Annotated in this window: 52 protein-coding genes, 1 tRNA gene and 1 pseudogene (1 of these 54 running past the window's edge); 39 read left to right on the top strand and 15 right to left on the bottom strand. The window is 65.5% G+C overall.

The window, feature by feature from the left end; genetic code table 11:
- The 5 genes from LQ954_RS08925 to LQ954_RS08905 all read left to right on the top strand — a co-directional run.
- Window positions 1-337, top strand: partial view of a class I adenylate-forming enzyme family protein gene (locus tag LQ954_RS08925; protein WP_269142253.1) — the final stretch only. It extends 1,163 nt beyond the left edge of the window; the window shows 337 of its 1,500 coding nt (coding positions 1,164-1,500); its start codon lies off the left edge, out of view; it ends in the stop codon at window positions 335-337.
- A 10-nt stretch (window positions 338-347) separates the two neighbouring features.
- Entirely contained in the window at window positions 348-1,589 is a 1,242-nt protein-coding gene (locus tag LQ954_RS08920; protein ID WP_231022797.1) for a cytochrome P450, read from the top strand.
- A complete protein-coding gene (locus LQ954_RS08915) occupies window positions 1,586-1,987 on the top strand; it encodes a Zn-ribbon domain-containing OB-fold protein (protein WP_231022796.1) in 402 nt (133 codons plus the stop codon). The genes LQ954_RS08920 and LQ954_RS08915 overlap by 4 nt, the downstream gene beginning before the upstream one ends.
- A complete protein-coding gene (locus LQ954_RS08910; protein WP_231022795.1) occupies window positions 1,984-3,150 on the top strand; it encodes a thiolase C-terminal domain-containing protein in 1,167 nt (388 codons plus the stop codon). The genes LQ954_RS08915 and LQ954_RS08910 overlap by 4 nt, the downstream gene beginning before the upstream one ends.
- Before the next feature lie 134 nt (window positions 3,151-3,284).
- Window positions 3,285-5,417 carry a molybdopterin-containing oxidoreductase family protein gene (locus tag LQ954_RS08905; protein WP_231022794.1) on the top strand — a complete coding sequence of 711 codons (2,133 nt, stop codon included), beginning with the start codon at window positions 3,285-3,287 and terminating at the stop codon, window positions 5,415-5,417.
- On the opposite strand, the gene LQ954_RS08900 is transcribed toward LQ954_RS08905, so the two are convergent.
- Entirely contained in the window at window positions 5,414-6,025 is a 612-nt protein-coding gene (locus LQ954_RS08900; protein ID WP_231022793.1) for a TetR/AcrR family transcriptional regulator, read from the bottom strand. The two genes, LQ954_RS08905 and LQ954_RS08900, sit on opposite strands and share 4 nt — an antisense overlap.
- A 177-nt stretch (window positions 6,026-6,202) precedes the next feature.
- Between LQ954_RS08900 and LQ954_RS08895 the strand changes: the two genes are divergently transcribed.
- From LQ954_RS08895 to LQ954_RS08880, 4 genes and pseudogenes are all read left to right on the top strand, one after another.
- Window positions 6,203-6,619, top strand: coding sequence for a GFA family protein (locus LQ954_RS08895; RefSeq protein WP_231022792.1), 417 nt, complete (start codon window positions 6,203-6,205; stop codon window positions 6,617-6,619).
- Window positions 6,609-7,487: an alpha/beta fold hydrolase gene (locus LQ954_RS08890; RefSeq protein WP_231022791.1), complete on the top strand. Its 879-nt coding sequence runs from the start codon at window positions 6,609-6,611 to the stop codon at window positions 7,485-7,487. Before LQ954_RS08895 ends, LQ954_RS08890 begins: the two co-directional genes overlap by 11 nt.
- Window positions 7,488-7,543: 56 nt before the next feature.
- Window positions 7,544-7,801 (top strand): annotated as a pseudogene (locus LQ954_RS16310) (IS6 family transposase); the annotation flags it as partial.
- A 115-nt stretch (window positions 7,802-7,916) separates the two neighbouring features.
- A complete protein-coding gene (locus LQ954_RS08880; protein ID WP_231022790.1) occupies window positions 7,917-8,090 on the top strand; it encodes a helix-turn-helix domain-containing protein in 174 nt (57 codons plus the stop codon).
- Window positions 8,091-8,530: 440 nt separating this feature from the next.
- Here the strand turns inward: LQ954_RS08880 and LQ954_RS08875 are convergent, their stop codons facing one another.
- On the bottom strand, window positions 8,531-9,439 hold the full coding sequence (locus LQ954_RS08875) for a sigma-70 family RNA polymerase sigma factor (protein WP_231022789.1): 909 nt from the start codon (window positions 9,437-9,439) through the stop codon (window positions 8,531-8,533).
- A gap of 163 nt (window positions 9,440-9,602) precedes the next feature.
- On the opposite strand from LQ954_RS08875, the gene LQ954_RS08870 reads away from it, so the two are divergent.
- From LQ954_RS08870 to LQ954_RS08860, 3 genes are all read left to right on the top strand, one after another.
- Entirely contained in the window at window positions 9,603-10,058 is a 456-nt protein-coding gene (locus LQ954_RS08870; protein ID WP_231022788.1) for a carboxymuconolactone decarboxylase family protein, read from the top strand.
- Window positions 10,059-10,087: 29 nt separating this feature from the next.
- Window positions 10,088-10,567, top strand: coding sequence for a carboxymuconolactone decarboxylase family protein (locus LQ954_RS08865; RefSeq protein ID WP_231022787.1), 480 nt, complete (start codon window positions 10,088-10,090; stop codon window positions 10,565-10,567).
- 368 nt (window positions 10,568-10,935) lie between these two features.
- Entirely contained in the window at window positions 10,936-13,215 is a 2,280-nt protein-coding gene (locus LQ954_RS08860; protein WP_231022786.1) for a TonB-dependent receptor domain-containing protein, read from the top strand.
- Between the two features lie 142 nt (window positions 13,216-13,357).
- On the opposite strand, the gene LQ954_RS08855 is transcribed toward LQ954_RS08860, so the two are convergent.
- A complete protein-coding gene (locus LQ954_RS08855) occupies window positions 13,358-14,251 on the bottom strand; it encodes an NAD(P)/FAD-dependent oxidoreductase (protein WP_231022785.1) in 894 nt (297 codons plus the stop codon).
- Window positions 14,241-14,705, bottom strand: a complete 465-nt coding sequence (locus LQ954_RS08850) for an Rrf2 family transcriptional regulator (protein ID WP_227772231.1) — start codon at window positions 14,703-14,705, stop codon at window positions 14,241-14,243. Before LQ954_RS08850 ends, LQ954_RS08855 begins: the two co-directional genes overlap by 11 nt.
- Before the next feature lie 301 nt (window positions 14,706-15,006).
- On the opposite strand from LQ954_RS08850, the gene LQ954_RS08845 reads away from it, so the two are divergent.
- Genes LQ954_RS08845 through LQ954_RS08830 form a run of 4 tightly spaced genes read left to right on the top strand, consistent with a single transcriptional unit; the run spans window position 15,007 to window position 20,459 of the window.
- The gene (locus LQ954_RS08845; RefSeq protein WP_227772232.1) at window positions 15,007-17,025 is read left to right on the top strand and encodes a TonB-dependent siderophore receptor; all 2,019 of its coding nucleotides are present in this window, start codon (window positions 15,007-15,009) and stop codon (window positions 17,023-17,025) included.
- Between the two features lie 10 nt (window positions 17,026-17,035).
- Window positions 17,036-17,776: an ABC transporter ATP-binding protein gene (locus LQ954_RS08840; RefSeq protein WP_231022784.1), complete on the top strand. Its 741-nt coding sequence runs from the start codon at window positions 17,036-17,038 to the stop codon at window positions 17,774-17,776.
- Window positions 17,773-19,212 (top strand): ABC transporter permease, encoded by a 1,440-nt coding sequence (locus tag LQ954_RS08835; RefSeq protein ID WP_231022783.1) that lies wholly within the window; start codon window positions 17,773-17,775, stop codon window positions 19,210-19,212. Before LQ954_RS08840 ends, LQ954_RS08835 begins: the two co-directional genes overlap by 4 nt.
- Window positions 19,209-20,459: a DUF3526 domain-containing protein gene (locus LQ954_RS08830; protein WP_231022782.1), complete on the top strand. Its 1,251-nt coding sequence runs from the start codon at window positions 19,209-19,211 to the stop codon at window positions 20,457-20,459. The genes LQ954_RS08835 and LQ954_RS08830 overlap by 4 nt, the downstream gene beginning before the upstream one ends.
- On the opposite strand, the gene LQ954_RS08825 is transcribed toward LQ954_RS08830, so the two are convergent.
- The gene (locus tag LQ954_RS08825; protein WP_231022781.1) at window positions 20,401-20,751 is read right to left on the bottom strand and encodes a hypothetical protein; all 351 of its coding nucleotides are present in this window, start codon (window positions 20,749-20,751) and stop codon (window positions 20,401-20,403) included. The two genes, LQ954_RS08830 and LQ954_RS08825, sit on opposite strands and share 59 nt — an antisense overlap.
- Window positions 20,752-21,345: 594 nt before the next feature.
- Between LQ954_RS08825 and LQ954_RS08820 the strand changes: the two genes are divergently transcribed.
- The 5 genes from LQ954_RS08820 to LQ954_RS08800 are packed head-to-tail and all read left to right on the top strand — an operon-like array spanning window position 21,346 to window position 27,732.
- Window positions 21,346-23,775, top strand: a complete 2,430-nt coding sequence (locus LQ954_RS08820) for a TonB-dependent receptor (protein WP_231022780.1) — start codon at window positions 21,346-21,348, stop codon at window positions 23,773-23,775.
- A gap of 14 nt (window positions 23,776-23,789) precedes the next feature.
- The gene (locus LQ954_RS08815) at window positions 23,790-25,157 is read left to right on the top strand and encodes an LLM class flavin-dependent oxidoreductase (protein ID WP_231022779.1); all 1,368 of its coding nucleotides are present in this window, start codon (window positions 23,790-23,792) and stop codon (window positions 25,155-25,157) included.
- Window positions 25,154-26,122: an aliphatic sulfonate ABC transporter substrate-binding protein gene (locus tag LQ954_RS08810; RefSeq protein ID WP_231022778.1), complete on the top strand. Its 969-nt coding sequence runs from the start codon at window positions 25,154-25,156 to the stop codon at window positions 26,120-26,122. Before LQ954_RS08815 ends, LQ954_RS08810 begins: the two co-directional genes overlap by 4 nt.
- Window positions 26,123-26,132: 10 nt before the next feature.
- Window positions 26,133-26,990: an ABC transporter permease subunit gene (locus LQ954_RS08805; protein WP_231022777.1), complete on the top strand. Its 858-nt coding sequence runs from the start codon at window positions 26,133-26,135 to the stop codon at window positions 26,988-26,990.
- 1 nt (window position 26,991) lies between these two features.
- Entirely contained in the window at window positions 26,992-27,732 is a 741-nt protein-coding gene (locus LQ954_RS08800) for an ATP-binding cassette domain-containing protein (RefSeq protein ID WP_231022776.1), read from the top strand.
- A 45-nt stretch (window positions 27,733-27,777) separates the two neighbouring features.
- On the opposite strand, the gene ssuD is transcribed toward LQ954_RS08800, so the two are convergent.
- The 3 genes from ssuD to uraH all read right to left on the bottom strand — a co-directional run bounded on the left by ssuD (window position 27,778) and on the right by uraH (window position 30,423).
- Complete coding sequence (ssuD, locus tag LQ954_RS08795; RefSeq protein ID WP_231022775.1) at window positions 27,778-28,926, bottom strand: FMNH2-dependent alkanesulfonate monooxygenase; 1,149 nt, start codon at window positions 28,924-28,926, stop codon at window positions 27,778-27,780.
- The gene (locus LQ954_RS08790) at window positions 28,923-29,858 is read right to left on the bottom strand and encodes a TauD/TfdA dioxygenase family protein (protein ID WP_330999958.1); all 936 of its coding nucleotides are present in this window, start codon (window positions 29,856-29,858) and stop codon (window positions 28,923-28,925) included. Before LQ954_RS08790 ends, ssuD begins: the two co-directional genes overlap by 4 nt.
- 166 nt (window positions 29,859-30,024) lie before the next feature.
- Complete coding sequence (gene uraH / locus LQ954_RS08785; RefSeq protein ID WP_231022774.1) at window positions 30,025-30,423, bottom strand: hydroxyisourate hydrolase; 399 nt, start codon at window positions 30,421-30,423, stop codon at window positions 30,025-30,027.
- 102 nt (window positions 30,424-30,525) lie between these two features.
- Here uraH and LQ954_RS08780 point away from each other — a divergent pair, with 102 nt between their 5' ends.
- Window positions 30,526-31,371, top strand: a complete 846-nt coding sequence (locus LQ954_RS08780) for a LysR family transcriptional regulator (protein ID WP_231022773.1) — start codon at window positions 30,526-30,528, stop codon at window positions 31,369-31,371.
- A gap of 130 nt (window positions 31,372-31,501) precedes the next feature.
- On the opposite strand, the gene LQ954_RS16250 is transcribed toward LQ954_RS08780, so the two are convergent.
- On the bottom strand, window positions 31,502-32,656 hold the full coding sequence (locus tag LQ954_RS16250) for a GGDEF domain-containing protein (protein ID WP_231022772.1): 1,155 nt from the start codon (window positions 32,654-32,656) through the stop codon (window positions 31,502-31,504).
- 377 nt (window positions 32,657-33,033) lie between these two features.
- On the opposite strand from LQ954_RS16250, the gene LQ954_RS08770 reads away from it, so the two are divergent.
- The 6 genes from LQ954_RS08770 (at window position 33,034) to LQ954_RS08745 (ending at window position 41,644) form a co-directional block, all read left to right on the top strand.
- Window positions 33,034-35,397, top strand: a complete 2,364-nt coding sequence (locus tag LQ954_RS08770; protein ID WP_231023023.1) for a TonB-dependent receptor — start codon at window positions 33,034-33,036, stop codon at window positions 35,395-35,397.
- A 3-nt stretch (window positions 35,398-35,400) separates the two neighbouring features.
- Window positions 35,401-36,708: a spinster family MFS transporter gene (locus LQ954_RS08765; protein WP_231022771.1), complete on the top strand. Its 1,308-nt coding sequence runs from the start codon at window positions 35,401-35,403 to the stop codon at window positions 36,706-36,708.
- Complete coding sequence (locus tag LQ954_RS08760) at window positions 36,705-38,351, top strand: carboxylesterase/lipase family protein (RefSeq protein ID WP_231022770.1); 1,647 nt, start codon at window positions 36,705-36,707, stop codon at window positions 38,349-38,351. Before LQ954_RS08765 ends, LQ954_RS08760 begins: the two co-directional genes overlap by 4 nt.
- Window positions 38,348-39,919, top strand: coding sequence for an AMP-binding protein (locus LQ954_RS08755; RefSeq protein WP_231022769.1), 1,572 nt, complete (start codon window positions 38,348-38,350; stop codon window positions 39,917-39,919). The genes LQ954_RS08760 and LQ954_RS08755 overlap by 4 nt, the downstream gene beginning before the upstream one ends.
- A gap of 46 nt (window positions 39,920-39,965) precedes the next feature.
- Window positions 39,966-40,676 (top strand): TetR/AcrR family transcriptional regulator, encoded by a 711-nt coding sequence (locus tag LQ954_RS08750; protein WP_227772249.1) that lies wholly within the window; start codon window positions 39,966-39,968, stop codon window positions 40,674-40,676.
- Window positions 40,677-40,741: 65 nt separating this feature from the next.
- Window positions 40,742-41,644: an SDR family NAD(P)-dependent oxidoreductase gene (locus LQ954_RS08745; RefSeq protein WP_231022768.1), complete on the top strand. Its 903-nt coding sequence runs from the start codon at window positions 40,742-40,744 to the stop codon at window positions 41,642-41,644.
- 202 nt (window positions 41,645-41,846) lie between these two features.
- Here LQ954_RS08745 and LQ954_RS08740 read toward each other — a convergent pair whose 3' ends face one another.
- Window positions 41,847-42,425, bottom strand: a complete 579-nt coding sequence (locus LQ954_RS08740; protein WP_227772251.1) for an alpha-ketoglutarate-dependent dioxygenase AlkB — start codon at window positions 42,423-42,425, stop codon at window positions 41,847-41,849.
- Between the two features lie 387 nt (window positions 42,426-42,812).
- Between LQ954_RS08740 and LQ954_RS08735 the strand changes: the two genes are divergently transcribed.
- On the top strand, window positions 42,813-43,322 hold the full coding sequence (locus LQ954_RS08735) for a CinA family protein (protein ID WP_231022767.1): 510 nt from the start codon (window positions 42,813-42,815) through the stop codon (window positions 43,320-43,322).
- Between the two features lie 179 nt (window positions 43,323-43,501).
- Here the strand turns inward: LQ954_RS08735 and LQ954_RS08730 are convergent, their stop codons facing one another.
- From LQ954_RS08730 to LQ954_RS08720, 3 genes are read right to left on the bottom strand one after another with little or no spacing between them, the layout of a single operon-like run.
- Window positions 43,502-45,319, bottom strand: a complete 1,818-nt coding sequence (locus LQ954_RS08730) for a flavin-containing monooxygenase (protein ID WP_231022766.1) — start codon at window positions 45,317-45,319, stop codon at window positions 43,502-43,504.
- Between the two features lie 39 nt (window positions 45,320-45,358).
- Window positions 45,359-46,297, bottom strand: a complete 939-nt coding sequence (locus LQ954_RS08725) for an SDR family NAD(P)-dependent oxidoreductase (protein ID WP_231022765.1) — start codon at window positions 46,295-46,297, stop codon at window positions 45,359-45,361.
- 37 nt (window positions 46,298-46,334) lie between these two features.
- Window positions 46,335-47,165, bottom strand: coding sequence for a phytanoyl-CoA dioxygenase family protein (locus LQ954_RS08720; protein ID WP_231022764.1), 831 nt, complete (start codon window positions 47,163-47,165; stop codon window positions 46,335-46,337).
- A 286-nt stretch (window positions 47,166-47,451) separates the two neighbouring features.
- On the opposite strand from LQ954_RS08720, the gene LQ954_RS08715 reads away from it, so the two are divergent.
- Genes LQ954_RS08715 through LQ954_RS08685 form a run of 7 tightly spaced genes read left to right on the top strand, consistent with a single transcriptional unit; the run spans window position 47,452 to window position 53,159 of the window.
- Window positions 47,452-47,970 (top strand): c-type cytochrome, encoded by a 519-nt coding sequence (locus LQ954_RS08715; RefSeq protein WP_231022763.1) that lies wholly within the window; start codon window positions 47,452-47,454, stop codon window positions 47,968-47,970.
- Window positions 47,967-48,995 carry a cytochrome c oxidase subunit II gene (locus LQ954_RS08710; protein ID WP_231022762.1) on the top strand — a complete coding sequence of 343 codons (1,029 nt, stop codon included), beginning with the start codon at window positions 47,967-47,969 and terminating at the stop codon, window positions 48,993-48,995. The genes LQ954_RS08715 and LQ954_RS08710 overlap by 4 nt, the downstream gene beginning before the upstream one ends.
- Window positions 48,992-50,908 carry a cbb3-type cytochrome c oxidase subunit I gene (locus LQ954_RS08705; protein ID WP_231022761.1) on the top strand — a complete coding sequence of 639 codons (1,917 nt, stop codon included), beginning with the start codon at window positions 48,992-48,994 and terminating at the stop codon, window positions 50,906-50,908. Before LQ954_RS08710 ends, LQ954_RS08705 begins: the two co-directional genes overlap by 4 nt.
- Window positions 50,905-51,522, top strand: coding sequence for a cytochrome c oxidase subunit 3 (locus LQ954_RS08700; RefSeq protein ID WP_231022760.1), 618 nt, complete (start codon window positions 50,905-50,907; stop codon window positions 51,520-51,522). Before LQ954_RS08705 ends, LQ954_RS08700 begins: the two co-directional genes overlap by 4 nt.
- On the top strand, window positions 51,519-51,863 hold the full coding sequence (locus tag LQ954_RS08695; RefSeq protein ID WP_231022759.1) for a hypothetical protein: 345 nt from the start codon (window positions 51,519-51,521) through the stop codon (window positions 51,861-51,863). The genes LQ954_RS08700 and LQ954_RS08695 overlap by 4 nt, the downstream gene beginning before the upstream one ends.
- Entirely contained in the window at window positions 51,851-52,759 is a 909-nt protein-coding gene (locus tag LQ954_RS08690) for a cytochrome c oxidase assembly protein (protein ID WP_231022758.1), read from the top strand. The genes LQ954_RS08695 and LQ954_RS08690 overlap by 13 nt, the downstream gene beginning before the upstream one ends.
- The gene (locus LQ954_RS08685; protein ID WP_231022757.1) at window positions 52,749-53,159 is read left to right on the top strand and encodes a c-type cytochrome; all 411 of its coding nucleotides are present in this window, start codon (window positions 52,749-52,751) and stop codon (window positions 53,157-53,159) included. Before LQ954_RS08690 ends, LQ954_RS08685 begins: the two co-directional genes overlap by 11 nt.
- 19 nt (window positions 53,160-53,178) lie before the next feature.
- Here LQ954_RS08685 and LQ954_RS08680 read toward each other — a convergent pair whose 3' ends face one another.
- The gene (locus tag LQ954_RS08680) at window positions 53,179-54,480 is read right to left on the bottom strand and encodes an SLC13 family permease (protein WP_231022756.1); all 1,302 of its coding nucleotides are present in this window, start codon (window positions 54,478-54,480) and stop codon (window positions 53,179-53,181) included.
- Window positions 54,481-54,547: 67 nt separating this feature from the next.
- On the opposite strand from LQ954_RS08680, the gene LQ954_RS08675 reads away from it, so the two are divergent.
- The 3 genes from LQ954_RS08675 (at window position 54,548) to LQ954_RS08665 (ending at window position 56,248) form a co-directional block, all read left to right on the top strand.
- The gene (locus LQ954_RS08675; RefSeq protein ID WP_231022755.1) at window positions 54,548-55,447 is read left to right on the top strand and encodes a hypothetical protein; all 900 of its coding nucleotides are present in this window, start codon (window positions 54,548-54,550) and stop codon (window positions 55,445-55,447) included.
- Window positions 55,440-55,820 (top strand): YidH family protein, encoded by a 381-nt coding sequence (locus tag LQ954_RS08670; RefSeq protein ID WP_227772265.1) that lies wholly within the window; start codon window positions 55,440-55,442, stop codon window positions 55,818-55,820. Before LQ954_RS08675 ends, LQ954_RS08670 begins: the two co-directional genes overlap by 8 nt.
- Window positions 55,821-56,077: 257 nt before the next feature.
- Window positions 56,078-56,248 (top strand): hypothetical protein, encoded by a 171-nt coding sequence (locus LQ954_RS08665; protein ID WP_231022754.1) that lies wholly within the window; start codon window positions 56,078-56,080, stop codon window positions 56,246-56,248.
- A gap of 395 nt (window positions 56,249-56,643) precedes the next feature.
- On the opposite strand, the gene LQ954_RS08660 is transcribed toward LQ954_RS08665, so the two are convergent.
- Window positions 56,644-56,720, bottom strand: a tRNA-Met gene (locus tag LQ954_RS08660).
- Window positions 56,721-56,750 lie beyond the last annotated feature (30 nt).

The following is a 56,750-nucleotide window of genomic DNA, read 5'->3' as shown; positions in this document are numbered from 1 at the left end:
GCTGAAGGACCTCATCATCTCGGGCGGGCTCAACATCTCCGCCGCCGAGGTGGAACGTGTGGTGTGCGAGTTCCCCGGCATCACCGAGGCACTGGCGATCGCCGCGCCTGATCCCAAGTTCGGCGAGACGCCCTTTGTCGTCTATCACGGCCCCGCCGAAATCGATGTCGCGGCGCTGATCCGCTACTGCGACACCAACCTCTCCAACTACAAAGTGCCGCGCTACGTCGCCTTCTCCGCCGATCCGCTGCCGCGGCTCGCGACGGGGAAGCTGTCCAAGCCCGCAGTGCGTGAACTCTACGCCGGGGCGCACGAGCGCCTCTCGCGCGTCCGCTGAGGAGCCTCACATGAACGCTCATGCCGCCGTTGCCGCCGCGCCCCGTCCCGTGCCCGCGCACGTGCCGCCCGAACTCGTCTTCGATTTCGACATCTATGCCGATGCGCGCATCGGCGAGGACGTGCAGGGCACTTATGCCGCCGCGCTCACCGATGCGCCGCCGGTCTTCTGGACGACGCTGAACGGCGGTCACTGGATCGTGAAGGCGTTTGACGCGATCACCGCTGTTGTCACCGACCCCGAGCATTTCTCCGTTCGCGAAATGCAAATCCCGCGTGTCGCGAACCCGCCCTTCTTCATCCCCCTGAGCCTCGACCCGCCCGAGAACCTGCCGTACCGCCGCGCGATGATGCCGATGTTCGGCCCGGTCGCGATCAAGGCGATCGAGCCGCAGATCCGCGATTGGGCGCAGAAGCTGGTGGATCAGGTCGCCGCGAGCGGCCGCTGCGACTTTCAGGGTGACGTGTCCAAGGTCTTCCCCGTCAGTGTCTTCATGGAGCTGATGGGCATGGACCTCGCCCGCCTGCGCGAATTTCGCGAACTGGCGGAAGCATTCTTCGACAATCAGAACAACGCCGAGGAAATGGGGCGCCTGTCCGGCCTGATCCTGGGCGAGATGAAGGCGTTGATCGAGGAAAAGCGCGCAAATCCCGACGACAAGTTGATGAGCCACTTCATCACCGTCGACATCGGCGGGCGGACGATGAACGAGGACGAAATCCTCGCCATGAGCTTCGTCCTGTTCCTCGGCGGCATGGACACCGTCACCAACGTCACCGGCTTCGCCTATCAGCAGCTGGCGCAGATGCCCGAGTTGCAGGCCCGCCTCGCCGCCGACCCGTCGCTGATCCCCGCCTTCGCCGACGAGGCGATCCGCCTTTACGGCGTCGTCAACACGCCGCGCCTCGTAGTGCAGGAACAAACGATCGGCGCGGCCACATTCAAACCGGGCGAGATGGTGTTGTGCGTCCTGTGCCTGGGCAGCCGCGACCCCGCAAAGTTCGATGCACCCAATGCGTTCGACATCGATCGCAAGCGCACCGCGCACCTCACCTTCTCCAGCGGGCCGCATCTGTGCATCGGCCACGTCCTCGGCCGCGCGGAGCTGCGCATCCTCACTGAAGAATGGGTGAAGCGAATCCCGTCGTTCAAGCCGGTGGCAGGCGAAAAGCACGCGGTTCGCACCGGCACGGTCATGGCGCTCGAGAACCTGCCGCTCGAGTGGACACCTGTTGAACGGACCGGAGCATGAGCCGAGCGGACGGCGCGGACGCACCTTACTGGAACGGTTTGGAAGAGGGAAAACTGACGCTGCCGCGCTGTGACGGCTGCGACCGCTGGATCTGGCCCGCTGGCCATCGCTGCGGCGCGTGCGGCACCACCGGCGTCCATTGGGTCGAGCGGCCGATGGCGGCCACGGTCTTCTCCTGGACACGCACGTGGCACGCCTTTGGCGGGGCCGAGTCGCTCGGCCTGCCGTTCACGACCGTGCTGGCGGAGATTGAGGATTGCGGCATCCGCCTGCTCGGGCGGCTCGACGATCCCGACCGGATCGATCCCATATTGGGCGAAAAGCTGACCGGCCAGATCGGCCGCACCCAGGCCGGCGACGACTCCATTCCCACCATCATCTGGAGCCGTGCCGCGTGACGCATCCCCTCTACGGCACCACCGCCATCGCCGGCGTCGGCCTGAAGCAATATAAGCGCGGCGCCTCACCGCTGCCCGAACGCAGCGTGCTGGTGGAAGCGATCCTCGCTGCCTGCGACGAGGCCGGTTTTGATCCGGCCGAGATCGACGGCTTCGTCTCCTATGGCGACGACAAGAACGAACCCGTCCGCCTGATGCCCGAACTCGGCAGCCGCGAATTGCGCTGGTCGGCGCAGGTCTGGGGCGGCGGCGGCGGCGGGATCGCCGGCGCATTCGGCGTCGCGGCGGCGGCGATCCTGTCCGGTCAGGCCAGCGCAGTCGTCATTTTCCGCGCGTTGGTAGAGGGGTCGAGCGGCCGCATGTCGGCCGCCGTGATGGCCCACCATCTTAACGATCACCTGCGCGCGACCGGCATGGTTTCGCCGGCGCAGGCCTGCGCCGTGCGAGCGACACGGTTGTTCGACCACCACGGCGTCCCCCGCGACATCGTCGAGGAACTGGTCCGCGCCTCCTATCATCACGGCAGCCGCAACCCGGAGGCGGTGAGCTACGGCCAGACGTTCGACGTCGAGCAGTTGCGGCAATCACGCCTCATTGCCGAACCCTTCCGCCTGTTCGATTGCAGCCGCGAGAATGATGGTGCCGGCGCCTTGCTAATGGTGTCCGCCGAGCGCGCGCGCGATCTGGCCAAGCCGCCGGTCTATATGCTCGGCTGCGCACAAGGCGCCGAGGCCGGCTGGGGCGACCTGCTCGAAAATGACGACGCCGACCTTTATGTCACCGCCGGCTTCCGCGGGCTGGCGAAGCGGCTTTATGCCGACACCGGCCTCACCCCCGCCGACATCGACGTGGTCCAGCTTTACGAGAATTTCGACGCGCAGGGCGTCATGTCGCTAATCGATCACGGCTTCTGCACCTACGAAAATGCGACGGAGGTGATCCGCTTCGACAACCTCATCGTCGATGGCGGCAAGCTGCCGATCAACACCTCGGGTGGCAATCTCGCGCAAGGCTTCATCCACGGCATTGGCCTGCCCATCGAAGCAGTCCGCCAGCTGCGCGGGGAAAGCGCCAACCTAGTCGCCGGTGCGCGGACGTGCCTGCTCGCCGGCGGCCCGGGCGCGCCGACGGTGAGTTCCGCGATCTTCGCCAATGCGATCTAACCACCGCCTCACCCCGGCGAAGGCCGGGGCCCGATATCGGTGAGGTCGACAATGCACGCAGCGCGTCGTTACCTTGACCTTCCGAACTGGGCCCTGGCCTTCACCGGTGAGGCGCCGAGAGAGCACGGCCACACATGACCACCGAGGCTCGCACTTTCTGCCGGATCTGCCAGGGGATGTGCGGCCTCGTCGCCACCATCGAAAACGGCCGTGTCACCAAGGTGCGCGGCGACAAGGAGAACCCGCTCACCCGCGGCTTCGCGTGCAGCAAGGGCCTCGCCTCGCCCGAGTTCCACTATGGCCCAAAGCGCCTGCTGCGACACCAGCGCCGCCGCCCGGACGGCACGCATGAGGCGATCGGCTTCGGCGACGCGATCGACCTCATAGCGACGCGCCTGCGACCGATCATCGATCGCCACGGCCCGCGCGCGATCGCCGCTTATGTCGGCACGCAGGCGACCTGCAACGCCATCTACCGACCGCTCGCAATCGACTTCCTGCGCGCGCTCGGCTCGCCGTCGCTGTTCACCTCCATGACGATCGACCAGTCGGCCAAGTGGGTGACGATCGGCCGCATGGGAAGCTGGCTCGCTGGGCGCCAGCCGCTGAAGAGCGCGGACGTTTGGCTGCTGTCGGGCGTCAACCCGATGGTCTCCCTGTCGGGATGGTCGGGCAATCTGCCGCCCTATGATCCGGTAAAGCAGATCAAGGAGGCGCGCCGCGCCGGCCTCAAGCTGATCGTGATCGATCCGGTCCGCACCCAGACGGCGGCGAACGCCGACCTGTTTCTCCAACCGCTTCCCGGTTACGACGCCGCGATCTTCGCTGCGCTCCTCAACATCATCCTGAGCGAAGGCTGGCACGATGCGGCCTTCTGCGCCGAGCATGTCGCGGGCCTCGCCGAGCTGACCCAGGCCGTCGGCGCCTTCGATCCCGCGCTGGTGGAAGCGCGCGCCGGATTAGGGTTCGGCCAGCTCCACCAAGCCGCCGCCATGTTCGCCCGCGACGGCCGTCGCGGCTGCGCCGGTGGCGGCACCGGCCCCAACATGGCCGATCACTCCAACCTCGCCGAGCATCTGATCGAGACGCTGAACGTCGTCTGCGGTCGCTTGCTGCGTGCCGGCGAGCCGGTGCCCCGCCTCCCCGTGCTCAACCCCGACCGGCCAGTCCGTGCCGAGGTCCGGCCGGCGCGCCGCGAGTGGGAGAGCGGCCATCGGGGCGTCACCGGCTACGGCACGATGTTCGGCCAGATGATGACCGCAACGCTCGCCGACGAGATCCTGAGCGATGAACCCGGCGGCATTCGCGCGCTGTTCTGCATTGGCGCCAACCCCGCCAACGCCCTCCCTGACCAGCGCCACGCCCTAACGGCGCTCCGCAGCCTCGACCTGCTCGTGACCAGCGACGTGGTCTGGTCCGAAACCGCGAGACTCGCTGATGTGGTCTTTGCCGTGAAGCAGCCGTTCGAACGCCCGGACCACACACAGTTCCTCGAGGCGCTTGGCCTCGAACTGCCCTTCGCGCAATATACCCCCGCGTTGGTGGACCCACCGAGCGAGGCCGACGTGGTCGACGATTGGCGCGTCTATTTCGCGCTCGCGCAGCGCCTTGGCCTGTCACTCGACCTTGCCGGCCCACTCGACATGCATGAGACCCCCAGCAGCGATGCATTGCTTGATCGGCTCGCAGGCGGCTCAACCGTGCCGCTGTCCGTCGTGAAAGCCTGTCCTTCCGGCGCGGTGTTCGACCGCCCCGTTCCTACCGTGAAACCAGCCCGCGGAGGCCGGCGCGATCGGCTGACGATCGCGCCCCCGGACGTGCTTGTCGAGTTGCGCCAGTGCCGATCAGACCTGGCTGTCGCACGCACGGTGCGGGGCGGGTCAGCGTCGCATCTCCTGGTCGCCCGGCGCGAGCGAGAGACGATGAACAGCTTCGGCCGCGATCTTGCTGGCACCCGAAAGCGGTTCCCGCGCAACCCGGCATGGATTGCGCCGGTAGATGCCGACACGCTTGGTGTCTCGAACGGTGACCGCGTCCGCGTGATGGCCGAGCATGATGCCGTGATCGCAGAGGTGCAGATCGATTCCGCGATCCGGCCGGGGGTCGTATCCATGTCGCACGGCTGGGGCGGCTTGCCCGATGCGACCGATCCGTTGCGCGACGGCGTGTCCACGACGCGGCTGGTGGCGCGCGATCGTGCGGTTCAGCCGATCAACGCCATGCCGCGGCTGTCGGCGATTCCGGTGCGACTGGAGCGCGCTGATTAGGGCGCCAGCCGCATGCCCCAGCTCTTCGTTGCCGCCCGAGCCATGGCTCCCCCCAGGAACATGCGCAGCGTCTCGACGAACAGCTCCTCGTCGGCAAACGGGTTCGACGCGAGCGCATGCGTGAGCGTCGGATATCGCGCAGCATCCACTGTGGGGAAGGAGGGAACGTCAGCCGATCGCGCGAACGCCTCGAACAAGGCCGAGCCGAACGTGATCTTCTCCGTCCCTTCGATCACCGCCATGTGCAACTCGGCCGCGAGTGGATCCTCGCGCGCTGCACGGTCATATTCGTCCAGCAGAAGATGGCGCGGGAAATATTGGAGGATCAGCGAAGCGGCCCGCGGGTGTTCCAGCAACGATCGGCGTGTCTTGAGGCACAGCTCAATAAGTCGCTCCGGCCAGTCCGCTTCGTCCAGCGCAAACTCGCCGGGGTCAAGCAGCAGCAAGGCCACCTCCGCCAACACCTCCCGCCGATCGCGAAAGTGATGGTAAAGCGAGGGCGGCTTGACCCCCAGCCGCTGGGCAACCAGCGCCATGTTGAAGCCATCAAGCCCGTGTTCGTCGATCACTGCAAGCGCCGCTTCCGCAGCCCCGCGACGCGATATCATCGGCTTGACTGGTCTTGGCACGATCTCGCTTCCTCATCGCTGCGATGACCAGCCGGCTGGTCAACCGGATACAGGTGAAGCGTCAACTGTCACCTCGGGCAAGGAAGTAATCTACTGTTGTTAGAATAGCTGCTTTGGGCCATTCTTCGCGCAAGACGACAAAAGCAGGAGAGCAAAATGGCAGAAGACGCGGTCACGGGCAGGTGCAATTGCGGTGCGGTTAGCTGGCGGATCGCGGGCTCGCCCCTCGCGGTGGCAGCCTGCCATTGCACGAACTGCCGCGCTCAGTCGGGCGCAGCTTTCTCGGTCAACATCGTCGCCAAGTCACGTGAAGTTACGGTCGACGGGCCGATCACGACGTTCGAGGACAAAGCGACTGCTAGCGGACAACCTGTGTTGCGCCAGTTTTGCGGCCAGTGCGGCTCACCGATCCAGTCGGTGATTACCGCCAACCCTGCGGTTGTTGCGATAAAGGCCGGCACTGCCGACGAACCCGGCAATTATGCTCCGACCATCCACGTCTGGACGCAAAGCAAGCTGCCTTGGGTCGACATTCCCGACAACGTGCCGAGCTTCGCTCGCGATGTCGGCTGAAGCGGTGCGCCGGCGCGACGTTCGCACACCGGACGGGCTGACGATCGCCCTCGACGAAGGTGGGCCGGCGAACGCACCCACTGTCGTGCTCCTCCATGGTGGCGGGCAGACGCGGCATAGCTGGTCGGGGGCGGTGCGCGCGTTGGTGGCTGGCGGCTATCGCGTCATCAACTTTGATGCCCGTGGCCATGGCGACAGCATGTGGTCGCCCGAAGGCGACTATCTCCTGGACCACCGCGCTTCGGATCTGCGCGCGGTGGTAGGCGAGACAAGGCCCCTCGCTCTGGTGGGAGCGTCGCTGGGTGGCGCAACATCGCTTCATGCCGTGGCCCAGGGGCTGGCGGTGGATGCATTGGTGCTGGTCGACATCACCCCGCATCCGGAACCTGCCGGCATCGAACGGATCACCAGCTTCATGCGCCGTCATACTGACGGCTTCGCGACGCTCGACGAGGCGGTGGACGCGGTCGCCGCCTATAATCCGCATCGTCCGCGTCCGCGCGACCCCAGCGCGCTGCGCCGCAACCTGCGCGAGCATCCCGACGGTCGCCTTCGCTGGCATTGGGATCCGAAGATCATCGGCACCGCGCCGGCCGTGCACCACGCCACGGTACGCGTGTCCGCCGACCGGATCGCGGCAGGCGCGCCCTTTCCGCTGATGCTCGTTCGGGGGCTCAGCAGCGACATCGTCTCCGACGAAAGCGTCGCGGCCTTCCGTGCTCTACTGCCCTGGGCGGAAGTCGCCGACGTGGCGGGCGCCGGGCACATGATCGCGGGCGATCGCAACGACGCGTTCAACGCCGCCATGCTCGACTTCCTTGCCCGTCATCTGCCCGTTCAAACAGCAACTCCGGCAACAAGGACCTGAACTGGGCCTGTCAAACCAACGTGGCAACGCCTGGCGAGCGCTGCTAGCTCGGCGTGATCAGCCGCCGATCGAGAGCCAAGCCGCCCAGGCCGTTCCGCCGGTTCAACTCGTCAATCGAGGTGATCCGGCTTGTCGTGATGATGTACGTGCGGTTTCCGCTGTCGCTGCGGAACGTCGAGAATTCGCTGTTCGAGCGCGGGGTCGACATCTGCCACGAGACCGTGCGTCACTGGTAGAATCGGTTGGGTCCGTTGTTCGCTGGCGACATCCGTTGGCAGCGCGTGTCACGGATGCGCGGCGTTCGCCAATGGCGCTGACCACCACATCCGGCCACGGGCGAAGGTGATCCACATCGTGCCAGGATCAGCGTCGAAGAAAGCACGTGCTTCATTGGTGTACCCGGTCGCCGTGGCTGGGAGCCGCCCTTGCTTGCGGCGGGCGAAGGGCATAGGCCAGGAAAAGTTCGCGCTCGAGTTTGGGATTGATCGCCCGTACGTCAGCGGGATCGAGCGCGGTGCGCGTGACCCGACCATCACGGTGGTGCAGCGCCTGGCAGACGCTTCGGAGGTTCCCATCTCCGAACTGTTTGCCGAGATCGAGTAAGCTCCATCTCGGTTGACGATGCCCCCGCTGCGACAAAGCTGCATCTGCACTTCGGGAGCGTCGTCGCGCTTCGTGCCACGACTATGGCAGACGACCGCGACCTCGTTAATCAACTTCTACCCGAGCAGGCATGATGATGGAAGATGCGCATCAGTGAAGACGGAGAAACGGGGAAGCCGCGACTTTACCAGGCAGAACATTCTAGACGCGATTGGCGCGACGAGCGGTCGAGATTGATCATGTGGCGATCGACCGTTCAGCGGCTACGGCGACCCATTCCCGAACCTTCAGACCGGCTATCCGCTCTCCAGAAGCAGACTCTCATTCACCGAGCGCTTCACGACCGCTTAGCGCTTTAATTCCCACTCTCCAGCCTCGCTCCCGGCACGCCTAGAAGCGGCCGTTCTGCGTGGTTCTGCGTGGAGGCTCGGTCGGTTGATCTAGCCGATCATTGCGCCTGCCAGATGCTGCAACTTGTCGGGGTTGCGAACGATGTAGATCGCTGTGATCTTGCCGGCGCGTATATCGAGGGCGGTAGTCTGCACGATGCCGCGATCGACACTGATGTAGCCAGGCAGCCCATCGATCGTCGCGGTGTGCAGCAGCTGGGCGGTCGGCGCATTCTTGCGACGAAGTCCGGCGAACAAGCGCAGTGCCCGATCAACGCCGCGGATCACGTTACGGAAGGCGAGCACCTTGCCGCCGCCGTCCGAATGGATCTCAACCTCTTCGGCAAGCAACGAGGCAAGTGAGGCGGTATCGCCATCGCGTGCGGCAACGAAGAACGCCTGAGTGATCCGGCTTGCCTCGGCTGCTTCCACGCTGAAGCGCGGCCGTGCGGCCTGGACATGCTTGCGTGCGCGAGAAGCCAGCTGGCGCACCGCCGCCGGCTCGCGACTAAGCGTCACGGCGACTTCGCTCAGAGCGATATCGAATACGTCGTGGAGAAGGAAAGCTGCGCGTTCCAACGGCGACAAGCGCTCCATGGCGAGCATCAGCGTGACCGTGATATCGTCGGCAATCGTTTCATCGGGATCGGTCGAGCCCACCAGCGGGTCCGGCAGCCATGGGCCGATGTAGGTTTCGCGGCGCGAGCGAGCGGATTTCAGGCGATCGAGGCACAGCCGGGTGACGACCTGCGTCAGATAGGCAGCGGAGGAGTCAACGCCACCCTCGACCTGCTCCCATTTCAACCAGCTATCCTGGACCACATCCTCGGCTTCACTGAACGAGCCGAGCATCCGATAGGCCAGGCGGATAAGCCGCTTACGCTCGCGCTGAAAGTCAGCCAGGCGAGTGCTCGGTTCGATCGTCTTTGCTGGCGCCTCCACGCCGTCGACCTTCGTCATCTTGCGTCGCTCCAATGGTTCCCCTGATCTGACGAGCCAGCTCGCTGCAGTGTGACATGGTCGCGGGCAGAACCAAAAATACTTTGGACATGTCACATCGCCGGAGCCTGCCTCGTCAGTGCAGCAAGCGTCGATTGGACGCTGCTGCAAAAGGAGCGATGGCATGAACGAGACCAAGAGGCCGGTGTGGCATGAGGTTGCGCCCGTGGGCGCAAAGGCCCTGTTCGGCGTGCATCACTACGTAACCACGGGCACCAATCTGCCGGAAGAAATGATCCACCTCGTGTTCCTGCGCGTGTCGCAGATTAACGGCTGCGCGCATTGCATCGACCTGCATACGCGCGACCTGCTCAAGACGATGCCGCTCGACAAGGTGGCACTGCTGCCGGTGTGGGCTGAGGTGCCCCACCTGTTCGCGCCACGGTATCGCGCGGCGCTTGCCTGGGCGGAGGAGGTAACGCGGGTGAGCGAGACCCATGCCTCGGACGAGGCTTATGCCGCCGCAGCGGCAGTGTTCGAGCCGCGCGATCTGGTCGATCTGACGATAGCGATCGCGGCGATGAATGCCTTCAATCGACTTGGCGCGCCGTTCCGCTTGGCGGTCAAAGCCAAGCCCTGACACTCCCCAACTTATTGGATCTACGGACCATGACCGAACGACTGAACCACATGCGCCAAGTGCCGGCACTGACGCAGAAGCTCACCGAGCTTACCCTCGCACTCAAGAAGGGGACGGTCGAGCAGACCATCCTGAGCTTGGTCGAGATACGCGGGTCACAGCTCAATGGCTGTGCCTTCTGCCTCGACATGCACATCAAACAGGCCAAGCTGCACGGCGAACGCGAACTGCGCCTCCACCACGTCGCGATCTGGCGTGAGTCGACCCTGTTCAACGACCGTGAGCGCGCCGCATTGACGTGGACCGAAGCGCTCACCCGCCTGGCGCCGCACGGCGTGGCAGACGACACCTACGCGCAAGTGCGCGCGCAGTTCTCGGAAGATGAGCTCGTCTACCTCACCTACATGGTGATGGTAATCAACGCTTGGAATCGCGCCTCGATCGCGTTCCGGTCGGTGCCCGGGTCGCAAGACAAGGCTTTTGGGCTGGATAAATCAGGCCTGTCTTAATCGGAGCATCAGTTCTTCGTCGAGCGGTCGCCCAAAGGCGCTCAAGTGAAATGAACGGCCGCTCGTCTGAAGACACTCATTCGTCCGCTACGCGCCCTAATTCCGGTCATTCGGCAGGGTCGAGTTGCTGCCTGAAAGCCGCGGAAGGTGTCACGCTCGCATTGGGCCACGCGATCCTAGAAGGTGAACAGTCGGGCGCCCCACGCGCAGCTCTGCTGCAAGGTCTGGGTATGGCAGGCGGGCTGAGCCGACCAACACGGTATGTCTGCGGACACATGAACGTTCCGCCGCATTCCACACTTTGTACGTTGACGATACGGTATAACATTACGTACTCGTCGCTGTGAAAAAGGGTGGAGTAGAACACGATGCGTTTTCCCGATAACCGCGGCGCAGCGGCGCTGCTGGCCACAGCCGCTTTGGTGCTTGCGCCGTCAGTGGCTTGGAGCCAGTCAGGATCCGACGCGCAAGCGGAGAACGATCGGCACCGGCAGCGGCGCGGCGGGGACGGTTCAAGCGACATCGTGGTCACCGGCCGCTCGCTCAAGACCGAAGAGAGCGCCCTGCCCGTTCAGGTGCTTGAAGGCGATGCGCTCGTCCACCGGCGCCAAGGCGGTCTGGGCGAGACGCTCGCCGGCCTTCCCGGCATTCACCTCGATAATTTCGGCGGCGGCGCCTCGCGTCCGGTGATCCGCGGCCAAACCTTGCCACGTATCGAAGTGCTCAGCGACGGCGCCAATCTGTTCGATGCGTCTTCGGTCTCACCCGACCACGCGATCACCACCGATCCGTTGCTGCTCGAAGCGATCGAAATTCAGCGGGGGCCTTCCGCGATCCGCTATGGCGGCAACGCCACCAACGGCGCGATCAACCTGGTCGACAGCAAGGTACCCAAGTCGGTTCCGGTCGGCGGCGTCACCGGGGCAACCGAGGTCCGCTACGGCACCGGCGACGAGGAAAAGACGGTGGTCGGCCGCGTAACCGCGGGTGTCGGCCAGTTCGCGGTCCATGCCGAAGGCGCGCGCCGCGCGGCAGAGGATTACGACGTGCCGGACGCCTATGGGTCGGACCGCCTGCGTGACTCCTTTGCCGAGAGCACCAGCTACGCCGTCGGCGCTTCCTGGATCACATCGAAGGGCTATATCGGCGCTGCCTATTCGCGAATGGAAAGCGAATATGGGCTTCCCGGCCACAGCCATCGAAACGCTGTCTGCCACACCCATGGCCTCGACCTCCATTGCGCAGCGCATGGCAGCTTTGAAGACCCGTTCGGCGGGCCGGACGATCATACCGCCGCGATCAGGCTGCACAGCGACCGGGTGGATGTCCGTGCAGACTATACGGACCTGCTGCCGGGGTTCTCCGACGCGCGGCTGCGTCTCTCCTATACCGATTATGCACATGACGAGGTCGACGGCGATCTCCTGTTCACGCGCTTCACGAACGAGGTCTGGGACGGGCGCCTGGAGCTGACCCACAAGCCGGTTCTTGGCTTCGCCGGCACGCTTGGCGTGCAATATACCGACGGAAGGTTCGGCGGGATCAACGTCAACGACCTCCACAAGCCCTTCCCTGAGGGTGCCTATGGCTTCGACGGGAACCCCGATTTCCTGACCGAGAATGTGGGAATCTTCCTCACCGAGCGCCGCTCGTTCGGCGCGCTCGATATCGAGGCAGCCGTGCGCAAGGACTGGCGCAGGATCGACGTAACGGTGCCGACCTGGCGCTCCACGTTGAGCCCGGACGTCGAGGCCCTGTTCGTCGAATGGTATGGAACTGACTGGAAGAACATCCTTGAAAGCGAGGACGTCGACGCGTTCCGGGCGCGGAATCCAACTGTGCGGCACAATCCGTTCTCGGCGTCGCTCGGCGCTACCTGGAATGTGGGGCAAGGTTATGCGCTGGCGCTTTCTCTCGGGCATACCGAACGTGCCCCAAGCGTGCGCGAACTCTATGCGCGCGGCAACAATCTGGCCACCAACAGCTACGAGCTCGGGCTCGCCGTCGGCAATCCGGTCCTGGGAGAGGCCGGCCTCTCCGCAGAAGATGTCCTGGAGAAAACCGACGCGATCAATTTGACGTTCCGAAAGACGGGCGGTCTGCTCGAATTCGAAGTCGGTCTCTTCTACCAGAGCGTGGACGACTATGTGTTTGCACGCCTGCAGGAGACGGAAACCGAAACCGGTATACCGCACAATTTCCTGGTCTACACCGCGGCGGCTGCGCGTTTCGCCGGGATCGACGGCCAAGTGAGCTACGCCTTCAACCCATCGTCGCGCCTCACGTTGTTCGGCGACTACGTCGACGCCGACCTCAAGCGCGAGGACGACAATCTGCCGCGCATCCCGCCCGGGCGTCTCGGCGCGCGCTATGACCTTTCGGCAGGCGCTGTGTCGGGCGATGTGGAATACTATCACACCTTCGCCCAGGATAAGGTGGCTGCCTACGAGACGCCGACGCCGGGTTATGACATGCTCAATGCCACGCTCAGCTACCGCCTCGATCTTGGACAGACCAAGGGGGTGGAACTATATGTGCGCGGCACCAACCTGCTCAACGAGCTGGCTTTTGCGCACACCTCGTTCGTGAAGGACCAGTCACCGCTACGCGGTCGCAGCCTTGCGATCGGCATGCGGCACTCGTTTTGAGTATCGGCGCCGGCGTGCATCTGCACGCCGGCGCTTCCAATCGCATCTTCCTGGATAGCAAGCCCGGCACCTTGCGCGGCGTGCTCTGCGCCTAGGTCGTCACCATCGAGGGGCCGGTGAAGGGTTGCCTGGGAGCGACCGATCAGCCGAACACGAGGGTACGATGAGCGGCGGTCCCCGCCGTGACCCCATCGGCAACCGCCCAGCTGACCGCATGCGGAGCGCGTGCGATGTCGCCAGCGGCATAGAGGCCGGGTACGGTGGTCATCTTGTCCGCATCGGTCCTGATCACTGGCCCCAACGGGCCTTCGTCGATTGCGGCGCCAAGCTGCTCGGCGATCGGACTCGCCATGCAGGATTGCGGGGCCACATAAAGCGCCTCAACCGGCCTTGTACGCCCGTCCTCGAACTCCACGGCAGACAAGCCGGCATTCTCCCCGACCAGCCGCGCCAGCCTGCCCGCCTCGACGCTCACGCCATGTTTCGCGAGCCTTTCCGCGCTCTCGAGATCGAGCTGCCCGCCGTTCAAGAACAGCGTGGTCGGCCCCCATTCGGCGACCAGGCAGGCCTGGTGTGCTGACATCGGCGTCCGGAACAGCACGCCCAAGCGCCGGCCGGCAAACTCTAAGCCATGGCAATAGGGACAGTGGAGCACGGTCTTGCCCCAGCGCTCCTGCAGGCCAGGGATCGGCTCCAGCGTGTCGCGCAGCCCGAAGGCCAGAATAGCCTTGCGCGCCGAGACCTCCTCGCCGCTCGCAAGTGATACTGCGAATCCGTCAGGTAACGTGCGCGCTTCCGTCGCCTCCGCTTCGATCATCGTCACGCCTGGATACCGGGCCACTTGGCCGCGCGCCTTGGTAAGGATCGATTGCGGGTCCGCGCCGTCGAAACCGAGAAAGCCATGCGAGGCGTCGGCGAAGCGATTGCGCGGCCGGCGCACGTCGATGATGCAGACGCGCCGTTGCGCACGAGCGAGATAAGTGGCGGCGGCGAGTCCGGCGAAAGCGCCGCCGACGATCACGACATCATGCTGCATGGTTGGTCTCCAGGGCGAGCGACCCGCCGCGTTCGGCGAGGCGCATGTGAAAATCGGCGCTGAGTGCAGCAAGCGAGACTTCGCCGAACCGACAGAGCAGCAGTGCTTCGGCTTCATCGAAGGCCTCGCCGAGCGCAGCGTTCACCGCCTGCTCGACAAGGCAGCCTGGCGCCTCGGTCCGGTTGCCCATCGCCAGGAGTTCGGGGCGGCCAAGCGCTTCGTAGACGTCGCGGAGCGTCACCGACGCGAGATCGCATGCAATCGTCCAGCCGCCGCGATGGCCCTTGCCGGAGCGGACATAACCCCGATCGCGCAAGCCCGCCATAATCCGGCGGATCACCACGGGGTTCGTGCCCATCGCACGCGCCAATGCCTCCGATGTGACCGGAGCCGGCTGTTCCGCCATGTGGAGCAGGACGTGGAGCACGCCCGAGAGTCGGCTATCTCTTCTCATGCAACTTCATATGTTGCGTATGTTTGTCGGCTTCAAGTGCGTTTGTCATTCCCTCACAAGTTTACCTCGAGTCAGTCGACGCATGCCGGCGAGGGCCCGCCGTGCAGCAGCCTTGGGCCAGGTGCAGGCACCGGGGCGCGGCATTGCGGTGGGCAAACCGACAAGGCTGTGTTGCATCATGACGGGAATGTCTTATGAGATGATGCAACATACCATGAAGCGAGAATAATCGATTGTGCCTGTTGAGCCTTCTACGCATCTGCGCTCGTCTGTCCTCTGGCTTGCGCTCTCTGCCGGGGCGGTGACCTCTAACGCGCAGGCTCAAGACAGGGCCGACCATATTCGGCAAGATGCCGAGAAGTACGACATCGTCGTACTCGGATCGCGCGACACCGTGGATCGCACGCTTTCCTCCGATCGCGTAACCGAACGCATGTCGCAGTCGAGCCGGTCCATCGAGCGGGACATACTGGACGCGGCAGGCACTTACCGCTTGAGCGACGCACTCGAACTGGTGAGCGGTTTTAGCCAGCAGAACAATCGTGGCGGCGTGATCGACAATTTTGCCGTCCGTGGATTTCTCGGCACCCCTGACGGGGGTGCGGAATACTATCTGAATGGCTTCATGGCGAACCGCGGCATGGCGCCGCCGCGCGATCCGGCGACCACCGAACGGATCGAAGTGCTGAAAGGGCCGGCTGGCGCGCTGTTCGGCGATGTCGATCCGGGCGGGCGGGTCAACATCGTGACGAAGGTGCCACGCTTCACGCCCCACGCCAACGCCATGATCAGCTACGGCTCCTTCGACACGCGCCGGGTGGAAGTGGATGCGACTGGGCCGCTCAGTGATAGGCTGGCGGCACGGATCGTGGTCGCGGCCGAAGACAGCGACGGGTGGCGCGACACGGTGTCGATCCAGCGTCGGGTCGTGTCGCCGTCGCTCACCTGGCGCCCGAGCGAGGCGGTACGGCTGACCTATTCGGGAGAGTTCAGCCAGTTCGATACCCCGTTCGATCGCGGCATTCCCGCGATCGACGGAGACGCTAATGCGCTGCCGCGCTCCAACTATTATGGGGAACCCTCGAACGGCCTCACCAGATCGCGCAACGACCAGCACCAGCTGACTGGACTTGCGGATCTCGGGGATGGTTGGACGCTGAATGGCGGCTTTGTCTGGCGCACGGGGACGCTGAAGGGTCTGTCGGCGGATCAATCGCGCATCGTCGGCACGTCGCTATGGCGCCAGCGCCGCTCGCGCGACTTCAGCGTCGATGATCTGTCAGCACGGCTGGAGCTCGCCGGCCAGCTCGGGCGGCATCGCCTCAGCGTCGGGCTAAAGGGGTACCGCTTCCGCTATGGCGAGCGCTGGATGCGCATCAATCCGTCGGCGGCCGCGCCTTACGCAATCGACCTGTTCGATCCGGTCTATGGCTCAGTGGCGGCGCCGCTGCGGCCGTTCACCAACAATGACGAGAGCCGCTGGGCGGGCACCATCTACCTTCAGGACATGTGGGAGATCACCGATCGGCTGACGCTCGTCGGCGGCGCGCGGATCGACCCCTATCGACAGAAGATCGTCAACAACAACACCGGCGGCACTGGGCGTAACATCGACGAGCCGGTGAGCTTCCGCCTCGGCGGCCGCTATCGCTTGAGCGACGCGATCGCGGTGCATGCCAATTGGGGTGAGAACTTCTCGCTTAACACAGGAACGGATCGCAACGGCGCTGGCTTCGGACCGGAAACCGGCCGCGGCTATGAGTTGGGCATTGCCGCCAGTCTGCCAGGGATCGACGTGGCGGCGACCTGGTTCGACATCCGCAAGCAGGACATCCTCACCACTGATCCGGTCGATCCGAACTATCTCGCTCCGGTCGGCAGCTTGGTCAGCCGCGGGATCGAGCTCGACGCATCGGCACGGCTCGGCCAGCGCTGGCAGATCGTCGCCAACTATGCCTGGCTCGATGCGAAGGCGGACGATGCGGCATTCCCGACGCCGGAGGTACTGAACGTGCCGGAGCATTCGGGCACGCTGCTGGTGGTGCACCGCATTCCGACCGGACGCGGCGACTGGCAGTTGAGCGGCGGCGTTGCTTATGTCGGCGACCGAGCCGGATCGGTGGCGGCGACGCCGGTGCTGCTGCCGGGCTATGTCAAGGCGAAGGCGGCGATAGAGGCGCCCCTCACCGACAACCTCCGCTTCCGCCTAGAGGCGGACAATCTGTTCGACGAGCGGTACGCGGCCAGCTCCTACAGCGCCTTGTGGATCTACCCCGGTGCACCGCGCACCGTGCGCGCGTCCCTCCGCTTCGACATCTGAGGATCAGCCGATGACCAAAGACAATTTCGCACCGATCCTAATCGACAACCTGGTGCTCGCGTACGGCCAGCATCGCGTCCTCGACGGGCTTTCCTTGCAGGTGCCCGCAGGCAGCATCACGGCACTGCTCGGCGGCAACGGCGCGGGCAAGTCGACGACGCTGGCGGCATTGCTCGGCTTCGTGCGCGCGCAATCCGGGACGGTTCTGGTGTCGGGAATCGACCCGGGAAGTGCTGCGGACGCCGCGCGCCGGTGCATCGCCTATCTGCCGGAGAATGTGGCGCTCTACGAGCATCTGACCGCCGTCGAGAATGCCGATTATCTGCTGGCGCTGTCCGATGAGCGCAAGGAACGGCGGATCATCACCGATGCCTTTGCCGCGGCGGGGCTTCAGGACCGCGCCTGGGACCAGCGGCTTGGCGGCTTTTCCAAGGGTATGCGGCAGAAGGTGGCGATCGCGGTCGCGTTGCTGCGTGAAGTGCCCGTGCTGCTGCTCGACGAGCCGACCTCCGGGCTCGACCCGCGTGCTACCGCCGATTTCAATGCGCTGGTCGCCGCGGTGCGCGATCGCGGCACCGCGGTGCTAATGGTGACGCACGACCTGCTCTCAGCCGCCGATGTCGCCGACCGGATCGGATTTCTCGAGGCCGGCCGCATTGTCGAGGAAGTCGCGGCGAGCGGGCCGGAGCGGTTCGACGTGCGCTCGCTCCACGCCCGTTTCGCTGTCGCGGCGGAGCGGCTCGCGGCATGAGCGCTACTCGCCTTATCGCTCGTGACGAGCTGCGGCTGATGGTCCGCAATCGTGTCGCGGTGATCGCTTTTACGCTTCTGGTGCTGCTGACACTGGTGGCCGTGCTCAGTTCCTGGGCGCACCAGCACGGCAATGCGGAGCTGCGTGCCCGGCACCAGCATGCCGCGGAGCACGCCTTTGATGCGCAGCCCGACCGTCATCCGCACCGGGTGGTCCACTATGGCCACTTCATCTTCCGGCCGCTGGGACCGCTCGCGGCCTTCGATCCCGGCGTCGACGCGTTCACGGGCAGCAGTATGTTCCTCGAGGGCCACCGTCAGAACACCACTAATTTCGGCGACGTGCGGCAAAGCTCGCTGCTGGTCCGCTTCGGCCAGCTCACTCCCGCTTTCGTCCTTCAGGCCGTCGCGCCATTGTTGTTGATTTTCTTGGGCTATGGCGCGCTCGCGCGGGAGACCGAACGCGGCACGATGCGCCTGCTGATGCTGCAAGGCGCGTCGCGCGGCCAGGTGGTCCGCGGCAAGCTGCGGGCGCTGGGCACGGTTGCGCTGCTCGCAGGACTGCCGGCGATGATCGGCTTCGTCGCGATCGCCGACCAGCCCGGCGCACTGGCCTTGCCCATCGCGACTATCGCGATCGGCTATGCCGCCTATCTCGCGCTCTGGGTTGTGCTGATCCTGCTGGTGTCAGCCTCGGTCCGCCGCAGCCGCGATGCGCTGCTGGCGCTGGTCGCAATGTGGGCCGTCGCCGTCGTGCTGCTGCCGCGTGTCGCGCCCGATCTGGCGAGTGCCGCGGTGCCGCTGCAGAACCGGCTCCAAACCGATGTCGCCATCGCACGCGACCTGCGACGGATGGGCGATAGCCACAATCCCGACGATCCGCACTTCGCCGCCTTCAAACAATCGGTGCTGAAGCGTTACGGGGTCATGCGGGTCGAGGATCTGCCGGTCAACTACAAGGGCCTTCTGGCGCTCGAAGGCGAACGGCTCACCTCCGAATTGTTCGAACGCTATGCCGGCAAGAGCTACGCCGCTCAAAATCGGCAGAATGCGCTCGTGATGGGAGTAAGCGTGCTGAGCCCGGCGATTGCGCTTCGCTCGCTGTCGATGGCTGCCGCCGGGACCGACTTTGCAGGACACCGCCGCTTCCTCGAGCAGGCGGAAGCATATCGCTACGCGCTCGTCCAGCGGCTCAACCGGATGCAGGCCGAGGCAGTCAGCTACAGCGACGACACCGCCACCGACACCGATGCCGACCGGCGCAAGCGCGTGGCGGCGGATAATTGGGAACAGATGCCGGACTTCACCTATCGGGCGCCGAGCGGCGCCGCACTTGCCACGGGCGCGCTGCCGGGGCTGGCAATCGTGCTTGGCTGGCTGGCCGTCGCTGGCGTGCTGCTCGTCCGGGCCTCCCGCCGGTTGGGAGAGAGCCGATGACACTTTGGAAGCATGAATTGCGGCTGCTGCTGCGCGGGCGCCTCAGCAGCGTCGCATTGGCGCTGCTGGCGGCTCTTTCGATAGCCGCCTGCGCCGCGGGCATGGCAGAAGTTTCGCGCCAACGCGCGGCAATCGCCGCGATCCCCGCGGCGCAGGCGGAGGACATCGCCGCCGTCGCAGACTATGTGGACCGCACCAAGGATGCCGGCAGCGCAGCCTATTACAGCTTCCATCCGACGTGGGACGCGCCGTCGCCGCTCGCCTTCGCGGCGCTCGGGATGCGCGACGTATCGCCCTACATCCTGCGCATCCGTGCGCTGGGATTGGAAGCGCAAATCTACGATGGTGACACCTTCAATCCCGAGCTCGCGCTTCCCGGGCGGTTCGACTTCGCCTTCATGCTGGTGTTCTTGGCGCCCTTGTTCGTGATCGCGCTGTTTCACGATCAGGTCTCGGGTGAGCGCGAGGCAGGGCGACTGCGTTCGCTGATGGCGCTTCCGCGCGGCGGGTCGGGGCTGATGCGCCGCCGGACCTTGCTGCGGCTCGCGTTGCTCTGGGCGGTGCTGGCGGTGCCGTTCACATTTACCGCTATTGTGTCCGGCGTCGGCGTCGACGTGATCCTGCTGATCCTAGCGGTGATCGCGGCGTATCTGTTCTTCTGGATCGTGCTGACGGCGCTGATCGGCCGCTTGCGCTGGAGTTCGGTCGCTAACGCCGCAACGCTTGCCGCCTGCTGGCTGGTTTTGGTGCTGATCGCCCCGACTCTGGCGCATGTCGCGGTCAACCGCGCGGTTCCGGTGGATCAGGGGACCGAGATCGCTCTGGCGCAGCGCGAGCGCGTGAACCACGCCTGGGATATCCCGCGCGAGGAAACGATGCGGCGCTTCTACGCCAATCACCCACGCTGGGCGGCCTCGGCCCCACTTGGTCCGGAGTTCCACTACAAGTGGTATCTCGCCTTTCATCAGAACGGCGACGAGAGCGTGGCGGGCCAGGTGCGCGCCTATCGCGCGGGGCTGGAGCGGCGCGACGCTGCCGCGCGCGCGCTTGGCTGGGTGCTGCCGTCCGTTGGCGTGCAGGCGCTGCTCACTCGGCTGGCTAAGACGGATCTGACCGCACAGCTCGCCTATCAGGACCGCATCCGCGACTTCCACCGCCGCCTGCGCGAATTCTATTACGCTTTCCTCTTTAACGATCACCCATTCGGCAAGGAGGATTTCGCGCGAGCGCCTGTCTTTGGGCGATGACTTTCATCCGGGTGTGACGAGGCCGATTGCTGGTCCTGATGATAGAAGGCAACGTGGTGAGCGTCAGGTCGACCAGTTCATTCGACGTGAACGCAGCGGCCGCCGCAGCACAGGCCTGATCGGACGCATGAATCGCGCTGATGTTGGTGACTTCCTCCGCCCAGACCAGCGCAGCGCTATAGCGATCCGAGAACAGGTGCGGCACCTCTGCCCAGACCGGGATGAGCGCCACTTTGTCGATCAACATCGTCTTCAGCATGTCGACGCGATGCGCGCACGCGTTGATCTGCAAGACGCGCAGGAAGATCAGGTGGACGAGCTCCTCCGGGGGTCGGTGTTCTTCGTCACATAATGGTAGATCCCGAACCGGGCCTTGGCGCCGTCCGGCGCGACGTCGTACCAGTTCAGTCGTTGCGTTGCGCTCATGATGCTTTCCTCGTCAGAGGCGCCGACCACCGGCGCTGACGGACTTGACGAGACGCGAGGACGCGTCGTGACACCGCGCCCGAGATGGCGAGTAAGTAGCGAGCCTTTCTCGCGGAACGAGGTCGGATCCTGAGCGAAGCAGATCTCTCATCGGGTGAACCAAAGCTATCTTGCCGTTAATTCCTACTGGTTCAGTATGGATTCAGCGGTGGTCGCCCGATTGCGGCCCGCGGCGTTTTGATGGGATCAGCTTGCTCCGCGTCACCAACGGCTAAAGCGCACCCGGCGTGTCGACTGGCGGCACGGCGCGTGTTCCCGCATCTCGGGAGAACGAGCATGGTCGACCCGCCGCGCTAAGCCGCTTCACGCATCCATCGCCAGCGCCTGCCCACTCGCCAGCATGATTGGCGGGCAGCGAGCGCGCGGGCTGATCACAGATCGATAAAGGGACCACATCGCAATGCCCCTGCCCCTCACTGCCTGGCTGTTGGCCAGCGCAGGCAGCATATCTGCGCCCTCTGGCCATGCCGCCACCGTCACGATTACTCCTTCGCCCACTGCGGGGACGACCGCCGCGAGCATCGACCCCGAAACCACAACATCAGCCACCCCCCCTTCCGATGGTGGTTCTGACATTCTCGTCACCGCGAGGCGCCGGGCGGAAAGCGTGCAGGACGTGCCGCTTGCCATCAGTGTGCTGGGCGGCGAGGCGCTGGAGCAGAAAGGCGCCTATCACCTCCAGCAGATCTATCAGGAGGTGCCGAGCCTGACGGTCTATACCTCGAACCCGCGCAACGTGACGGTCAACATCCGCGGCTTGGGATCGAACGTCGCCACGGCGAACAACGGGCTGGACCTCGGCGTCGGATTCTACGTCGACGACGTCTATTATGCGCGCGTCGGCCAGTCCGGCTTCGACCTGGTGGATCTCGATCGAGTGGAGATCCTGCGCGGGCCGCAAGGCACCCTGTTCGGCCGCAACACCACCGCCGGGGCCATCGTCGTCACCACCAAGCGACCGAGCTTCACGCCGGAGGCCTCCGGAGATGTTTCGGTCGGCAATTACGGGCTGTTCCAGGCGCGGGGAACCCTGTCCGGCGGAATAGCCGAGAACGTCGCCGGGCGCCTGTCGTTCGAGGCGACGAAGCGCGACGGATACCTGCGCAACATTTTCCAGGATCGCCGCGTCCACGACTTTCAGAACTATACAGTGCGCGGGCAATTGTTGTTCACGCCGACCGAAGCGCTGAGCGTGCGCGTCATCGGCGATTATGCCCGGCAGGAGCAGAATTGCTGCGTTCCGGTGCTCCTCGGATCGCTCGCCGCTTATGACAATGGCGCGCCGATCGCCTTCAACTATGCCCAGCGGATCGCGCAGTTCGGCTACACCCCGCCGCTCGCCGACCCCAAGGATCGCATCACCGACAGCGACTGGCTGGGCCCGATCCGCATGGAACAGGGCGGCGTGCAGGTGAACGCGGAATATGATTTCGGCGGGGCTACGCTGACCTCTGTCTCCGCGGCGCGCTTCTGGAACTGGACGCCGCGCAACGACCCTGATTATTCGGCCCTCAACATATCGTTGGAGGGTAATCAGTACGACCGCCAGCGGCAGTTCAGCCAGGAATTTCGTCTTGCCTCCAACGGCCGGCGAACGCTCGACTGGGTGGTGGGGCTCTATGCCTTCCACCAGAAAATTCCCGGCTGGTTCATCAACGAATATGGCCGCGACGCGGGCGAATTTCTCATTGCGCCGGGCACCGCCGGCCTGACGCCGGCACAACGCCGCGCGACGTTGGAAGGCACTTATACTTACGCGTCCTCGGAGCCAAAGACGACAAGCGTTGCGGCGTTCGGCCAGGGCGTGTGGCACCTGACCGACGCGGTCGATCTGACGGTCGGCCTGCGGTACACGCATGAGCGCAAATACGGCTTCTACGAGCAGGTGCGCGGCGGCGGATCACCGCTTGCGACGCTGACCCCGGCGCAGATCGCGCTGCGCAACGCCTACACGCCCATTTATGCGCGCTACGATCTCGATCGCAGCTGGGGCGACCTTTCCGGCATGGCGAGCCTGTCGGGCAAGTTGGGCGAGGGCGCGCTGGTCTATGTCACCTATGCGCGCGGGCAGAAATCAGGCGGGCTGAACTTCGCCACCCTGCCGCTATCTCCGGACGGTGCGCCGCTGCTGGATCTCGCAGTGGTCTCGCCGGAGAAGGTCGACAATTACGAGGTCGGCCTGAAGAGCGAATGGTTCGACCGGCGCCTCACGGCCAATTTCTCGGCATTCCTGACCGACGTCTCCAACTATCAGTCGACGATCGTCGACGCGAGCGTCGTGCCGCCCCGCGCATATATCGCCAACGTCGGCGATGTCAGATCCTATGGCATCGAGGGCGATGTGCGGGCGCGCCCCGTCGCGGGTCTGTCGCTCTATGCCAGCGGCACCTGGAACCCGGCCGAATACCGCCGGTACACCAACGCACAATGCCCGTTTGAGATACGCGCGCCTGGGCAACCCACGGTCTGCGACCTGTCCGGGCGCCGCCTCCCCGCCGCCCCGCGATGGGCCTGGTCGGCGGGCGCCAGCTATGACGCGGCGCTGAGCGAAACCGTCACCGGCTTCATCGGCGGGGACTATGCGTACCGTTCGTCCTTCTACACGACGTACAACCTCAGCCGCTTCTCGCTGGTGGAAGGCTTTGGCCTCCTCAACGCGCGGCTCGGCGTGCGCGGCAAGGATGGTCGCTGGGAAGCGTCCCTCTGGTCCCGCAACCTGCTGAACAAGCTGTACTTCTACTCAAAGGGCATCAGCGAGAACGGCGCCGTCTTCTACGGCCAGCCCGGTGATCCGCGCACCTTTGGCCTCACCTTGCGTCACCGTCTCTGACCGGGAGAACAACCATGACCAAACGCACCGACACGATCCGCCTCGGCGCTTTCCTGATGGCAACGGGCCACCATGTCGCCGCGTGGCGGCACCCGCGCGCCGCCAAGGATGCAGGCGTCGACATCGAGCATTACGTCTCGCTCGCGCAAAAGGCCGAGGCGGCGAAGTTCGACATGATGTTCCTGGCCGACAGCCAGGGCGGCTTCGTCGATCGGGACGATCCGGAAAGCATCGCACGCATGGCGGGCGTCGCCGGGTTCGAGCCGATCACGCTGCTGAGCGCGATTGCGGCTCGGACGCAGCGCATCGGCCTCGTCGCGACGGCGACCACGACCTACTATCCGCCCTTCCTCCTCGCTCGCCTGTTCGCCTCGCTCGACACTGTCAGCGGCGGCCGGGCGGCGTGGAACCTCGTCACCTCCGCCGCGGCGGGCGAGGCGCAGAATTTCGGGCTGGAGCAGCATCCCGAGCCGGAGGTTCGCTACGCCCGCGCCGCGGAATTCGCCGCGGTGGTCAAGGGATTGTGGGAAAGCTGGGAGGATGATGCCTTCCCGCGCGATCGCGACAGCGGCCTCTTCGCCGATCCTTCGAAGCTCCACATCCTCGGCCACAAGGGCGCGCATCTTTCGGTGGCCGGGCCGCTCAACGTGCCGCGATCGCCGCAAGGGCACCCCGTCGTGGTCCAGGCGGGATCGTCCGAACCGGGGCGCGAGCTCGCGGCCGCGACTGCCGAAGTGGTGTTCACCGCGCATCAGACGCTCGCCTCCGCCGCAGACTTCTACGCCGATGTGAAGGGCCGGATGGCGCGCCACGGCCGGCGGCCAGAGACGCTGAAGATCATGCCCGGTGTCATGGCCGTTGTAGGCGACAGCGAGCGCCACGCGCGCGAGAAGTACGAGGAGCTCCAGGCGCTCGTCCATCCCGAGATTGGCAAACGGTTCCTCGCCCGGCTGTTCGAGGACGATCGCCTGCTGGAGCATGACGAGAACCAGCCGCTTCCCGAGTGGGTGCAGGTCGACGGGCGCAAGAGCCGCCCGGCGCTGCTTCTGGACATGGCGCGGCGGGAGAACCTTACCGCCCGCGAGCTTCACCTGCGTGTCACCGGCGCGCGCGGCCATTGGACGATCTTCGGCGATGCCGGGCAGATCGCCGACCAGCTTGAATCCTGGTTCGATGGCCATGGGGCGGACGGCTTCAACGTGATGCCGCCGCACCTGCCGGACCATTTGGATGACTTCATCGCCGAGGTGCTGCCCGAGCTGCGCCGCCGCGGTCGCTTCCGCGCGGACTACGAGGGAGCGACGCTGCGGGAAAATCTGGGCCTGCCCTTTCCGGAGCACCCCGCCCGAAGAGCGGCCGCGCTGGCGGAGGCGGCGGAGTGAGGCGCCGTGCATTGCTGGCCGGCACGCTGGCGCTGATGCTCGCCGCGTGCGGCAAGGGCGGCAGCGCAGGCACAGGCAAGGGCCTGACGATCGGTGTTCAGAAGGGCGGCGTGCTGTTCGTTGCGAAGGAGCGTGGCGCGGTAGAGAAGACGCTCGCGGCACAGGGTATTACGCCGGTGCGGTGGGTGGAATTCCCCTCCGGCCCCCCATTGATCGAAGCGATGCGTGCGGGCTCGGTCGATCTCGGCGCCGTCGGCGATACGCCGGTCGCCTATGCGCAGGCGTCCGGATCGGACATCGTCTATGTCGCGACGCACAGCTTCCCGAGCGCGATCACCGGCGGACTGATCGTGCCACGCCAGTCCCCGGTACGCACCGCCGCCGATCTTAAGGGCAAGCGCCTCGCCTTTACCAAGGGCTCGGCCAGCGAACTCAGCGCGGTCATCGCGCTGAAGAAACACGGGCTGACGCTGAAGGACGTGACGCCGGTGTACCTGGCGCCGGGCGACGCAATGACCGCGTTCAGCAACGGGTCGATCGATGCCTGGATCACTTGGGATCCCTACCGGGGGCTCGCCGAGGAGCGGCATGGCGCACGCGAGGTCCCAATCGACCGGGCCGGCCTTGCCTCCACCGTCTTCTACATCGCCCGGGGAACGGTTGTTAAGGAACGGCCTGAAGCCATCGCCGCCACGCTCGACGCGCTGCGCGATGAGGCTGCCTGGGCGCGGGCGAACCTGGACACGGTGAGCAAACTTTCTGCCGCCGCAACCCGTCTCCCGCTTGCCGTGCAGCAGAAGATGCTCGCGCGCTACAAGGGCGCGGCCTTTGTCGTCGACCCGGTCACGCCGGCCGACATCGCCAACCAACAGCGTGTCGCCGATTACTTGACCGAGGCCGGCGTACTGAACCGCAAGCTGGACGCCGGCGCGATCGCCTGGACCGGCTGGACCCCAAAAAGCTGAGGAGACGATTATGGCCAGTCTCGCGCCTAACCTGACGCGCGCCGATGCCCCTGCGGCCCCGCACGGGCCGTCACGCGCCTCTTCCCCAGCACCCGCGGGCTCATGGTTCGCCCGCGCACGCTGGACCCCCGCGATCCTGCCAGTACTTCTGCTCGCCACCTGGCAGCTCGCCTCGACCACCGGAGCGTTGCCGGCAACGATCCTCCCCGCCCCCACCGCAGTGATCGATGTCGGGGGTGAGCTGATCCGCGACGGCACGCTGATCGCCAACCTGGGCGTCAGCGCGGCACGCGCGCTGGTTGGTCTCCTGGCGGGCGGCACGATCGCCCTCGCGCTTGGCCTTGCCACCGCATTGTCGCCGGGGCTCCGCCGCCTGCTGGATCCGACGTTGCAGGCGGTGCGGACCATTCCGCACCTCGCGCTGATCCCGCTCGTCATCCTCTGGTTCGGGATCGACGAAGGGGCGAAGATCCTGCTGGTCGGGTGGGGCGTGTTCTTTCCCATCTATCTCAACACCTACCACGGTGTGACCTCCGTTGACCCGGGGTTGATCGAGATGGGGCGGGTGTACGGGATGCGGCGCATGACCCTGTTTCGCCGCGTGATCCTGCCCGGCGCGCTGCCGTCGATCCTGGTCGGCCTGCGCTTCGCGCTGGGCATCATGTGGCTGACGCTGATCGTTGCGGAGACGATCGCGGCCAATTCGGGCATCGGCTACATGGCGAACCAGGCCCGCGAGTTCAGCCAGACCGACGTGATCGTCCTCGCGATCCTGGTCTATGCCTGCCTCGGCAAGCTCGCCGACAGCATCACACGCCTGATCGAACGGCGCTTCCTGCGCTGGAACCCGGCTTATGGAGTACGCTGACATGGCCACCGTCCATACCCTTGCCCGCGCGGCCGCGCAGGGCGGCGCGACGATCACGATCCGCGGCCTCGGCATTGCGTTCGGCAGCAATCGCGTGATCGACGCGCTCGACCTGGATGTCGCGGCTGGCGACTTCGTCTCGATCGTGGGCCGGTCCGGCTGCGGCAAGAGCACGCTGCTGCGCGCGATCACCGGGCTGGAGCAACCCGATGGCGGCGCGATCGACACCGATCGCGATCGCACCCGCGTCGTCTTTCAGGAACCGCGACTGCTGCCCTGGGCCAGCGTGCTCGACAATGTCGTGGTGGGCGCTGAGGGCACACCGGCCCAAAAGCGCGAGCAGGCGGTCGAGGCGCTCGCGCTTGTCGGCCTGACCGAAAAGGCGGGCGAATGGCCCTCGCGCCTGTCAGGCGGCCAACGCCAGCGCGTCGCGCTGGCCCGCGCGCTCGTCAGCCGGCCACGGCTCCTCTTGCTGGATGAGCCGCTCGGCGCACTTGATGCGTTGACGCGGATCGAAATGCAGCGGCTGATCGAACGGGTCTGGCTGAACCAGGGCTTCACCGCGCTGCTGGTGACGCATGATGTGACCGAAGCAGTGACGCTGGGCAATCGCGTGGTGATCATGGAAGGCGGGCGGATCACGCTCGATCGGGCCATCCCGGCGGGCCGGCCGCGTCGCCATGGCGATACGGGGCTGGCACTGATCGAGGGTGAGATACTGGAACGACTGCTGGAGCAATAAGGCGGCAACGCGCCCCTCCTCCCTGCGGCGGAGGGGAGCAATTGCTCAGCTCGCCGCGGCCTGCCGCAATGTGGTGAAGGGGAATTGCGGCGCCGCTTCCTGCGCCTTCGGGCCGTTTACCAGATTGAGATGCGGGAACAGGAGCTCGGCCACCCGATAGGTCTCCTCGAGATGCGGATAGCCCGAACCGATCACGGTATCGATGCCGATCGCGGCATATTCCTCCAGCCGCTCGGCGATCGTTGCGGGGTCGCCCACCAGCGCGGTGCCGGCACCCGTCCGCACCAGCCCGATGCCGGCCCACAGGTTCGGGCTGACCTCCAGATCCGCGCGATTGCCCTTGTGAAGATCCCGCATCCGGGCTTGGCCTACCGACTCAGTGCGCGCCAGCGCCGCCTGAAAGCGGGCGATATCATCGTCGGTGACATGGCGGATGAGGTCGTTCGCCGCGTCCCATGCCTCGGCTTCCGTCTCGCGCACGATGAAGTGCAGCCGGACGCCGAAGCGGATGGTGCGCCCACGCGCCGCCGCCCGGGCGCGCACGTCGTCGATCACGTCCTTCAGTTGGGCAGGCGGCTCGCCCCACGCCAGATAAACGTCGACATGCTCGGCCGCGATCTCCCGCGCGATGTCGGAGGAACCCCCGAACCAGATCGGCGCATGCGGCTTCTGCACGAACGGGAATTCCAGCCGGCCCTTGCGGATCGACAGGTACTTCCCCTCGCGCGTCACCGTCTCACCGCGGCCCAGGGCGCGGAAGATATCGAGGAACTCGGCCGTCTGTTCGTATCGCTCGCGGTGATCGAGGAAGATCCCGTCCCTCGCCAGCAACTCGCTGCTGCCGCCGGTGACGACGTTGAGCAGAAGCCGCCCGTCGCTGATGCGATCCAGCGCCACCGCCTGCCGCACCGACTCCGCTGGCAGCGTGAGCCCCGGCCGCAGCGCGACCAGCAGCCGCAACCGCTCGGTTACGGGGGCGAGGCTGGCGGCAGTGATCCATGCATCGGCGCAATGCGATCCGGTCGGCATCAGCGCGCCGGAGAAGCCTAGCTGGTCTGCGGCGACTGCCACCTGTTTCAGATAGCCCGGCGTCGCGGCGCGCGCGCCATCGGTAGAGGCCAGATACCTCTGGTCCCCGGCTGAGGGCAGGAACCAGAGGAAATCGAGCGGGCTGCGGCTGGCGGCGGCGGTCATTCCGCAGCCTCGAGCAGTTCGCCGTCGACCTCCGGGCGGATCGCACGGCTGCGACGGCCGTCAATCGACACCGGAACGTCACCGGCAATGGTCACCCGGCGGACCGTGCGCCGCTGCAAGCCGAAATCGGCCGTGGCGCGGTGCTGGGTAGCGCGATTATCCCAAATCGCCACATCACCTTCGCGCCAGCGCCAGCGGACGATGTTTTCCGGCTGGAGGATATGGTTTTGGAGGATCTGGAACAGCGCCAGGCTGTCCGCCTGCCCCAGGCCGACGAAACGCTGCACGAAATGGCCAAGCAGCAGCGTCCGTTCACCTGTTACCGGATGGACGCGTACCACTGGATGCTCGGTCTCGTGCACGACGCGGGCGAACACCTCGCGCTGGTAGCGGATCCGCTCCGCCGAGGATTCGGGACGCAGCGCCGCATAATCATAAGCGTTGGAATGAACTGCCCATAGTGTATCGGCCAGCACGCGCAGCGGCTCCGGCAAGGCATCGTAAGCAGCGGCCGTATTCGCCCATTGCGTGTCGCCGCCCGCCTCCGGAATGGTCACGCCGCGCAGGATCGAAGCGGCCGGATAAGCCGGGACGAAGGTGACGTCGGTATGCCAGGAGTTTGCGGCCCGCCCGTCGGTTGAATCGAGGTCGAGGATATGCTGCGTTCCCTGCCGTACCGGAACGGTCGGATGCGACACCGGATCGCCAAAGCGCGCCGCAAATGCCTCCTGCGCGGCATCGTCCAGCTGGTGCTGATCGCGGAAGAACAGCACCTTGTGCCGCGCGAGTGCCGCATGAAGCGCCTCGATGATTTCGGGTGCGAGATCGGCGGATAGTGTAATTCCGCGCACCTCGCCGCCGATGCGGCCGGCGACAGGAGTGATGGCCAGCGGGCTGGCTGGGTCGGGCATGTTGATGAACTGAGTCGTCATTGGGCACCTCCTAATTCCTATCTTCTTAGTAGGATTAGAGTAGTGCCACGAAGATCGGCTTCGTCACTCAAAAGCCGGGCTAATGAGTTCGCAAGGGTGTTAGAAGGTTGGAATGGCCAACGGGCCGGAGGACCACATGCCTACTCCGGACAGCGCGGCTATCATCTCAATTGCCCCGATACGTCGAATAGCCGAACGGGCTTACCACAACCGGAACGTGATAATGGGCGGCGGCATCCGTCACGCGGAACACCACGGTGATTTCCGGAAAGAACGGAGCGGCGCTGGCGTGGGGATAAGCCGACATATCGAAGGTCAGCCGGTAGTCACCCTTGTCGAACTTTGCGGGATCGCCAAAGCTGCGCACTCGGCCGTTGGCGTCGGTGCGAGCCGTGCCCACCTGAACCCAGCTGCCATCAGCCGTACGCTTGGCAAGCACCACGGGCACATTCTGGCCGCCGACCCCCCGTGCGAGATCCAGGACGTGCGTTGACAGGTCGGCTGCCGCCGCCGGTGCGGCCGTGCTGGCGAGAAGGAGGCCCAGGCTTAAACCAATGCGCTTCATGCTGATCCTCGGAGTTCAAGTGAGGTGTGGAAGAGGTGGCGTCGCCAACCGCCATCATCAAACGATATTTCCGGATGAAGATCATCCATCTATCGAATGACGGTGATTGATCCACGCCTGCTGCAGACCTTCATCGCGGTGATCGACACCGGCAGCTTCACGCTGGCGGCGGCTCGGCTGCATTCCACGCAATCCACGGTGAGCCAGCATCTCGCACGGCTGGAACGCGCGATCGGCTTCAGCCTGGTCGACCGGGCCGCTCGGCCAGTCGGGCCGACTGCGGTCGGAGAGCGCCTTGCCACTTACGCGCGGCGCCTCCTGTCCTTGCAGGAAGAAGCGATCATGCTGCTGTCCGATCCGGCCGGTACCTCAACCATCCGCATCGGCATTCCCGACGATATCGTCACGGCGCAGATGAGCCGCAGGTTTTCGGCCTTCGCGCAAGCCAACCGGCAACATCGCCTGGATGTTTCCACCGGACTGAGCCGGGATCTGTCGCGCCGCTACCAGGCGGGCGAGCTCGACATCGTCGTGGTCAAGGAACCTGTGGCAAGAGCCGAGGCCCTGGCCAGCTTTGACGAACCTGTCATGTGGTTCGAAAGTGCGAGCGCTGCGGCACCGTTGGTAGATCCCGTGCCTTTGGTCACCTTTCCGCCAGGCGGGCTGTACCGCGACCTGATGATCGAGCGCATGGCAAGTGACGGCCGACGTTGGTACGTCGCCTTTACCGGCAACAGCCTTGCCAGCGTATTGTCGGCGGTGGAAGCGGGCGTCGGCATCGCCATTCTTCCGCAAAGCGCCGTGCGTGGCGCGGCTGTACGCGAACAGGAGGAGCTGGGAGATGCGCCTGCCCTGGCCGTTTCCCTTTACGCCTGGGAGCGTAACGCGGCAGTGGCCGCGCTGGCCAAGGGCATGGAGGAAGAACTGCGGGCCACGCGGAGCAACTGAAGCGCGCCGCTTGGTTCGGCCGCTTTATCTGCGGGAGCGATCTCCTTCAGCGAAGGCGGCGGCCCGGCTTGTGGAGAGTGCGCTGTTCCAGGCGCCGTCGCCCTGCTGGCACGCAAGGAGCGACTGACGCTTACCTCCGCAGGAACTGCTGACCAGCGACAGAGTCGTCGCTTCTTGTGTCCGGCGAAGGCTGTCGATACCGTCGGCCAACGCCCTTGCCCGCTCCCTTGGCAGCATAAAGTGCGTCATCCGCGCGCAAACGCAACTCGACAGCGGTTGCAGCATCCTCTGGCAGGCAGGCGAAGCCGACGCTGGCACCCACATGCACGACAAGTCCGCCAACGTCATAGGGCGCCCGAGCGATCGCCTCGATCAGCCGATCCACCAAGGGCGCGACATGTTCCGGCCTCATGTCTCGAACAATGACCATGAACTCGTCGCCGCCCATTCGGCCCAGCAAATCCTCCGGTCGCAATTCCCGCTTCATCCGGTCGGCGACCTTGGTCAGCAGAATGTCCCCGACCCCATGACCGTACCGGTCATTGACCTGTTTGAACCCGTCCAGGTCAATGCTGAGCAACGCCATCTGTCGCTCTCCGCCAGGAGGGATGCGGCTCAACGCCCGGTCCATGCCGTGGCGATTGAGGATGCCGGTGAGGGAATCATGTTCCGCCAAGTGAAGCGCTGTGGCCCGGGCGGCGAGCGTCATCAGCATCGTTCGATGGAAGGAACGAATGATCTGCATAGCGCCGACCAGGAACAAGGGCGTGAGCGCTACTATGGGGGTAAACCACATTTCACTCGAAGCGATCGCACCGGCCACGAATGGCAAATCACACAACAGCACGAGCAAGAAGGCGAAGCGCGGTGCCGCGTAATTGCGGGCGCAGATCGGGCCGAGCATCGCCGTGACCAAGGTGGCGGAAAGCACGCTCAGCACGAGATCGCCCGACGACATGATCGTGAATGCGAGTGCGCCCTGCAACGTGCACCAGAGCGCGGACAGCACGGCGGACGCATCGATGCTCGGCACATGATCGGGACGTTGGCCGGACCGTGCAGAGCGCCAGCGCCATTCGGTGACACGCAGCGCGATTAGCGACGCTTCGAGCGCGCAGAAGACCATGTAGCTGGGGTCGCCGCTGCGCAGCAGGGCTGTCCCGGAGACGATGAGCGCGCAGAAAGATCCCATGACGGCTGCGGCGACCGACCCAAGCAACTCGCCAAGGAGAAAGCCGCGCCCGGTCGGATCAACGGTGCCGGTCGGCTGGAAAAGCCAGCTCACGTGCCGTGTGACCCGTCCAAGCCTGGCGTGAGAAGAACCGTTCACCGTCGAGTGCCTGCTGCGTAAAGTCTCTTTCTGCGCCGCAAGAGGCTACCTAACACTTAAGAAGATCGTTCATTCCAGAAGCGGCGGGTTCTTCGTGACTTCGCTGCATGTTCCTTGATCTGAGCAGCGTTTTTCCACCGCTCCACCGCGTGATGAACGGCCATGAGCGCGATTGCTGACCGGGCGACGCAGAACAGCGGGCGCCAGGATCATCCGGAGCCTCACAGATACTCACACACGAGTGAGTGAGTGTTGACATGGCCTCTCCATTGCGGCAACCGATGCTCATCAAACTCGCATTACGGGTTTCAGGGAGGGGATCAGTGAGGGCCATGTTGCTGGCGTCCGCTGCGGCGATGACGCTTTTCTCAATTGCACCGGCAGCTGCGCAGGACGCGCCGGCTTCGGATCAGACCGGGGCCGGTCAAGCCAGCACTAATCAGCCTGCGGGCGATCTGACGGCCGGCGCGACCGATGATGCGACGGATTCTGGCGACATCTACGTCACGGCGACGCGCCGTGCCGAACGCATCCAGGATGTGCCGATCAGCGTCAGCGCGTTTCAGCAGCAGGAACTGACCGAAAAAGGTATCGTCGGCTTCGAGGGTATCGGGCGCGAAACCCCGGGCGTGGTGCTCAACCGCCCGACGCAGAATTTCAACAATTTCACCGCGCGCGGCATTGCCACCAACGGCTATAACGCCAATCTGCAGAGCTCGGTCGCGGTCTATATTGACGAGCTGCCGGTCTCGACGATCGGCAACACCACCGTGGTCGACCCGAACCTGTTCGACGTCGAGCGGGTGGAATTCCTGCGCGGTCCGCAGGGCACCTTGTTTGGCTCCGGTTCTCTGTCGGGCGCGATGCGCATTCTGACGAAGAGCCCGGATCTCAACCATTTCGACACGTCGGCGCTGATTGACCTGGGCCTCACCGGCTCGGACAGCCTGCGTCAACGTTACAATCTGATGGTCAACGTGCCGATCGTCAGCGACAAGCTCGCGATCCGCGGCGTCGGCTTCTATCGCCACGAGGAAGGCTATCTCGACAACGTCGGGACAGGCATTCGCAACTCGAACACGCTCGTCGACTGGGGCGGCCGATTGACGATGCTGTGGAAGCCGACGGATCGCCTCTCGATCAAGTTGCTCGGCTCCTATGAGGACAGCGATCCAAAGGACTCGTCGCTAACCAGCCCATCGCTTGGCCGCGAGAAGCGCATTTCCGACCAGCCGGATCGCTTCACCGGCAAGCAGCTGATCGCCAATGCGACCATTGACTACGAGTTCGATTTCGCGCGGCTCACCAGCTCATCGACCTTCTCGGACTTCGATCAGCGCTTCTGGCTGGATCTCGCCGGCACCTTCCCGCAGGGCTCCTTCCCAGGCGCGCCGATCGCATTCGGCCTCGATGCAAACGCCTATGACAAGGTGTTCGTGCAGGAGACGCGTTTCGTATCGACGCTGGATGGCCCGCTGCAGTTCACGCTGGGCGGCTTCTACCTGAAGCGCCGTCGCGACACCGACTTCTTCTATCGATCCAACCCCGAGTTTCTGGCCGCGCGCGGCATGACCGGGCTGCCCGACCAATATTACCAGAAGCAGTACACGCATCAGATCAACGAGGAACTCGCCGGCTTCGGCGAACTGACCTATCGCTTCTCGGACCGCTTCTGGCTGACCGGCGGCATGCGTTACGGTCGCATCTCCGCCCAAGCGTTCACCGAAGCCGGGGGCTACCTCGCGATGGCCACCTATCCGGAGTTCGGCGTTGACCTGAACTATCTGCAGCTCGCGCTGGGCAATGTGCGAAACCTGCCGTTCAACCGCTTCCCCGCGTACGAAGCGGCGGAGGGCGTCAAAGCGAAGGGCCAGAAGCCGCAGTGGAAGGCCAGCGCCTCGTTCAAACCGGCCGAGACGGTGACGACCTACGCCACCTTCTCCACCGGCTTCCGCGCGCCGATCGTCAACGCCTTTGCCGGGCGGGCGAGTGTCGTTGACCAGAATGACATCATCATTCCGAACGGCGCATCATCCGATCGCCTGGAAAGCTACGAGATCGGGGCCAAGGGCCGCTGGCTCGACGGCCGCGTGACCATCAACCTCGCTGCGTATCTGATCGACTGGAGCAATATCCAGGCGCAGGCCAACCGCGTGTCGGATTCGGTCCAGTTCGCCACCAACATCGGTGCGGCGCGCAGCAAGGGCTTCGAGGTCGAGATGGGGATCATTCCCGCAACCGACGTCTTCATCGGCTTCAACGCGGCGTACAATGATTCGAGGATAACGAAGCTAACGCCGGAAGAAGCCGCGATCTCCGGCGCGGTGCTTGGCCATCGCCTCTCCGCGCCGCGGCTTCAGGGCGCGATGTACACCTCGATCGGGTTCGATCTGGGCGAAAGCAGCAAGGGCACCTTCGCGGTGAACGCGCAATATGTCGGGTCGTACAACAGCTCGTTCCCCAACACGCCAGGCAATCCGAACCTGCGCCTGTCGACCTTTGGCAAGACGGACGAATATGTGAACGTCAACCTGAACCTCGGCGTGAAGCGGGGCGCATGGACCGGGCAACTGTATGTGGAGAACGTGTTCGACGATCACTCGATCACGTACATCCACCCGGAGGCGTTCCTGGTCAGCCGGTTCGGCACGCTGCGGCCCCGCACCGTTGGCATCCGCCTCGGCTACGGGATCTGATCGATGAGCGTGGCGACGGGCGCGCGGGTTGAAGCGCACGGGGCGGCCCCCCGTGCGCAGCAGCCGGTCTGGGTGCTGGTGACGTTGACGTTCGTCTATGTGCTGAACTTCCTCGATCGCCAGCTGATCGGCATCGTGGCCAAGCCGATCCAGGATTCGCTGGGCGTCACCGATGGCCAGCTAGGCCTGATCGGCGGGCTGTATTTCGCGATGTTCTATTGCTTCATCGCGATTCCCGTCGGCTGGCTGGCGGACCGGTCCAGCCGCGTGACCGTGCTGTCGCTCGCCTGCGCGATCTGGAGCGGCGCGACTGTCGCCTGCGGGCTGGCGCAGAATTACACGCAGCTGGTGATCGCGCGCATGACCGTCGGCTTCGGCGAGGCGGGCGGTGTGCCGCCGTCCTACGCGATCATCACCGATACCTACCCGCCCGGCAAGCGCGCGGCGGCCTTTGGTATCTTCAATCTCGGCCCGGCGATCGGCGCTGCGATCGGCGTCGCATTCGGCGCGCTGATCGCCGAACATTTCGGCTGGCGGATGCCGTTCATCATCATTGGCGCGGTCGGCATCGTGACCGCCGTGCTGCTGCGCATCTTCATGCGCGAACCGGAGCGCGGCGCAACCGATCCGGCGGGCGCCAAGGCTATCGAAGCGGTGCCGCCCGCCGGCTTCTGGTCCACCGTGCGCATGTTCCTGACCAATCCCGTGCTGATGTTGGCCGCGCTGGGCAGCGGGGCGACGCAGTTCGTCACTTATGGCCTGGGCAATTTCGCCGTCCTGTTCCTGATGCGGGAAAAGGGCATGAACCTGAGCGACGTGGCCATTTGGTACGCGCTGGTGCTGGCGATCGGCATGGGGGGCGGCATGGTCGTGTCCGGCCGGGTGATCGACCGCATGACGCGCCGCACGCGCGTCGGCTATGCGACCGCTCCGGCGCTGTCGCTGGCAATCGCAATGCCTTTCTACCTCGGCTTCATCTGGGCGCCCAGTTGGCCGCTCGCGCTGCTGCTGCTGTCGGTCGTCATGGTGTTCAACTATTTCTACCTCTCCGCCTCGGTCGCGCTGGTGCAGGAAGAAGTGCGGCCGGACCAGCGCGTCCTGTCGGGCGCGCTCCTGCTGCTCATCATGAACTTTATCGGACTTGGGCTTGGCCCCACGTGGGTCGGCCAGGCGAGCGACTGGTTCAAGGCGCAGGGCGACGCCCATGCGTTGCAAACCGCGCTTTACACTCTGACGCCCTTCTATTTCATCGCGATCGCGCTGTTTCTGTGGCTGGCGCGGCTGCTTCGCCGCGAGGGAAACCGCGCATGACATCACTGACCGGCGCCGCAATGGCGGCGTCCCTGCTCAGCGCTGCCGTTCCGGCGGTCGCCTCCGCCGCGCCTGCCGGTGCCCCGATCGTCCGCGCGCCCGATGGCGCGGTGGCAGGGAGCACGCAGGGTACGGTGCGGGTGTTCAAGGGCATTCCTTATGCCCAGGCGCCGGTCGGCCCTCTGCGGTGGAAGCCGCCGGTGCCGGCCGCGCCATGGGTCGAGGTACGCCAGGCGACCTCGTTCGCCGCCGCCTGCGTCCAGCCGCGGTCCTCCGCGCCCAGCATCTACGCCAACCCGCCGCAGCGAATGAGCGAGGATTGCCTGGCGCTCAACATCTGGGCGCCGCGCGAGGCGAAGGACCTGCCGGTGATCGTATGGATCCACGGCGGCGCGTTGGTCAGCGGCTATGGCCATGAAGCGATGTACGATGGCGCGAAAATGGCTGCGCGCGGCGCGATTGTGGTGTCGATCAATTATCGGCTCGGCATCCTCGGCTATCTCGCCCACCCCGAGCTGAGCCGGGAATCCCCGGACGGAATCTCGGGCAACTACGGCCTGATGGATCAGATAGCGGCGCTGCGCTGGGTCCAGCGCAATATCGCGGCGTTCGGCGGCGATCCCGCCAATGTCACCATTGCTGGCGAATCCGCCGGCGCGCTCAGCGTCATGTATCTGATGGCCAGCCCCGAAGCGGGCGGCCTGTTCCAGCGCGCGATCGCGCAGAGCGCCTACATGATCACCGCGCCCGAGCTGAAACAGGCGCGCCATGGGCTGCCCTCCGCGGAGGACGCGGGCGCGCAGATGATGACGACGCTGGGCGCCAAGGATCTCGCCGACCTGCGCGGCATGGACGCCGAGACGCTGACGCAGAATGCGGCGATGAAGGGCTATGGTCCGTGGGGCACCGTCGACGGCAAGCTCCTGAAGCGCCAGTTGGTCGACACGTGGGACCGCGGCGAGCAGGCGCCGGTGCCGGTGCTGACCGGCTACAATGCGGGCGAGATCCGATCGCTGCGCATGTTGCTGCCCCCCGCCCCGACCAATGCTGCGGCTTATGAGGCGACGATCAAGGAGCGGTACGGCGACCTCGCCGAGCCGTTCCTGCGGCTTTACCCGTCCAGCGACGTGAGCGAATCCATGCTGGCGACGACGCGCGACGCGCTCTACGGCTGGACGTCGCATCGGCTGGCGATTGGCCAAACCGCGATCGGGTGGCGCGGCTATCTTTATTATTTCGACCACGCCTATCCCGCGGCGAGCGAGAACAGGCTTCATGCCTTCCACGCCGCCGAGATCCCGTACGTCTTCGGCACCAACGGCAGCACGCCGCCCTTCTGGCCGAAGAATCCCGATGGCGTGGTCGACCGGCGGCTGTCGGCGGCGATGATGGATTATTGGCTGTCGTTCGCGCGCACCGGGCAGCCGGTGGCGGACGGCCAACCCAAATGGCAGCCCTATGGCGAGGCGGCGCATTTCATGGCGTTTGCGCAGGCGCCAGTGCCCGGCACGAGGCTTTCGCCGGGCATGTTCGCGCTGCACGAGGCGGCGATGTGCCGGCGCCGCGCAGCGGGGAACCAGCCGTGGAACTGGAACACGGGGCTTGCCTCCCCGATACTGACAAAGGCGGCCGGTTGCCGATGATCGACGGAACGATGCAGGATTTCCCGCTGACGCTGGACAAGTTCCTGACGCATGCGGCCAAGTGGCATCCCGACGCGGAGGTGGTCACGGCTGGCGACGACGGCGCGCTCACGCGGATCGGCTATGCTGCGCTGCATGCGCGCGCACGGCGCGTGTCGGGCGTGCTGGCGGATCTTGGCATCGGTACCGGCGACCGGGTCGCCACGCTGGCGTGGAACAGCCAGGCACATGTCGAGACATGGTATGGCGTCATGGGCATGGGGGCAGTCTGCCACACGCTGAACCCGCGCCTGACCGCGGCGCAGCTGGCCGACATGGCGATACAGTCGCAGGCCAAGCTGCTGGTGGCGAGTGCTGACCTGCTCCCGCTCGCCGCGGCGATCGCAGAAGCTGCGACGACTATCCGGCACGTCCTGGTTATTGACGGCGAGGTGCCGGTCGGCGCCGTAGGCGAGCCGCTGGAGTCGATGATCGGCGCCACCAGCACTCATGTCGCCTGGGGGAATTTTCCCGAGACGGCGCCGTCGGGCCTTTGCTTCACGTCAGGCACAACCGGTGCGCCCAAGGGCGTGACTTACACACATCGCTCCAGCTTCCTGCACACGCTGCGAACCTTGCAGACGGATGTAATGGCGATCGCGCGGACCGACGCGGTGCTGACGGTCGTGCCGATGTTCCATGCCAATGCCTGGGGCCTCCCCTTTGCCGTGCCCGCCGCGGGCGGCCGGCTGGTGCTCCCGGGGCGGCGCAACGACGGCGCAAGCCTCGCGCGGCTGATCACCGAGGCGCAGGTGACGGTGGGCGTCGGCGTCCCGACGGTATGGTTGGGGCTGGTCGAGCATCTCGACGCAACGGGCGCCGAGGTGCCGAGCCTGCAGCGGATCATCGTCGGCGGCGCGCCGATGCCACCCGCGCTGATGGAGCGGCTGGAACAGCGGCTCGGCGTGACCGTGCAAACCAGCTGGGGCATGACCGAACTGTCGCCGTCTGGCACCGTGGCGCCGCCGAACGATCCGGCGCGCACCGCCGCGGTTTCGGGCAAGCCGGCGATCGGCGTTGACCTGTTACTGACCGATGCCGATGGCGTGGCGCTTCCCGAACAACGCGATGTCGAAGGGCATTTGCGCGTGCGCGGTGCCGCCGTGATCGAGCGCTATTTCGGGCAGGACGCCCCCGCGACGGACACGTGCGGCTGGTTTGCCACCGGTGATCTGGCGCGCATCGATCGTGACGGCAATCTCATCATCACTGGCCGGGCCAAGGATCTGATCAAGTCCGGCGGCGAGTGGATCAATCCAGCCGAGATCGAGGCGATCGTCGGCGCGCTGCCGCAAGTGGCACAGGCCGCGGTGATCGGGCGCGCCGATCCCAAATGGGGCGAGCGGCCGGTGCTGCTGGTCGAAATGCGCGATGTTGCGCTCAGTGACGACGACCTCTTGGGCGCGTTGACCGGCCGCGTCGCGCCCTGGTGGGTCCCTGACGCCGTCGTCAGGCTGCCGGCCATGCCGCTTGCCCCTACGGGGAAGATCGACAAGATACGTCTGCGGGCCGAGCATGGAGGCGCTTGAGGGGAGCGGCGGGCAAGGCGTGCCAAGAACAGGGACAGTCGACCGCGTGACCGTTACCGAAAAGCCGGTGAAAAGGCCGGAGAAGATGACGCGCCGGCGCGCGACCAAGGCCGAGCAGCGCGCCGACACGATGGAGCAGATCCTCGACGAAGCGGAGTTCCTGTTTTCCAAACATGGTCTGCACGGCGTGACGCTGAAGGATGTCGCCAAGCGCGTCGGCGTTCATCACACGCTGATGAACTATTATTTCGAGGACAAGAAGAAGCTGTTCGACGCCGTCTTTGCCCGCCGGGCGGTGGTGACCAGCGAACAGCGCATGCGCGCGCTCGACGATTATGAGGCTGCAAGCGCCGATCAACCGACTGTCGAAGGGGCGCTGCACGCGTTCCTCGACACCGACCTCGATCTCTACATCAAGGGTGGCGAAGGCTGGAAGAACTACGGCGCACTGGGTGCGCTGGTCGCCAATACGCCCGAGTGGGGCGCCGAGCTCATGGACGAGCATTTCGATCCGGTCGTGCTCCGCCTGATCGCGCTGCTGAAGAAGGCGCTGCCAGGGTGCGCCGAAGAGGACATCTACTGGGGCTATCACTTCGTAACGGGTGCGCTGATGGTGACGCTCGCGCGCACCGGCCGCATCGACAAGCTGTCAAACGGGCTGTGCCGGTCGGACGATTTCGAGTCCGTGAAGGCGCGTATGGCATCGTTCATGGCCGCCGGGCTGCGGGAGATCTGCGCGGAGCGGGCAAAGAGTTGATGCCGCGCAATGCGGCAGAAGAACGCTCAAGATATTCACTGGCTGGTTAGCGAATTTACGAAAGGATGAGCATGATGCTGGACGGACGGGTGGCAATCGTCACAGGCGCAGGCGGCGGGCTTGGCCGCGCTCATGCCCTGTACCTCGCCAGCAAGGGCGCGAGCGTCGTTGTCAACGACCTGGCGCTGGACGCGGCGGAGAAGGTGGCCGCCGAGATCAGCGCGAACGGTGGCCGCGCAATGGCGATTGCCGCATCGGTAACCGATGAGGCAGCGGTCGGCGCGATGACCGCCAAGGTGATCGACGATTGGGGCAGGATCGACATCCTGATCAACAATGCCGGCATCCTGCGCGACAAGAGCTTCGCCAAGATGACCATCGATGACTTCCGGTTGGTGGTGGACGTGCACCTGATGGGCGCCGCGATCTGCTGCAAGGCGGTGTGGGAAACGATGCGCGCGCAAGGCTACGGACGGATCGTCATGACTACCTCGTCTTCCGGGCTCTACGGCAATTTCGGACAGGCCAATTATGGCGCGGCGAAAATGGCGATGGTTGGCTTGATGCAAACCCTGGCCATCGAAGGCGAGAAGTACGGCATTCGCGTGAACAGCCTGGCGCCGACGGCGGCAACGCAGATGACCGAGGGCGTGCTCTCCAGCGAAAGCCTTGCCGCGCTTGACCCGGCGCTGGTCAGCCCGGGGCTGCTCGCGCTGGTCGGACCGGATGCACCGACGCGCACGGTTCTGAATGCGGGCGCCGGGCACTTTGCCTGTGCCAACGTCACGCTGACGCAGGGCTGCTACGTCGGCAGCGGCACGGACGCGGGCGAGACGTTGCTCGCCAAGTGGAGCCAAGTGTCCGATCGGACCGGCGAAATCATCCCCGACTACGGCTTCGTACAGGCTGAGCGGGAAGTGGCGAGCGCCCAACGTGAAGCCGCTGCCGCACCGCGCGCCACCATCTGACGGCGCGAGATATCGACTGAATGCCCGCCCCCATGTGTGCGACCGGGGGCACACGTGGAGGCGGGCTGATGCCGTGAATGGGGCGATGGCGCTGCCCGTAGCGTGGGGATCCAGGCACAGGGACAGTGGCTTGCGAACGCTCCGGACTACCAACGCCTTGGATCGCCACAGCCGATGATCGGGTGATGCCGACATCGCGGCGTTAGGTGTGGGCTGTTCCCTGACCCTCGACCAGACTGCGGAAGGTGATCGACCAGCGCGTTCGGTCCATCTCGGCGATGCTGTGCTCCCAGCCGTGCCGTGCCTCGCCCGAAAGGTGATAAGCGCCGCGCGGCAGGAGTGGCACATTCACCCGCTGAAAACGATCGCCCTGGCGCCGGCGGAAGCGCATCGTTGCGGGCGCGCCGAGCGATATCCCGACCACGTGTTCGAAAGCCGGCCGGTCACGATGCCACCCGATCCCTGCGCCGGGATCGTAGCGGATCAGCAAGGCCTGAACGAGCGTATCGGCGGGCAGCCCGGCGAAGGCGGCCGCCCGGCCGCGTACAGAGAGAAGCCAATCGGGAAGCGGCTCCGCTTGCCGCAGGCGCATGCGATCGAAATCATAGCTCCAGCCGAAGGAGCTCGTGAGCCGCTTGCCCTCCCACCCTTGGAAACGGAAGGGTGACGGGCTCGTTGCATCAATAGCGGCGATCAGCGCGATTTCCTCGGCTTCACTGACCAATTCCGGTTGCGAGCTAAGGCCGGGCAGCGCGGGTAGATCGAACAGATCAAGCATCATGAGTCCCCGCCCGGTCCGCCGATTGGCGCTGAGAAAGCTGGGCAAGTGCGGTGCGAGTGAAGCTCGCCGGCCGCCGCAGCTTCGGCTGTTGTGGGCCGAACCGCTTGGGGAGAAACGGGAGGCGAGGTGGTGAAGGACGATGTGGCGGCCATTGACGCTCAGTAACATCAAACGAACGTACCGGGAACATAATTGGCGACGGTGCCCAATTCCGTCCGCTCCAACGCACTGACTTCCAAGAAATATGTCCGCCCGAGCAATTTGGTCCGCAGCGATCGATGCTTGGAGGTTCATCACCTCTCGCAATGGCCGCTGTTGGGCCTACGCAGCGGGCCCCACGTTCGCTATCGTTTGCGAAGCCAGCACAATCGCGGAGAATGGAGAAGGATGCTCGACGAACTTGCCCCGGTCGCTGCTCGTGCGGCCGCCATTCTGACCGAGCGGCGCGAGACGATCGCGGTGGCCGATGGCGCGACGGGCGGATTGATCCTGGCCGGCCTGCTGACCGTGCCGGGCGCGACGCGTTTCTGCCGCGGGGGAGGGGTCGTCTATTCGCTGCAAGGGCGTGACATTCTTCTTGGCTTGTCGCGCGACGAACTGGCCGGAATGGAGTCCGTCACGGAGAGGTACGCGCTGGTTCAGGCGGAGGCGATCAGGCCCCGGTTCGGCGCCGACTGGGGCATTGCCGAGAGCGGATCGGCCGGGCCGGACCACCACCCGCGCGGCGCACCGGCCGGCCGCAGCTGTATCGCCGTCAGCGGACCGGGCATCTCCGTCGCCACGACGTTCGACAGCGGCACGAGCGAGCGGATTACCAACATGGGGGCGTTCGCCCGAGCGGCGCTGGCGTTCCTGGTAGAGACACTGGAGATGACGGCGCCCTTGCCGGAAGCGTGATTTCTTGCGGATCATCGGCAATGGCTCGGCGAAAAACAGCCTGCGTTCGGCCTCAAGCGGCTGTCCCCCGGCCTGCCCCCGGATATGAAACGGCCGCTTGTGACGAAAATTGGCCAGACGCCCTCCCCTGACGTCCCGCGCGATTGGGGAAAGCACGTCCGGGCGACCGATTGCGGTGATCAGGCCTTCAGCGCCAGCCCCTCCAGCTCGCCATTGTTGCGCCAGTCGGCGAGCAGCGCGTTGAAGGCGTTGATGCCGGGCGCATAGGTCTGCCCCGCCTGGCCACCCTCCAGATCGCCCTCATTGTTGTAATAGCCGGGCGTGCAGCTTTCGAGATAGGCGCGGTTCACCACCGACAACTTCTTGATCGTCGTGACCCAGGCGTCCTGCGCCTCGGGCGTCGGCTCCACCTCGGTCGCGCCGCGCTTCTTCGCCTCGGCGATGATATAGGCGATATGCTGCGCCTGATCGTCGAACATCGCGGTCATGTTCACCGACAGGCCGTTCTGCGACACGCCGATGTAGAACCAGTTGGGAAAGCCGGTCGTGGCGAAGCCGTGCAGCGTCTTGTACCCGTTGGCCCAGTGATCGTGCAGCAGGACGCCATCGCGCCCCTTGATGTCGAAGCCGACGCGCCGCTTTAACGAGGTCGTGATCTCGAAGCCTGAAGCGTAGATGATGCAATCGACCGCATATTCGCGGCCGTTGGCGACGATCCCCCTGGGCGTGATCCGCTCCACCCCCTTGCTTTCGCTGACATCGACCAGCGTCACATTGGGGCGGTTGAAGGTGGGCAGGAATTCGTCGTTGAACGTCGGCCGCTTGCAGAACTGCCGATACCAGGGCTTCAGCATCTCGGCGGTTTCGGGGTCCTTCACCACCTCGTCGACGCGCTGGCGGATGGTGTTCATCTTGCGGAAGTCGGCGATCTCGGCGTGGCGGATCGCGGCCTCCGGCCCCATCGTCTTCGCATTGCGGATGACGAACGACTGCACCTCGCGGAAGATCGACGTCCAATTGTCGTTGACGAGGTCATGTTCGAACGGGCGGCCTTCGATGATGTCGGCGAAATTGTGCCGCCGTGCGCGCTGCCAGCCGGGTTCGAGCGACTTGGCCCATTCGGGATCGGTCGGCTTGTTGCCGCGCGTGTCGACCGACGAGGGCGTGCGCTGAAACACATAGAGCTGCTTGGCGTGGCGGCCAAGCGCGGGGATGCACTGAATCGCGGTGGCGCCGGTGCCGATGATCGCCACCGTCTTGTCCTCCAGCTTCCAGAGGTTTCCGGTCGTGTCGCCGCCAGTGTAGTTATAGTCCCATCGGCTGGTGTGGAAGCTGTGCCCTTCGAAGCTTTCGATGCCGGGGATGCCGGGCAGCTTGGCACGGCTGGCGGTGCCGAGCGCCGAGACGACAAAGCGCGCGCGGATCGCATCGCCGTGATTGGTGCGGATCACCCAGACCTTTTCCGCATCATCCCAGGCGAGTTCGGAAACGCGCGTTTGGAACAGGGTGATCGGGTAGAGATCGTAATGCTTGCCGATCCGCTGGCAGTGCTCGAATATCTCGGTGACGTAGGAATATTTTTCCTTGGGAAGGTAATTCAGTTCCTCGAGCAGCGGCAGGTAGCAATAGCTTTCGATGTCGCATTGCGCGCCGGGATAACGGTTCCAGTACCAGGTACCGCCGAAGTCGCCGCCCGCCTCGATGATGCGAAGATCGGTAACGCCCTTTTCCTTCAGCCGCGCGGCGGCCAGCATGCCGCTGAACCCGCCGCCGATCACCGCCACCTCGACGAAATCGGTCAGCGGGTCGCGCGTGAAGCCGGGCTCCACATAAGGGTCTTCCTCGGCGTAGCGGGCGTAATCGCCCGACAGCTCCTTGTACTGACGATCGGCATCGGTGCGCAGCCGCTTGTCGCGTTCCGCCTTGTAGCGCGCGCGCAGCGCCTCGATGTCGAAATCAGCCTCGAGCGTCGCCTCCTGGCTTTCGCTGGTGCTCATCGTGCCTCTCCGTTCTTTTTTGAGTAGGTCGCCCCGGCGCTATTCGGCGGCATAGGCGAGGAAATCGGGGTCATAGGCGCGCTCGGGATCGGCGCGGACGCGGCGGTCGAGCCGCTCGGCATCCTCGCCCACCAGGATGCGCCAGCGCTGCGCCTTCACGCCATCGAGGATGATCGTCGCGGCGCGCGCGGCGCTGGTTGGCGCGAGTTCCTCGAACCTTTTGGCGAGCATCGCCTGCGCCGCCTCCAGCGCTTCATCGTCCATCGTGTCGGCACCTTCGACGCCGATCATCTTCAGGTGCTGGCGCAGCTTGCGGCGGGTGACGTCGGTCATCGCGCTTGCGAGCACGCGGCGCGAGTTGAGGCCGATCGGCGTGCCGATGCCGCCGGGCATGACGATCGAGGCGCGGATATGCGGCGCGTAGTTGCGCAGGTCCGTCACGAGCGACTCGGTGAAGCCCTTCACCGCGAACTTCGCCGCGCTGTAGGCGGTCTGCGAGACGCCGGGCATCAGCGCCGCCCAGAAGCCGTTGGCGCTGGACGTGTTGACGATATGCCCTTCGCTCGCGCGCTCCAGCATCGGGAAAAAGGCGCGGCAGGAATAATAGACGCCGAACCAGCAGATCTGGAACACGCGGTCCCATTCGGCGCGATCGTCGAGCACGAAGCTGCCGCCGCCGCCGATCCCGGCATTGTTGAAAAGGAGGTGGATGTGGTCGCTCTGGTGATCGCGCGCGACCTCGGCGGCGAAGCGCTTCACCTGATCCTCGTCACCCACGTCGGCGATATGGCAGGTGATCCGCACGCCCTGCGGCACGCCGTCTGCCTCGCACAGCGCGACCGTCTCGGCCATCGTGTCGGCGAAGAGATCGCACATTGCGACGCTGGCGCCCTCGGCCACGAGCTGGCGCACCAGTTCGCGGCCCATGCCGGTGCCGCCGCCGGTGACCACCGCCAGTTTTCCGCCGAAATCCTTCATCGCGATACTCTCCTTGTCCTAGTGGCGCGGCGCGGGATCACGCGGCGGTCGCTGCCGTCTTGGGGTGGAGGCGCAGGAAGCTGGGCGCGCGCATCGGGTCGCCGGGCTTCAGCTTCGTCGCCATGTCGGGGAAGTTGGGCAGGGATTTCGCTGACTTCGGATCGTAATGCGTGCGCTCGCCGAAGAAGCGCAGCGTCAGCGTGCGGCGGCGCTGGCCGGGACGCGTCGGCGCGCCGCCGTGCAGGCTGCGAAAGTGGAAGAAGATGACGTCGCCCGGCTGGACCGCCCAGGAAACGATGTCGTGCTTGTCACGCGCTGCCTCGACATCGGGGAGGCGCGGCAGCGACAGGCGGTCATCGATCGGGCGCGTGTCATCATTGGGGTCGAAGGCCGAGGTGTTGTACATCGGGCCGAGGTGCGAGCCAGGGATGAACTCCAGGCTGTCCTCGCGAGGAAGCGGTTCGAAGGTGATCCAGGCGACGGCGTTATCCTCGCCGTCCATCGGGAGGTACGATCCGTCCTGGTGCCAGGGCGTGCGCCGCGTGTCGCCGCCCTCCTTTAGGAACACCTGTTCGTAGATGAACCAGACCGGGTCGCTGCCCCATAATTGTGCGCACGCCCGCGGGATCGGCGAGCTTTCGAGCATCTCCCGATAGCCGTCGAGCACGTTGGGGTGAAACGAGTCGTTGTAGAACAAGGGCGTGCCGTCGCGCTTCAGCAGCGGAGCGTTGCGCGGCGTGGGATTGGCGAGGCTCCATTCCCATGCCCGGAGGGTGGCGGCGAGCTGATCGGGATCGAGCAGGCCGGGGATATGGACCACCCCGTCCCGCTTGTACGCGGCACGCTTTTCCGCCCAGTCTGTGACCATGGCATCCTCTCGCTTTTGCGCGGGAACCTATAACACGTTTCAATTCTGTCAAAGGATTAGATGTTGGTTGCCGCGCGGGCACGAGCGCCAAGCGCAACTGGAACCGTGCTGGGCGAGCGGGGCTGAAGGCCGGTCAGCCAATCCGGAAACTTTGCCCAGATCCGCTGGCTACCCAGCCTCCGCTTGTGGCCTCGTCACGTTGGCCTGAGCGCCCGTTGCCGTCCGACCATCGGTGCGGGCTGAGAGAGGCGTCCCCTCCACTGTGCGCGGTGCGCGACGCGTTCGGGTGAAGGCGCTTGACCGCGTGCGCGGGATTGGCAAGGCTGCTGGTGTGGCGGGCAACAAACCCTCTTTTTTCATCGTCTTGCTGACGCTCGCCACGGCAGGATGCAGCGCCGAGTCCCGAACGGTGGGGCCGGACCTTCCCCAAACGCCGCCGCATGGCGCAGCGGATCCACGCATCGCCCGCTATGAGCGCAACGTATATCAGGTGTCGCAGGGCGGCCGCTATTTCACCTGGTATGGCTGCGGTGCATGCCATGGCGCAGATGCGACGGGGCCGAGCAACCTCAACGACCAGCAATGGGCCAACGGCAGCGGCTTCGATCAGGTTTACCGCTTCATTGCCACCGGCCACCCGGGCGCGCTGGCGCGCTACGGAGAACGGATCCCGACCGAGCAACTCTGGCAGATCACCGCCTATGTTCGCACGCTTCCGCAGCTGAAGCCCGAGAAGCGGCGGCGGCAGGATGTCGACCAGGTCGGGGAGGGCCAGGGGGCCAAGTGGAGCGGGCCGGTATCGTGACCTCCGGTCGTCGGCGCGCGGCGCTCCCCTTCTGTCTCGTTCCCCTGCTCGCGACGGGCGGCTGTGGCGGTTTTCAGTCTCCGCTGGCGCCCGCAGGTGAGCAGGCGGCGAGCATCCATTCGCTGTTCTGGCTGATGATGGCCGTGTGCGGCTTCATGTACGTTCTGGTGCTGGCCGGATTGGGCGTCGCCGTGGTGCGGGCGTGGCGCCGCCGCGGGGCGTCGCCCGGCGAACCCAGCATCACCCCGCCCGACGAGGGGCTCAACCGCGGGCTGCTGGCGTGGGCGGGGCTGATCGTGGTGGGGCTTACCGTGCTGATCGTCGGCAGTTTCTGGGTGGAGCGCACCATTGCCAGCGCACGGGCGCGCGATGCGCTGGAAGTGCGCGTCACCGGGCATCAATGGTGGTGGCGGATCCAGTATCGCGATCCGGCGACCGGCGGCTGGATCGAGACGGCCAACGAGCTTCACCTGCCGCTTGGCCGAACGACGCGAGTGTCGCTTGGTGCATCGGATGTGATCCACAGCTTCTGGATCCCGAACGTCGCCCAGAAGCTCGATCTGATCCCCGGGCGGATCAACACGATCGATCTCACTCCTACCCGGGCGGGCTGGTTTCGTGGTCAATGCGCGGAATTCTGCGGCGTTCAGCACGCCCATATGGCGCTGGACGTGAAGATCGACACCGCGCAGGAGTTCAACAGCTGGCTGGCAAGCCAGGCGCGGCCCGCCGCCCGCCCGGCGGATCCCGCCGCCAGCCGCGGCTTCCAGCTCGTGACTGAGGGCCAGTGCGCCATGTGCCACGCAATTCGCGGCACCCCTGCGCGGGGCAGAGCGGGCCCGGACCTGACGCATTTCGGCGCACGCCGGTCCGTTGCCGCCGGCACGCTGACCATGAGCCGCGGGGCGATCCAGGGCTGGATCACACAGCCGCAGGCGGTGAAGCCGGGCACGATGATGCCGCCGGTCGCGTTGTCGCCAGCCGATGCGGACGCCGCGTCGCGATATCTGATGGGTCTGAAATGAGCGACGCCGCCGATCACACCGCCGGACACGACCGCGAGATCGAGAAACTGGCGGTATCGTGGCGCGATGCGCCGGGGATCTGGGGCTTCCTCACCACCGTCGATCACAAGCGGATTGCCGCGCGCTACATCCTGACCATCGTAGTGCTGCTGTTCCTTTCCGGAATGCTCGCGCTGGACATGCGGCTGCAGCTGGCCATGCCCGACATGGGCCGCATGACGCCGCAGCTCTACAATGAAAGCTTCTCGCTGCACGGCTCCACCATGTTGTTCCTGGTGTCGGTGCCGGCGATGGAAGCAATGGCGATCTGGCTGGTGCCATTGATGCTGGGGCAGCGGGCGCTCGCCTTTCCCCGGCTCGCCTCGTTCAGCTACTGGCTCTACCTGGGCGGCGTGCTGATGCTGTGGGTGCCGCACGCCTTTGGCATCACGCCCGACCTCGGCTGGTTCGAATATCCGCCGCTGTCCGGGCCGGCCTATTCGCCCGGGCACCGCGCCGACATCTGGGCGCAGATGATCACCTTCACGGAAGTTGCGGCGCTGGCCGCGTCGGTGAACATCGCCGCCACCGTGCTGAAGATGCGGCCGCCGGGCATGACGCTGGCGCGCATCCCGCTGTTCGTCTGGGCGATGTTCATTGCATCGCTGATGACGATCTTCGCCCTGCCGGCCGTGATGCTGGTGACCAGCATGCTGATTTCCGACCGGCTGGTATCAACGCAGTTCTTCGCCGCGGCGACCGGCGGCGACCCGGTGCTGTTCCAGCACCTGTTCTGGTGGTTCGGTCACCCGGAAGTCTATATCATCTTCCTGCCCGCAGCCGGTTTCGTCTCGGTGATCGTCGAGACCTTCTCGCGCCGACCGCTGTTCGGCCACACGGCCGTGGTGCTTTCGATGCTGGGAATCGGCGCGCTCGCCTTCGGCCTTTGGGTTCACCACATGTTTGCGGTGGGACTGCCGCGCCTCGGCAATGACTTCTACACAGCCGCGAGCATGGCCGTCGCCCTGCCGGCCGGCGTCCAGATCTTCTGCTGGATCGCGACCTTGTGGAGCGGCCGGCCGCGCTTCGACACGCCCCTGCTGTGGGTGCTGGGCTTCATCGTCACCTTCGTCATTGGGGGGCTTTCCGGCGTGATGACGGCCTCGGCTCCGCTCGACCAGCAACTGACGGACACCTACTTCATTGTCGCGCATTTCCACTACGTGCTGATCGGCGGGGCGATGTTCCCGCTCTTCGGCGCCATCGCTTACTGGTATCCCAAGGCGACCGGGCGGCTGATGTCGGAGAGGCTGGGCAAGATCAGTTTCTGGATGATCGCGGGCGGGTTCAATCTCGGCTTCTTCCCGATGCACATCCTGGGGCTCCAGGGCATGCCGCGCCGGGTCTATACCTATAGCGAGGGCATGGGCTGGGGCACGCTGAACATGGTGGCGTCGATCGGCTCTGCCATTGCCGTGGCCGGCGGGATGCTGTTCGTCGCCAACGCGGCGTGGAGCTTCTATCGCGGCAAGCGCGCCGGGTCCAATCCCTGGGGCGGCTCTAGCCTCGAATGGGCCATTCCCTCGCCGCCGCCGCAGCACAATTTCGATGCCATGCCGGTGGTGGACAGCCTGACGCCGTTGTGGACCCAGCACCAGGGGCTGGCGGTGATGACCGGCCTTGCCGTGGACCGGCGCGAAGTACTGGTCACGTCCGTGGTCGAGGCAGCGCCCGAATATCGCCAGAAGAGCCCGCCACCGTCGATCGCGCCGCTGTTCGCCGCCGTTGCCGTGTCGATCCTGTTCGTCGGCAGCATCTTCACCCCATGGGCCCTGGTTTGGGGCGCAGTGCCGGTCGCGATCGGCCTGACCATCTGGTTCTGGCCGCAGCGTCCACGCTCCGAAACTGGCCCGCTTCGAGTGCGCAATCGATGAGCGACGCGGTGAAAACACGGGTGGTCGGCGACCTTTCCGACCTGCCGGAAAGCGCATCGGGCGCCAGCCACCTGGTATGGTGGGGCAATGTGGGCTTCATGGCGATCGAAGGCACCGCTTTTGCCTTGGCCGCCGGGACCTATCTCTACCTCATGAGCCAGACCGCAGGCTGGCCGCCGGACGGCCTCCGCCCGCCCGATCTGCTCTGGGTGGCGGTGCTGACGCTGGGGCTGCTGCTGAGCGAGATCCCCAACCTGTGGGTTCGCCGTCGCGCCCAGCAGAAGGACGAGCGCGGCGTTCGCATCGGTACGCTGGTGATGACCGTCATCGGCGTGCTGCTGTTGATCCCGCGCGCCTTCGAGTTCGGGCACCTGAACGTCTCATGGCATGACAATGCTTATGGCTCGCTGGTGTGGATGCTGATGGTGCTGCACACCAGCCATCTCATTACCGACCTTGGCGACACCGCCGTCCAGTGCGTGTGGCTCTACACCCATGAGGTGGGCGACGATCAGTTCGCCGATGTCGAGGACAACGCCAATTACTGGACCTTCGTGGTGCTGACATGGCTGCCCGTCGGCGCGCTCATCTATCTGGCGCCGAGGCTGGGGTGAGCGCGCCCGACGGCCTGTCCCGCGCCGACCGCGTCCGGCCATGGGCGGCGCTGCTGCTGCCACCTGTCGCCTGGTATGTATTCGAACTGGGCTTGGGCAGCGTGCTCAAGGTGGATTGCGCCCCGGTTGGCACATGGCTCGGCTTGACCTGGGGCGCCGCCAGCCTCGCGATCTGCGGCCTGGCGATGGCGATTGCCTGGCCCCGTGCCCGGCCAGCCGATGACCAGACGCCGCCCAGAGCCTGGCTGTCGCGAGTTGCGCTGATCCTCGCCGGAATCTTTGCGCTGGCCATCGCCTTCCAGACGCTGGCCGTGCTGATCGTTCCGCCATGCGTCGGCTGATCCGCCTGACCCTGCTGTGCGCAGCGGCGCTGCCTGGCGCAGCATTGGCGCACGGCGGGCATGATCATGGCGAGCCGCCGGGATGGACCTGGGATCCGTGGATCACCATGCCATTGTTTCTCTCTGCCCTGCTGTTCGCCATCGGCTGGCGCAGGCTCTACGCGCGCTCCGCCGGAGGGCAGCCGCGGCTGCGGCGGCGCGCATGGCTCTTCGCCGCGGGGTGGGCGACGCTGGCGGGCGCGCTGGTGTCTCCCCTGCATGAGGCAGGCGAGCGATCCTTCACCGCTCATATGATCGAGCATGAACTGCTGATGCTGCTGGCGGCGCCGCTGATCGTGCTGGCGGAACCGTTATCGGCGATGCTGTGGGCCTTTCCTCCAGCGGCCCGCCGGGCACTGGGCCGAATAAGCGCCAGTCGGCAGATATCCGTGCCCTTCACCTGGGCGAGCGGAGCGGTGGTTGCAACGTTGATCCAGGCGGCAGTGCTGTGGATCTGGCACATGCCTACCCTGTTCGACGTGGCGCTCGCGAGCGAAGGCTGGCACGCGACGCAGCACCTGTGCTTCATCGTCAGCGCGCTGCTGTTCTGGACGGCGATGCTCGGCCGGCGCGGCGCCGCGGCCAGTGCGCTTGGCGACCGGGCGCTGGCGGCATTCTGCCTTCTCGTCACATCCTTCGTCACTGGTGCGCTGGGCGCGCTGATGGCCTTTTCGGACTCGCCCTGGTACGCTGGCTATGCACGTCTCGCGCTGGCGCCGTTCGGCCTCAGCCCGGCGGAGGACCAGCAGGTTGCGGGGTTGATCATGTGGGTGCCGGGCGGCCTGGTGCATCTTGCCGCGGCGCTGGCGCTGTTCCGCACCCTGCTGGTTCCGCAAAGGAGCGCAGATGCCGTCTGAGCTACGCTTCGCGCTGATGCTCGCCGGGCTGGCAACCGCTGTCGGCGCCGCCTCGGTGTTCGGCATCTACCGCCAAGAAGCGGTGGAAACCCGCACCCAAGCGGAGGCGATGACCGGCGGGCATGTCGATGCGGGCAAGTCCGCCATCGCGCGTTACAATTGCGGTGCATGCCATAGCATCCCCGGTATTGCCGGTGCGGAGGGGGTGACCGGGCCAGCGCTGAACGGCATCGCGCTGCGCGCCGAGCTGGCCGGCGTTCTGGTCAACAACCCGCAGAACCTGGCCCGCTGGCTGCGCAACCCGCAGCAAGTGCTGCCCGGCAACGGCATGCCGGACCAGGGGATCACGCTACAGGAAGCCCGCGACATATCCGCTTATCTCTACACCGTTCGACGGTAACGTCCCGGGATCATCAGGCTCAGAACGGAAAGAAGGCGCGGATCGATACGATCGCGGCCGCAAAGGTGATGAGGTTGAGCGGCAGACCGACCCGGACGAAATCCATGTAGCGATAGCCGGCCATCTGATAGACGATGACGTTGGTTTGATAGCCGAACGGCGTGGCAAAGGCGGCGCTGCCAGCCATCATCACGGCCACGATGAACGGCCGGGGGCTGACGCCCAGGCTCTCTGCCAGCGCAACCGCCACCGGCGTCACCAGAACGGCGACGGTGGCGTTCGATAAAAGCTCGGTCAGCACCATCGTCAGGCCATAGAGGATGATAAGGGCGGCAAGCGGGCTGATGCCGTGCAGCGCGCCGACCAGCGCGTTGGTCGCAGACGCAGCGAGGCCGCTTTCCTCCATCGCGATGCCAATCACGACCATGCCGGCGATCAGGATCAGGATCTGGGGACGCAACCCGCCATAGGCCTCATCCGCGGAGATGACCCGCAGCAGGATCAGCAGCACCGCCCCGGCAAAAGCGGTGGCGGCGATCGGCGCAACCTCCAGCGCGGCAAGCGCGATCGCGCCAACGAAGACGGAAAAAGCAATTGCCGCCTTTGCGGGCTGATAGGGACGCGGCTCGGCGAACAGCTCGGCATGGCCGACCTGTGCGCTTGCCACCATGATCTCGCCGGTGTCCGAGGGCTGCGGCGAGGCACCGAGGCTGCGGTCGAGGAGCTTGCCCGAGAAGAGGAAGAGGTAGAGCCCGCCCGACAGCGCGATTGACAGGCCGACCGGCGTGATTTCGAACAATCCAAATCGTGGCTGACCGGCGACCCGCGCCATGTCGTCGACCAGCAGGTTGGTCGATGTGCCGATCAGGGTGCAGCAGCCGGTAAGCACCGTGATGTAGGAGAGCGGCATCAGATATCGTTTCGGCGACAGCCCGAGGGTCTTGGCAATGTCGCGGATCACCGGCGCGCCCAGCACCACGATGGGGGTGGAATTGAGAAAGGCGGAAACGCAACCGATCGCGCTCAGCAATAGCCAGAGGCCGGTCGACCCCATCCGCCGACACATCGCAACGCCCGCGGCAATGGCGCGGTCGAGCAGCCCCGACAGCTCCAGCGCGTAGGCAATCACGAACAGCGAGGCGAGCGCGACGATCGCCGGGCTGGCAAAGGCGCCCTGTAACTCGACCGGCCGAATAACCCCGGTGATCAGAAGCACCGCTGCGCCGGTAAGCGCCACGACGTCGGCGCGTACGCGATCCCAGATCAACGCAGCAACCACCGCCACCAGAACCGCAAGCGTCAGGGCTTGGTCGACCGTCACACGTCCTCCAGCTTGGCTTGTGATAGGATGGTATGGAGCATCACACAGATGTTGCTAGTGTAACCGCATGGTTGAGCCCAGCCTTCGATCCAGTCGGTTAGCGATTGCCGCTGGCCTGGCGGCGGCGATTGCAGTCGGCGGTGGCGGCTTCCTGCTCGGCCGCAGCACGGTGCCCCGGCCCGAACCTGCCGCGACCTTGCCGCCGCCCGCCCCTGCGCCGACCGCCGAAGCGCCCGTGCCGACCGACGACATATTGCGGCGGTCCGACCTGATTGCGCTTGGCGCCGCAGCGGCGGATGCGGCAACGTCCGCGCGCGACCTGCCCGCGCAGGCGGCCGCTGTGGCGGGCAAGCGGTTTGAGCTCGACATTCCGTTCGGATGCGATGGTCCTGCCCCCGAGACATCCGAGCTGCCGATGCGGTGGCGGTACGACGCGGCCGCCGGAGCGCTGCGTGTCCATGTCGCTCCGGTGAGCTGGGCCCCAACCGAGTGGTGGGCGACGCCGCCAGCAGCGGTTGAAGCGCTGGAAGGCTTCTGGATCGAACGGCCCTGGTCTTCCAGCGAGACTTGCCCGGCGCGCGCCGAACCACCGGCAGCACCGGCGGAAGCGGACGCGCCTTCCCCGCCGGTGGACGGCGAAACCCTCGGCATCGCGCAACTGATCACGCCCGATACGCCGCGGCAGATGCAGCGCAGCGGCAAGGCTTATGAAGCCGTCGTCCGCATGGCCGGTGAGGCGGTGGCGATCAACCGCGGGCTTCGGCTGCGGCTGAGCGGGCGGATCGGGCGCTTTCCTGATGGCCAGCCGGTGCGGTGCCGCGATGGCGGCGGACCCCATCAGCGTCCGATCTGCCTGATCGCCGTGTCGCTGGACGAGGTAGCGTTCCAGAACCCCGCGGACGATGCGCTGCTCGCCACCTGGCAGCCGACCGCCGATACACCAGCGGGCGATCGCCTTCGTGAATGACCGGACCGACTTGGCCGAGGATCGAACGCATCTGGCGGAAGATCGTACGGTCCTGGCGCACGAGCGGAGCTTTGCCGGCTGGGTGCGGACGGGGATGGCGTCGGTAGGGATCGGTTTGGGATTTCATGCGCTGTTTCGCGCGATTGATCCGCCTTGGATACCCAAGGCGATCGCGACCGCCTTTCTGTTGATCGCCGTTGCGATTTTCCTGTCGGCCGAACGCCGCGCCTGCGCCATCATGAACCGGCTGGAGGCGCACAGGATTGCCGCGTTGCGGCCGGTCCGTCTCCGCTTGCTGGCGTGGACGCTGTCGGGGGCGACATTGGCGCTGGTGGTGGTGATCTGGCTGTTCTTGGGTTCAGGCCCGGTCTGACGGGACGCCCTGACACGCGCGGCAGCCTTGAAGCTGGGTGATCGCTGTTCTGCCGTCCGGGCGGCTATTCAGCACACGACCGGGGACAAGCGTGATGGTTGGATGACGCACTCGGCTCCCCTACTCTTCCGCTGAGTCCGCATGGCATGACGGCGCAGAGTTCTAAGTGCGGTCTGACGCTGACGATCGCCAAGCATCAGCATTAGGTGACGTCTGCAACGTGCCGTGCGGCGCGTAGGTCGCAGGATAGCCGGCGAATGGAAGTGATGCTGCAGGCTGGCCAGCGCACGGCCGACGCCGCGTATCTGCGTGTTGTCTATGCCGTGTTCCACCCACCCCCCAAACAAGCGCGCTGTGCGGGGTTTTCCGGAAAGGTGTACAGCCAAGCGTCGAAAGTGCCGAAGGTCCAGTGGAAGGTCTCTTCCTGATCGCCTGCTCCCGGGCGGCCGTTCAGTCACCAAGCAGAACCGGGAATGATCGCGGGCCTTAGCGTCCCACCGCTGCAGACAACCGCGATCACCCTCCCCCCGGAAACCGCCACTTAGCGCACGCGTGCCGAGCTGCCACTGGAAGTTTTTACGTGTAATCCGGGGCGGCTTTCTTCCAGCAGCGCAGAGGCAGCCGCATGTGGGTCAAGCGTGCTCGCGAGCGGGCGGTATTCCGTACGGAAGGAGGCCGCAGTTGTCTTGGCGACCCTGATGGAGAGCGTCACCATCCGCTCAGCGACGCTCGTCCTGAGTTCGAGATGATGGCTAACACCGCAGCCCTGCGGTTGTTTGCGGTGCCGCCGACGCCGTGTGTGTGGGGCGTATTGAGTTGGTGTTGGTTGCGGGGACAGGATTTGAACCTGTGACCTTCAGGTTATGAGCCTGACGAGCTACCGGGCTGCTCCACCCCGCGTCACCAAGTTTGTCCGTTTGGAAACACGAA

It is taken from the genome of Sphingomonas sp. IC-11 (genome assembly GCF_021043365.1).
Taxonomy (GTDB): Bacteria; Pseudomonadota; Alphaproteobacteria; order Sphingomonadales; family Sphingomonadaceae; genus Sphingomonas.
Note: the sequence above shows the minus strand (reverse complement) of the source record. Positions and strands in the feature narration are given on the sequence as shown.

Bases quoted from the DNA above. Each gene is read 5' to 3' on its own strand.
- LQ954_RS08760 (WP_231022770.1), top strand. From the start codon at position 36,705: ATGACATCACTGACCGGCGCCGCAATGGCGGCGTCCCTGCTCAGCGCT.
- LQ954_RS08740 (WP_227772251.1), bottom strand. From the start codon at position 42,425: ATGATGCTTGATCTGTTCGATCTACCCGCGCTGCCCGGCCTTAGCTCG.
- LQ954_RS08700 (WP_231022760.1), top strand. From the start codon at position 50,905: ATGAGCGACGCGGTGAAAACACGGGTGGTCGGCGACCTTTCCGACCTG.
- LQ954_RS08820 (WP_231022780.1), top strand. From the start codon at position 21,346: ATGCCCCTGCCCCTCACTGCCTGGCTGTTGGCCAGCGCAGGCAGCATA.
- LQ954_RS08900 (WP_231022793.1), bottom strand. From the start codon at position 6,025: ATGATATCGCGTCGCGGGGCTGCGGAAGCGGCGCTTGCAGTGATCGAC.
- LQ954_RS08920 (WP_231022797.1), top strand. From the start codon at position 348: ATGAACGCTCATGCCGCCGTTGCCGCCGCGCCCCGTCCCGTGCCCGCG.
- LQ954_RS08725 (WP_231022765.1), bottom strand. From the start codon at position 46,297: ATGAAGGATTTCGGCGGAAAACTGGCGGTGGTCACCGGCGGCGGCACC.
- LQ954_RS08730 (WP_231022766.1), bottom strand. From the start codon at position 45,319: ATGAGCACCAGCGAAAGCCAGGAGGCGACGCTCGAGGCTGATTTCGAC.
- LQ954_RS08745 (WP_231022768.1), top strand. From the start codon at position 40,742: ATGAGCATGATGCTGGACGGACGGGTGGCAATCGTCACAGGCGCAGGC.
- LQ954_RS08675 (WP_231022755.1), top strand. From the start codon at position 54,548: ATGGTTGAGCCCAGCCTTCGATCCAGTCGGTTAGCGATTGCCGCTGGC.
- LQ954_RS08735 (WP_231022767.1), top strand. From the start codon at position 42,813: ATGCTCGACGAACTTGCCCCGGTCGCTGCTCGTGCGGCCGCCATTCTG.
- LQ954_RS08870 (WP_231022788.1), top strand. From the start codon at position 9,603: ATGAACGAGACCAAGAGGCCGGTGTGGCATGAGGTTGCGCCCGTGGGC.
- LQ954_RS08805 (WP_231022777.1), top strand. From the start codon at position 26,133: ATGGCCAGTCTCGCGCCTAACCTGACGCGCGCCGATGCCCCTGCGGCC.
- LQ954_RS08890 (WP_231022791.1), top strand. From the start codon at position 6,609: ATGTCGGCTGAAGCGGTGCGCCGGCGCGACGTTCGCACACCGGACGGG.
- LQ954_RS08895 (WP_231022792.1), top strand. From the start codon at position 6,203: ATGGCAGAAGACGCGGTCACGGGCAGGTGCAATTGCGGTGCGGTTAGC.
- uraH (WP_231022774.1), bottom strand. From the start codon at position 30,423: ATGAAGCGCATTGGTTTAAGCCTGGGCCTCCTTCTCGCCAGCACGGCC.
- LQ954_RS08685 (WP_231022757.1), top strand. From the start codon at position 52,749: ATGCCGTCTGAGCTACGCTTCGCGCTGATGCTCGCCGGGCTGGCAACC.
- LQ954_RS08855 (WP_231022785.1), bottom strand. From the start codon at position 14,251: ATGCAGCATGATGTCGTGATCGTCGGCGGCGCTTTCGCCGGACTCGCC.
- LQ954_RS08800 (WP_231022776.1), top strand. From the start codon at position 26,992: ATGGCCACCGTCCATACCCTTGCCCGCGCGGCCGCGCAGGGCGGCGCG.
- LQ954_RS08860 (WP_231022786.1), top strand. From the start codon at position 10,936: ATGCGTTTTCCCGATAACCGCGGCGCAGCGGCGCTGCTGGCCACAGCC.
- LQ954_RS08840 (WP_231022784.1), top strand. From the start codon at position 17,036: ATGACCAAAGACAATTTCGCACCGATCCTAATCGACAACCTGGTGCTC.
- LQ954_RS08850 (WP_227772231.1), bottom strand. From the start codon at position 14,705: ATGAGAAGAGATAGCCGACTCTCGGGCGTGCTCCACGTCCTGCTCCAC.
- LQ954_RS08705 (WP_231022761.1), top strand. From the start codon at position 48,992: ATGAGCGACGCCGCCGATCACACCGCCGGACACGACCGCGAGATCGAG.
- ssuD (WP_231022775.1), bottom strand. From the start codon at position 28,926: ATGACCGCCGCCGCCAGCCGCAGCCCGCTCGATTTCCTCTGGTTCCTG.
- LQ954_RS08755 (WP_231022769.1), top strand. From the start codon at position 38,348: ATGATCGACGGAACGATGCAGGATTTCCCGCTGACGCTGGACAAGTTC.
- LQ954_RS08665 (WP_231022754.1), top strand. From the start codon at position 56,078: ATGGAAGTGATGCTGCAGGCTGGCCAGCGCACGGCCGACGCCGCGTAT.
- LQ954_RS08690 (WP_231022758.1), top strand. From the start codon at position 51,851: ATGCGTCGGCTGATCCGCCTGACCCTGCTGTGCGCAGCGGCGCTGCCT.
- LQ954_RS08905 (WP_231022794.1), top strand. From the start codon at position 3,285: ATGACCACCGAGGCTCGCACTTTCTGCCGGATCTGCCAGGGGATGTGC.
- LQ954_RS08915 (WP_231022796.1), top strand. From the start codon at position 1,586: ATGAGCCGAGCGGACGGCGCGGACGCACCTTACTGGAACGGTTTGGAA.
- LQ954_RS08770 (WP_231023023.1), top strand. From the start codon at position 33,034: ATGTTGCTGGCGTCCGCTGCGGCGATGACGCTTTTCTCAATTGCACCG.
- LQ954_RS08790 (WP_330999958.1), bottom strand. From the start codon at position 29,858: ATGACGACTCAGTTCATCAACATGCCCGACCCAGCCAGCCCGCTGGCC.
- LQ954_RS08835 (WP_231022783.1), top strand. From the start codon at position 17,773: ATGAGCGCTACTCGCCTTATCGCTCGTGACGAGCTGCGGCTGATGGTC.
- LQ954_RS08865 (WP_231022787.1), top strand. From the start codon at position 10,088: ATGACCGAACGACTGAACCACATGCGCCAAGTGCCGGCACTGACGCAG.
- LQ954_RS08720 (WP_231022764.1), bottom strand. From the start codon at position 47,165: ATGGTCACAGACTGGGCGGAAAAGCGTGCCGCGTACAAGCGGGACGGG.
- LQ954_RS08815 (WP_231022779.1), top strand. From the start codon at position 23,790: ATGACCAAACGCACCGACACGATCCGCCTCGGCGCTTTCCTGATGGCA.
- LQ954_RS08830 (WP_231022782.1), top strand. From the start codon at position 19,209: ATGACACTTTGGAAGCATGAATTGCGGCTGCTGCTGCGCGGGCGCCTC.
- LQ954_RS08765 (WP_231022771.1), top strand. From the start codon at position 35,401: ATGAGCGTGGCGACGGGCGCGCGGGTTGAAGCGCACGGGGCGGCCCCC.
- LQ954_RS08875 (WP_231022789.1), bottom strand. From the start codon at position 9,439: ATGACGAAGGTCGACGGCGTGGAGGCGCCAGCAAAGACGATCGAACCG.